The organism is Salinivibrio sp. IB868, assembly GCF_001995655.1.
GTDB classification, from domain to species: domain Bacteria; phylum Pseudomonadota; class Gammaproteobacteria; order Enterobacterales; family Vibrionaceae; genus Salinivibrio; species Salinivibrio siamensis.
Window position 1 is genome coordinate 1 of record NZ_MUEW01000012.1, and the last position, 57,671, is coordinate 57,671.

Sequence of the window (57,671 nt, forward strand, 5' to 3'; positions counted from 1 at the left end):
AGTGACCGCATCGCCTTCGTCACCTTCGGTCACTGAGCAGTGACCGCATCGCCTTCGTCACCTTCGGTCACTGAGCCGGTAAAGCTACCGGTGACTTCAGGTAAGTCGTCGGTGCCGGTAATGGTGATAACAATATCTTGTTGTGTGTTATCGCTTGCGGTGAGGGTGATGGTGTCGGTCACCTGATCACCGGCATCCAAGTTCTGTACGGCAGACTGATCGAGGGTGTAAGTCCAATTGCCGTTGACCAGCTCTAGCGAGCCATAGGTACCGGTCTCTGTAGTATTGGCAAAGGTGGGATTATCGTCGCTATCCACATCACTGATCGCAATGGTACCCGTGGCAGTTACCGCGGTATCGCCCGCGTCACCTTCGGTCACTGAGCCGGTAAAGCTACCGGTGACTTCAGGTAAGTCATCGGTGCCGGTAATGGTGATAACAATATCTTGTTGTGTGTTATCGCTTGCGGTGAGGGTGATGGTGTCGGTCACCTCATCACCGGCATCTAAATTCTGCACGGCAGACTGATCGAGGGTGTAGGTCCAGTTGCCGTTAACTAGGTCTAGCGAGCCATAAGTCCCCGCTTCAGTAGTATTCGCAAAGGTCGGGTTATCGCCGTCATCAACATCCCTGATCGCAAGGGTACCCGTGGCAGTGACAGGGGCATCGCCCACGTTGCCTTCGGTGACAGAACCTACAAACTCACCACTTACTTCAGGGGCATCCTCTGTCCCCGTAATCGTGATGACAATATTTTGTTGCGTGTTATCGCTTGCAGTGAGGGTGATGGTGTCTGTCACCTCATCACCGGCATCTAAATCCTGCACTGAGCTCTGATCGAGGGTGTAGGTCCAAGCACCATCTACTAGCTCCAGAGAGCCGTAAGTGCCAGCCTGTGTAACATCGGCAAAGGTCGGATTATCGCCGTCATCAACATCACTGATCGCAATGGTGCCCGTGGCAGTGACAGGTGCATCACCTTCGTTGCCTTCGTTCACGGAACCAATAAACTCACCGGTGACTTCAGGTAGGTCCTCGCTACCGGTAATGGTGATGACAATATCTTGTTGGGTGTTATCGCTTGCTGTCAGGGTAATGGTGTCGGTAACTTGATCGCCGGCATCCAAATTCTGCACCGCAGACTGATCAAGGGTGTAAGTCCAGCTTCCATTGACCAGCTCTAGCGAGCCATAGGTACCGGTCTCTGTAGTATTGGCAAAGGTGGGATTATCGTCGCCATCAACGTCACTGATTGAAAGTGTGCCACTTGCAGTTACAGGCGCATCGCCCACATTGCCCTCGGTCACGGAACCGATAAAGCTACCAGTCACTTCTGGCGTATCCTCACTACCAGTAATGGTGATGACAATAGCTTGCTGGGTGCCATCAGAGGCGGTGAGAGTAATGGTGTCGGTCACTTGATCGCCAGCATCTAAATCCTGCACGCTGTCTTGATCAAGCGTATACGTCCAATCACCGTCTACTAGCTCGATCGAACCATAAGTCCCCGTCTCAGTGGTATTGGCGAAGGTGGGCGTATCGTCGCCATCCACATCACTGATCGCGATGGTTCCCGTGGCAGTTACTGCGGTATCGCCCACGTCACCTTCGGTGACAGAACCTACAAACTCACCACTCACTTCTGGCGCATCGTCGGTCCCCGTAATGGTGATGACAATATCTTGTTGCGTGTTATCGCTTGCGGTGAGGGTGATGGTGTCGGTCACCTCATCACCGGCATCTAAATTCTGCACGGCAGATTGATCGAGGGTGTAGGTCCAAGCACCATCTACTAGCTCCAACGAGCCATAAGTGCTAGACGCTGTGGTATTGGCAAAGGTTGGCGTGTCGCCACTATCGACATCACTGATCGCAATGGTGCCGGTGGCAGTGACCGCATCGCCTTCGTCACCTTCGGTGACTGAGCCAACAAACTCACCACTCACTTCTGGCGCATCGTCGGTCCCTGTAATCGTGATGACAATATCTTGCTGTGTATTATCGCTTGCAGTGAGGGTGATGGTGTCCGTCACTTGATCGCCGGCGTCTAAACCTTGAACAAGACTGCTGTTGTTATCCAGCGTATAAGTCCAAGTACCATTCATCAGTGATAACTCACCGTACTGACCGGACACATTGCCATCGGAAAAGCTCGGCGCATTGTTACCATCTGCATCCGAAATACTGAGAGATCCTGTCGCTTCTAAAATGCTGTCTTCGACAACATCGCCAAGGGTTTGGCCGCTAATCACAGGATCATCATTTGTACCTGTGATAGTTATCGCGATCACTTGGCTGCTGCCGTCTGATGCAGTCACAGTGAAGTTATCCGAAACCGCATCACCCTCGCTAAGAGATTGCACAGCATCGCTGTCTGCGGTGTAGGTCCAGTTGCCATTGGTGAAGACGAGCTCACCATACTGGCCGGATTGCGTGCTATCGATCCACGTTGGGCTATCGTCCGGATCGGTGATCGACAAGGTACCGGAAACCGAGTCTCTGGCTATCAAACTTCCATCAGAGCCATCGATTTCCCCCTCCGAGAGCGTGCCTGAGGTATCACCTGTGATGGATGCGGGATCGTCAATACGTTCCACTGCTGAGGTGAAGGTTTGAGAGGTGCTCGCTTCGCCGTCTGAGGCGGTGATTGTAAATGTCAGCGAGGCGATATCTAGTGCATCGTTATTGATTGCATCGACGCCTGCCTGAGTGAGAACAACATTATTACCCTGCAACTCGACATAGTTTTGTCCACCGTCAGTCAACGATAGGGTGAGGACATCGTCTTCTATATCCGTCGCCGTTACAGTGCCGACGGTATCGCCGGCCGCGACCGCATCCTCAGTGACCGATATGGCAGAAAATTGCAGCGTCGGAGCATCGTTGACGGGATTCACGGTGACCGTGATATCGGACGGGGTTTCTGCTTGGCCATCGGAAACAATGACTGTGAGATCAAGATCGCCATTGAAATTGGGCGGTGGTGTGATGACGATATTACCAGACTCATCTTCGTCGATTTCGACATCTGGATTGCCACTGGTGATGGAAACAATGGTGAGGATATCGCCGTCTGGATCGTTGATTTGCTGCAGTATTTGATTGGGCGTTAGCACCAGGGGTTGATCTTCGTCGATACTGAAGGTGAGCGATTCGGCGCTCGGCGCTTCATTGGTATCTGCGGCAGGGAATACGGCGTCAGCACTTGCCAATCTTAGTGCGGTTAGAGCAAAAAGCTGTTCGTCGGTAATGCCACCATCGGGGTTGGTAATGCCCTCAGTTTGGAAACCCGCAATGATCTCGCCAATACGGCCGTTCGCTTCAATGATTGCCATGGCCGTGATCGCAGAACCTGAGGCCGCTGCACCGGCTGCGGTGGCGGCATCTTCAATCGCATTGGGATCTTCACCGCGTTGGATGGCTTCAATGATTTCAAGCACATCCTCAGGTAAATCTTGTACCAGCGTATCGTCTTCATCTTCGCCGACAAGCAAGGCAGATAAGGCGAGGTTGGTATCGACACCATTCTCAAGGCGCACTGAGGCGGGCTCGTTGCCCACCGCGGTGACGAGCTCTCCCGTCGAAACCGTTTGATTTGCCTCTATCTGACGCACTTGGCCATCAGGTTGAACGGCAGCAACCGTTCCTTGTGTCTCGGTGACTTGTGTCTCTGTCGCCATGCTGTCGGCTCTCCTCGGCAACTGCATCACGCCAACGTTTTGATTTATATTCAATTACGTCACTTTATCAACGCGCTGGACACAGTTTGGTGCACGATCGTTACATATTCCCTTTATAAATATAGTTAATAGTTGGCAGTGGCGTATAAAAATTGAGCGACTCAATTGAGAGGTAAGGAGAGAAAAAGCCCTTGCGTTGGCAAGGGCTGGGCTGTTTTAACAAAGTAAGGCTTAGAGCATTGGACGATGAAGGGTTAAGTACCGATTACGCCACCGTCTTCTTTGGTGATCATGATGACCGAAGAGCGAGGAATGGCGTCACCGCCTGCAGGGAAATGGGCGCCTGGGTGTTGTACACCCACAAACATAGTGCGTGAGTCAGGGGTAAAGGTCAGTCCCGTGATCTCACACGATGTTGGCCCGGTAAGGAAGCGACGAATTTCCCCCGTTTGCGTGTCGGCACACAGCATTTGGTTATTGCCCATGCCAGCGAAGTCTCCCTCGTTGGAGTAATCACCGTCGGTTTGAATCCAAAGACGACCGGCACGATCAAAGCCGATACCATCTGGGCTGTTAAACATGTTGTCTTTATTAATGTTATCGGTACCCGCCATCAATCCAGATTGCTTTTCAGGATGGCCGGCCATCACGAAAATGTCCCACTCAAAAGTAGGCTGAGTATGATCGCCTTGGGTCGGTGCCCAGCGAATAATATGGCCATACGGGTTTTTGGTGCGTGGGTTGGCCGCATTTAATGGTTGGCTGTCTTTCACGCCACGGTACTTGTTATTGGTGAGGGTGCAGAAGACATGCTTGTTGTCGGCGTGCACGGCGACCCACTCAGGACGATCCATGGTGGTTGCACCCACTTGCGTCGCGGCTTCGCGGGCAAAAATGAGCACGCTGGCTTGGTCGGGAAAGCCATTTTCTGGGGTCAGGCCATTTTTACCAAAGGTGAGCTCTAACCACTCCCCTTGACCTTTGAGCTCGTCGTCGCTGCCGGTAAATTTGGCGACATATAAGGTACCGTTCTCGAGCAAATCGCGATTAGCGCTACCTTTACTCGGATCGTATTTTCCCTCAGAGACAAATTTATATAGGTGCTCGCCACGTTCATCATCGCCCATATACACGACAACATGCCCATCATCATTGACCGTTAGCGCGGCATTTTCGTGCTTAAAACGACCCAGTGCACTGCGCTTTTTCGGGGTCGAATTGGGGTCCATAGGGTCAATTTCGACCACCCAGCCGAAGCGGTGGGGCTCATTGGGGTGCTTGGCGACATCAAAGCGCTCGTCGTGCTTGTACCAATCGTATCCCCAATCGGTATCGCTGATGCCGTAGCGCTGATAGGTTTTGCCCAAGGTGACGGTTTTTTCGCTAGCAAAATAGCCATTAAAGTTTTCTTCACAGGTCAGATAGGTGCCCCAAGGCGTTTCGCCGTTGGCACAATTGTTAAAAGTGCCGAGGATCAATTTACCCGACGGATCAGCCGCGGTTTTGAGCAGTGAATGGCCGGCGGCGGGACCTGTCATTGCCATTTCTGTATAAGCGGTAATACGACGGTTTAAGCGACCTTGCGGATTGATTGTCCAGCGACCATCGACTTTTTTGAGTTCGACCAAAGAGACGCCATGCGCCGCTTGCGATTTGCGCGCATCATCGGCTGAGATGTTTTCTCCACCGTGCGTAAACAAATACTCATCGTTGATATACTCGTTATTGACCGCGAGCAGGGCGCGATCATTGGCGAGCGGGAAAAATGTCATGCCATCGTTGTTGTCGCCAAACTGCTGAGCTTGCGCATCGGCATTGTTTTGTTGCGAAAAAGCAGGCGCATTAGTAAAGATAGGATCGCCCCAAGACACCAGTACGTCTGCCTTATAGCCAGCAGGCACCTTGACTGTATCAGCGGTTGAGGTTGGGATTGCGTCAAAGCCTATCAGTTCACTTTTGCTCATGCTGCCAGCCACTGCTTTGGCAACAGGGTTAGCGGCAAAAAAAGCGACCGTACTAGCGGCGCCCGCGCCTTGTAAAAAGCGGCGACGACTTACGGCGGCATCAATAAAGCGATTGAATTCGGGTTCTGCGTCCAGCGGACGTTGGTCAATATGCTTGCTCACGACAATTATTCCTTTCTGTTCGTTATCGTATTTATGATTTAGGTGATAGCGATGCGCCAAAAAGTGCATCGCAAAGCCGGTCGAAAGTGTGGCGAGGCAATATGAAAACGGGGTGACTGCTGGGTGACAGTCTCGGGACAGTGAAGGAAGCTGGTATCAAGATCACGTATTGGTTGGTACAGGCCAATTAGTGTTGGTCAAAGTAATCTTTGCGTCGGATGTATTTATCCATGTAATGATACGCGATGGGGCGTGCGAGCCAGCTAAATAAAACCCTGAGCACGCGAATCAGTGACGACGTGTCGGTATAGATTTTGTTCTCATGTAGCCATAGAAGCCGACCGACATGCCAATACAGAAAAGGAATCCCGGGTAAGAAGGTAATGATGTCGACATCACAACAGATACGATAAGTTTTGGTATGAAAGGGATAATGCCGCTTAAAACGCCACATACCAGCGGCAGGCTGACCAAAGGTGACGATGCGTTTAATAGCACTGCCCATTTGTGGTTGAAGCATCGCCGCGGCAATAACCGCCATCGCGCCGCCTGACGAATGACCAATAAAAGAGACTTTTTTGTTGGCCTGAACCAAAGGCGACAGGGCGGAGCAGAGTTTATCGAGCACCGTATCGCCGTCTAAGGAAGCCATATCCGCCGCTTGTGCAACATCAGCAAACTGGCTCGTGGTCATAGCTTGGTAACGACGCTTGTGCTGTTGCCAGGGTAAACTTTTTTGTGTCAGTAAGTAGTGAAACCCCCAGTGTACGTAACAATAAGTGTTAGCCATGCGAATACGCTTAGGACCACAGGCACAATTTACTAGCCAGTCCCACAAGGTTTGCGAGCCGCGAAATACCACCACCACATCGTCATCATCTCGCCAGAGTACACGAATAATACAGCGCCCCCAGCGGTCGTAAATATCACGTCGTCCATTCGGACTGAAGCCGTATTGCGTGTGATTAAAAAAGGTAGGATAAGAGGCGCGGCATAAAATGGCATACCGCTCGTATTGATACCGCTTTAATCGCTTCATGGTGAACCTTGTGTCATCGTCATGGGCCTAGGCTAGCGAATAAACGTGACGAAATAGCGAAAGCAGTGTGGGATGATCAATCAATAGACAAACTGGGATCTCGGCGCGTGCCTGGATGATTAATAATTGGTGAGAAAAGGCTCGAGGTGTGTATCGTAAGTCAGGGCTTGGATAGGGCCTCGGTGTGTGATCAAAAATTCAGCATTGGTACAGTTCCCGACACCGATAATGACTTGTACCAGCAAACGTAAATCCTTTAACCAACGTTGAGACTGCTCTTGGCTCCAATCGTCACGATACAGACTCATATGATATTCCACCCACCAGTAGGCGCCACGAATAAAGGCTTTCATCACTGATTCGGCAGCCAATATTTGCTCGGCGGTACCAGAGAAATCAAAATCAGGCGAAATGGGCTTGCCTTGTGTAAAAGCCACATAGTTACGGCAATGACGGAATAATGCGAGCTGAAGCCCTGCAGCGGAGTCGTAATGGGTAAGCGCCAAAGTGGTCACGGGGAGGTGTTTAATTGACCGACGGAATAACGCGGCAGTGCGCTTTCCGGGCATAAGGTGCTCAATGGCATAAAACAAATCTAAACTGATAAGCTGATTACGCAAAGCAACTCTTCTCTCTCTGATTCAACCGCATCATCCTGCCTGAAATGGCGTGTCGAGTATACAGCACTGTGGACTGAAATGAAGAAATAAACCTCAATCACTCAAGCCCATAACGTGCTTTTAGTTCAGTAATCTTGGCTTGGTTATCGGCTAAAAATTGGTTAAATTCTTTAATCAGTTTTGGATAGTGAATTGTTGAAAGGTGACGAGTTCCTTTCACATGTGGGAGGGTATCATCAAACTTTACCGAGCCTTTTTTGAGGCCCATTTGGTCAAGATAAAACTGTGCGACGTCAATATTGGCGTAGCCGCCATCAACGCGACCACTGATTACCTTCATTAACAGCGAATCATATTGATAGCTTTCATCGACACGTATTTTTCCGGCGCTGATACGTGATTGATAAGGGTGGGGAGTGAATCCGGCTACCACACCGAGAAAACGGAATTCATCCAAAGGCCGGCCATAGTGTTGGTCAATAACCATGACGCCATCCGTGTAGCTCACCACAGGATCACTGTATGTCACACGGACCTTTTTTTTAATGTCTGGGCTCCAATCTGGACTGTCTGGATATTTCAGATCGACAGCGCCCTCGACAAAGCGGTGGTAAAGGCGTCTTAGGGGAAGCGCTTTGTAGACGAAACGGTAGTGGTATTCATTGGCAAACATATCCAACAGCTCTCGGTTAAAGCCAGAATAGTTACGGTTAGAGTAGGCTGAATACGGGTAATACTGTGAAAAACTCTGTACGCCAACCACATACGTGGTCTTAGCGCTCACCGGCCATGCAACCGCTAGTGTTAACAGCAACGCCCACACTCTTTTCATCACTTACTTAACCTCTTATCAGTTCTGCCTCTATTCATTGTAGCCATTGCGTTTGAACCTGTCTTTGAGCCTTGTTCTGTTATTTTACAACACCCACTTTCATCCTCTTTTTTCTTCCGACGCTTCCGTGTTGAGAAATCATTCGGTTATCGGTCACATTTTGCCCGAAAAAATTTGAATGAACATTCGGTATGTTTTATTTTTTCATCTGGACTTTCACTTTTGATCAAAAAACGATGAACAAAAACGAAATTGCGTCGCGTGCTATGCGCCAACACATTCTTTCGACAACGCTAGAAATCGTTGGAAATGAAGGGCTTGCTGCATTAACGGCAACAAAATTAGGGAAGAAAGCCGGAATCAGCAAAGGGGCGCTGTATCATCATTTTGACAACCTTGATGCCGTCAAATATGCAGCGGTTGATGAATTAATCTCTATGTTTCTTGCTGTGGCCGAGCCTGCAAATTTTGATGATTTTGAGAGTTATCTCGAAGTGACAGGGGATACCTTGTACCTCACCATGCAATGTGAGCCTTATGCGATGAAAGCGATGTATAGCTTTACAACCCAAGCCTTATTTGATGAACAGTTTAGGGTGGCTATTCAGCGCTTTTCTCAACATGGTTTAACGGAATACACGCGTGCGATTGAGTATTTTTATCAGGGGAAGATTCCGCAGCATCAGATTGATACGGCAATTCGTGTCGTGGATGCCTTTTTCCTTGGTGCTGGTTTGCAAAGTTATGTACTGCAGGGGGATGATAGATTTCGTCAAAACTGGGCGTTATTTTCGCAAATGCTACTCACGCAACTGGGTGAGCGATAAGGCGCCATGATGACATGGCGCTTAGTTATTGTGCTTAGATTAGCTCTGCGTTGTGGTAGACATTTTGGACGTCGTCGCAGTCGTTAAGCATATCGAGGAACTTTTCAAAACGTTCAACATCCTCGCCGCTGACCTGAGTGTCGATTTGAGGCACAAAGGTGATCTCTTCAAGATCAATCGGCGTGTCGCCAAGATAGTCACTTAGCGCATTTTTCACTTTGAAAAACTCTGTGTGAGGGGCAAAAATTGTAATGATACCCTCGTCTACTTCGATGTCTGACACATCCACATCAGCCATGACCAAGGCTTCAAGCGTGCCTTCCTCATCATCTCCTTTAAACTGGAAAACAGCTTGGTGCTCAAACATATGAGACACCGCACCGGGCGTGCCAATTTTCGCATCGTTTTTCACAAAGCACTGGCGTACGTCCATATAAGTACGGCTGTTATTATCCGTTAAGCAATCAACAATCACCGCGCAGCTGCCAGGCCCAAAGCCTTCATAACGCGCCACTTCATAGTTTTCGCCACCTGTGCCATTGGCTTTATCAAGCGCTTTGTCGATCACATGACCTGGAACCTGATCTTTTTTCGCTTTCTCAATCAAACGACGCAGTGATAGATTGCTCTCAGGATCCGAGCCGCCATTTTTAGCACATACGTAAATCTCTTTACCGTACTTTGAATAAACCTTAATTTTCGCGCCCTGGGTTTTCGCCATTGACGCTTTACGAACTTCAAAACTTCGTCCCATTCGGAATCTCTCTTAATAACGCTTACGCAGAAACGGGTTGATTCTACCAAGAGAGTGATCCTTTACACCAGTAAATGCACTGACCTTGAACAAAGTCAGTGCGATTAGTACTCAGAGCACGTTATGCCGCTCAATTAAGCTTGTTTGCACTGAAATTTTTGCGTGTGACCTTTTAGTGTATGAGACAGCTTGCTGAGGTTGTGTGTGGCTTGAGTGATTTGGTCCATGGCTTGACGGTTTTCACCGGTCATGGTGTTAATTTCTTCTAAGTTCTGATTGATTTCAGTTGCCACGAGAGACTGCTCTTCTGAGGCACTGGCCATTTGCATCGCCATGTCTGCAATTTCGTCCACCGCGTTCACCGCTTGTTTGAGCGATGATAAGCTTGCTTCTGCACGTTCCGACACATAGTTGGCGGTCGTCGCACTCTCTGAGATAGCCTGCGTCGTGGTGTTGGAATTGTGCTGAAGGTTTTCAATTAGCTGTGTGATTTCGCTTGTGGCTTGTTGCGTGCTTTGCGACAGCGTTCGCACCTCGTCGGCGACGACGGCAAAGCCGCGACCTTGCTCACCCGCGCGTGCCGCTTCGATGGCAGCGTTCAATGCTAACAGGTTGGTTTGATCAGCAATTTGGCCAATAGTTTGCAATATGCTGGAGATATCCTCAGCGCTTTGCCCGAGCGCATCCGTTTTTTCTTTGGCGTGATTGAGACGCGTGACAAGATCTTGCATCGCATCGACAGACTCGGTCACTTGTTGGTCTCCGCTATGGATAAGTGAACGCGCCTTTTCGGTGGCATCGGCTGTCGAGGCGGAGCTGGAGGAAATTTGATTGGCAGTGGCCGTCATTTCTTCCATTGCCGCCGCCACTTGTTCTGTTCGTGCGTTTTGGGCTTCAAAGTTAGTGAGTGTTTGCACGCTCGAGGAGGATAATTGCTCTGCCGCTGCTGCTTGTTGGTTAGTGGCGCCAATAATATCGCACACCATGGTGGTGAGGTTTGTTGCCATCGCACGCATGGAGCGATAGATCCCCGTTGCGTTGGGGCTAGCGTCAAAGCTTACTCTTAGATCGCCGTCGGCAATCGTTTGTACTATCTTGGCCATCTCAGCCGGTTCGCCACCTATCGGGCGGGTAACCGAACGTGTTAACAGAATGGCAGTGACTGCGATCATGGCCACCGCAATTACCAACACGGTGACGATGAGTCCTTGTAGTTCGTTGAGTGCTGCAAACGCCTCTTTGACGTCCATTTCCGCAATGATTGCCCAGCTGAGTCCACTGACGGTTAGCGGTGCGTAGGCAGAGAGTACGGGGTTACCGTTGTAATCGTTAATGACATCAATGCCTGTTTCGCCTTGCATCGCACGCTCAACGGCAAGCGTCTCAACGCGACCTTGTGCGGGGTGCATAAATGAGGCGAAGACCGATCGATGCTCGGCATCTAAGAAGGAGTCTGATCGCATCAAGTTATCAGGGCCAACGAGATAGGTTTCGCCTGTGTTTCCCAGTCCATCTCGCTCTGCCATAATGGCACTGAGCTTATCTATCGGGAATTGATAGGCGAGCACGCCAATCACGCTACCGTTGTGATAAATCGGCGATGCCATAAACCCTGCCGGCGCGTTGCTCGAGGCTGTGTAGGGCGAAAAGTCAATAATCACGGTATCGCCATCCGCTAAGGTTTTCGCTTGACGGAAAGCGTCGGCCAAGCCAGAGGTATTAAACAGACCTGTTGTTAGCGACGTGCCGAAATCAAGTTCTTTGGAGGCGGAGTAAAGGATGTGTCCTTGGCTTGCTTCGATCATAAAGATGTCGTAGTAGCCAAACTTTTCCTGAACATCACGTAGATAGGGATGGATGGCTTGGTGAGCTTGATCGTACTGAGGTAATTGGCCACTGGTTTGGTATGCGCCTTTTTCTCCCATGGGATAAAGGTTGTCGACTAAGTAGGCTTGTTGTAGCGCCACTACTTGTGGCGTTAGGTTGTTCACCAAATCTCTCGCCTTGGGGAGTGATTCTGTGCTGATCTCATCAAGTGGGTCAATGAGGTGACGCTGATAATAGCTGGTCAGTTGTGAACGTGTTTGGGCGGTACGAGAAGGAAGTGTGTCCATGGCATCAATCATGCTGGCCATGGCGTTGGACACGGAAGGGGTTTCCGCGGTGGTAATTATCTGCCCTTCAGCGGTTTGGAAATAGCGTGTGACCGCTGATTTTTTTACCTCTCTCAACGCTTCAAGCTGACTAAACGTTTGATGCTCGAGTGACGACGAGGCGGTATGAAGAGAAAGCAAGCTAATGATTAACGCGGGGAGGCAACCCACACCCAGTAAGCTGACTAGCATTTTATATTTGAGCTTCATGATCTCACCTCAACGCCACATTGGCTAAAAAACAAGCAGTCTGTTGAGTAAGGATAGAAGCTTTTGGCAAGAGTGCATGGAAATCTAGTCTTTTTGTCTCCTGCTTACGAATAAAAGCCCCGCATTCGGCAGGGCTGTATTAAGGCTACTCTTGGCTTAAATGGCTGGCATAGAGCTTGGGCCTGCGGTGTTTCAAATTCGTTACCGAACCTCGTTCATGCAGCATTTTGAGCTTGTCTAAATCGACGTCTGCAAAAATCATCATCTCGGTATTGGCATTGGCTTCCGCGAGTGTCGCATCGTGCGGAAAATAGACATCCGAGGGTGAAAATACCGCAGACTCAGCGTACTGGATGTCCACATTATCTACCCGAGGAAGGTTGCCCACGCTGCCGCCGATCGCGACATAACACTCGTTTTCAATCGCTCGTGCTTGAGCACAAAGGCGCACGCGTAAATAACCGTTCTTGGTATCGGTCCAAAAGGGCACGAATAGGATCTGTACACCTTGCTCAGCAAGAATACGCCCCAACTCAGGAAACTCGGCGTCATAGCAGGTGAGAATACCAACCCGGCCCGCGTCGGTTTCAATGACTTTGACCGTATCCCCGCCATCGATCACCCAGTCACGTTGTTCGTGAGGCGTAATATGGATTTTGTATTGCTCATCAATGCTACCGTCGCGGTGCATTAAATAGGAGACGTTATACAGTTTGCTATTTTCCAACACGGGCATACTGCCAGCGATAATATTGATGTTGTAGGTGACGGCCAATTGCGAAAAACGTTGCTTAATCGCCTGGGTAAATTCACTGAGAAAGCGAATTGCCTCGACGGAGCGCTTATCAGGTGCAAGCCCCATCAATGGTGCACAGAAAAACTCGGGAAAGAGCGCGAAATCTGACTGGTAGTTGGCTAAGGATGAGACAAAGAATTCGGCCTGATTCAAAAGATCATCCACTGAGAGCACATGACGCATCTGCCATTGCACGACCCCGAGGCGGACGATGGTTTTTTCAATATCATGCACGGAGGATGCATCTTCTTCATAGAAGAAGTTATCCCACTCCAACAGTGTGGCATAGCCCGCCGACTTATCGTCTTCGGGCAAATAGCGATTCATCAAACGCTTAACATCAAAGTCATTAGATAGCTGGAAAGAAAGGATCGGGTCGTGAATCTCTTTTCTTCTGACTTTATTAATATAATCCGTCACCGAAACATCATTGTGTTTGTGATAACCAGGTATACGGCCGCCGGCGAGGATCGCTTTTAGGTTCAGCGCCTGACACAGATCTTTTCTCGCTTCGTAAAGTCGACGGCCAAGGCGATGGCCACGATAATCAGGGTGTACAAACACGTCGAGGCCATACAGTGCATCCCCTTTTGCGTCGTGGAATACCACACCGTCATCCGTGATAATGTCGGCATAGGTATGCGGCAGTGAAAAGCGGTTGTAGGATACTTTTAGCGTTAACGCGGCGGCGACGATTTTTCCATTATCTTCAATGCATATCTGGCCATCCGGGAAAGCGGTGACCAGTTGCATGATCGTGCTCTTAGGCCAAGCACCGCCGACATCCGGGAAGACGAGATCCATCAACTCTGCTAAGGGTTGATAGTCGCTGACTTCAATGACACGCAGATTCAGTAGCGTGGCGGTGTTCTCATCCATTACACGTTCTCCTATTACGGGCTGAACGCCTATTATGACAAAGATTGACGCTCGAGATAACGTTTAGGCAGAGAAGGATTATCAGTTTCTTGGCTGATGGGCGATTGGTTGGATGTTGGTGACACACTGGAGGGCGCATCACGATGTTCAGTTAACGCAAATTCTACACGGTTTCGCCCGCGGGCCTTGGCTTCATATAAAGCCGTATCTGCGCACTCAAATAACTGGTTCATCGCAACATATTGCATTTGGCGCTTGATGCCGACGCCGATACTCACCGTAAACTGGATGTGATGGCCATGTTCGGTCGTCACCTGGCATGCCTCGATTTGTCGTTTCAGCTGTAGCGCTATTTCTTGTACGCGACGCACAGACTGGCCACTGAGTAGCAAAATAAATTCTTCACCTCCCGTTCTGGCGCAAAACGCCCCTTCTTGTTGGGTGATCCGTTCTAAGTGTTGGCTGAAAGCGACCAATACCTGATCGCCAGCAAGGTGACCATATACATCATTAATACTTTTGAAGTTATCCAAATCAGCAAGGATAAGGGCATTCGGCTGGTTAGAAAGGAGACACTGTGCGGATTGCGTCATAAAGGCGCGTCGATTCGGAAGCTGTGTCAGAGTGTCACGGAGTGCAAGTTGACAAAGTGTGTACTCCAGTCGCTCAAAACAAAGGTAAATGAAGGTCATAAACTTGACGAACTCGGCCATTAAGATCAAGTAATACACGGCGATATAACGTTGAGATAGGCCGGTGTTTTCCATCGGTGTGTCAAAGGCGAAGTAGGCACGAAGTCCATAAAGTATCAGTAAGAGGAAGAGCACGGATGCATAGAGAGTAAAACCTATCCGCTTTCTCTCTGGACTCTCAACAATGAGTTTTAAAACCGCAAGGTGCATTGCCACGTAGAACGCACAGTACCAAGTAATACGGAGCGCAAGCGGAATATGATTGGCAAGAATCAGTGTATAAACCCCTACACCCAAGAGTGCTGCCAGCGAAGCCGTCCGCCACGACGAGGACGTGCCCACGAAGGATTGCGTGCCTAACCACACCAGAATATGAGAGCAGATCGCGGCTGTGGTGCCAATCCAGACGAGCCCCGACGTTTCGGTGACATTGCCAATGTTATACACCGACGTGCCCGTTGAGATCAGCAGACAAGCCAGTCCCCAAAGCTTGATATCTTTGTGCTGATTAAACTGCCACCCAATCAACAAAACGCCAATGGTGAGTAGCCAGAACACACTGATGTAAGCCAGAGTCAGTGTGGGAAGGTGAAGATTAAACACGTGACCGAATCCATCCGATAAAGGCAAGGGCGTTAGACGCCACCAACGAACCAAAGTCAGTTATACGACTGACAGCGGTATAATATATCAGACAACTGTCTGACTTTTTATCGCTCAACGTCTGGTTCGTCGGTTTTTTACCCAGCTAAGTGGATGGATTACAACGACTGTTGGGTAAAAAGCCAGACTGCGAGTGCCGCAAAAACCAATGCCATGATTTTATGCTGATACATTTGGACACGGGTATTGGTGAGCATTGCACTGCCAAGCTTGCCGACTATTGCCACTAAAAGCAGATTAAACGCGAGCCCTAATAGGTTGAGGAGAAGACCAAGCGTTAGTAATTGCGTGCTGGACGAGGCTTGAATTTGATGCGAGATAAACTGCGGTAAAAACAACACAAAAAACAGTAACGCCTTTGGGTTCAATAGGTTGGTCATGACCGCGCGTTTATAGAGGTATTTGCCCATGCCTTGATGATGAGCGAGCTCGGCGCTGTCTGTTGGACGGGCGCGCCACGTATCGACACTCATTTTGAGTAAATACGCTGCCCCCACGCATTGCAGAATGGTTAAGGCCGTTGGCGACATCGCAATCATGGCCGATACGCCGGTTGCGGCTAACACGGTAAGGATCAATCCTGACGTTGCATTACCCAAACTTGCGGCCATACCAACCCGTCTGCCATAGCTGAGACTTGCGCTCACGATTAGCAACATATCCGGTCCGGGCACCAGCAAAAGTGCGACAACCGCGGTTAAATAAACGGGGAGCATATTGGGATCGATCATAAAGGCACTACAGCTATCAAGATAAAGTGCGGAATTTTACCGTTTAGTTAGACTTTATCAACATTGAGAGGTGATTAAGTTGGTTTTTAATCGCAAGGAGGGGGTTTAGGCTAGCTTATAAAACTAAAAAACCCCCTTAGGTAAGGGGGTATGGTTTTTCGCTTGTCATATGCACCAGGGTCTTAAGCGGCCCGAATGGTTGGCTTAGGCGTAGGCTCTTCGATAAAACAAGCGTGTAGGGCGCAGATCGACGCGTGGTAGAACTTATCAAGTACTACGTATTGCACGTCCACATCGCGCATCGATGAGTGAGCCGCTTTAGGGTTTATTTCTGCGTCAAGCAACGCCAGCATACCCTTGCTCATGGTTTGGTTTGAGTCGATACGACTACCAATGACAGAAATCAGTGCGACCATTTCACCCGTAATCTTCGCTTTCGGGTAGAGCTTCTCAACACGATTAATCACCTTATCTTGACTGGCTGTCTTGCCGTCTAAGTAGTAGGTAATTGAGTTGGCATTCATCTCTTTACTGATGAGCTGCACGTTCTCTTCGCGAATGATTTCCATCACGTCATAGCTGACCTGATCAACATGCCCAACCATTGATTGGTCAAAGATGTGGAGAGCTAGCACCTTATCTCGACCGGCGATGATCTCGATCTCTTTGTCTTTTGGACGATATTTGTGAGAGATCACCGTACCCGCGTGCTCAGGCTCGAAGGTGTTTTTCACGACCAATTCGATACCCACAGCGCGCATACCAGAGGCTGCATTCGGGTGGATGGCTTCCATCCCTAAGTTAGCAAGCTGGTCAGCCACATCGTAGTTACTGAGGCCCATTGGCTGTACACGCTCTGGACCTACAATGCGAGGGTCGGCACTGCTTAGGTGATATTCTTTGTGGATCACCGCGCTACTTGCTTTGGTTAACACGGCAATCCGGCTGAATGTCATTTCACTGTAACCACGGTCATAGGTCTTCATCAGACCTTCATCACAATAGACGTAGCCGGTAACGATGGGCAGCTCAGTACTGAAGTCAATGTCTTCCATAGCATTGGCGATCACCGTGTTGAGGTCGCCTTTGCCTTCATCGGGGTTATCCCAACCAGAGAGGTCAACAAATCGTGAGTTAATTCCCACACTTTCGAGCAGTAGCGTTGAGTTGTGCGCACTGTGCGCCTCGCCGATAGAGGAGAGGAACTCACGAATTTGTGGTAGATAGCTTTCCAGAGAAAACTGCCCATAGTTACAGGTTTCGAGTATACCTTCGATACAGCTATGTGCTTTTTCCATGCGTTGGCGGATAAAGTTATCAGCACGCTCACGGTATACAGGATCGGGGAACATATTGCTGTTAATGAGCAGCATACGTTGCTCTAACTCGTCCATCGCATCACGCCATTTAGGGTTATTTGCCGCGAGAAGGCGATAAATGCCGGGCTTACCCGAACGCTTACACTCCAGCAATGCATCCGTGATGCCAGCGTAAGCAGAAACGACAAAAATGCGGTTGTACGGGTTTGACGGGTACAAAAAGATATTATCCATGACAGCGTCGTAGGCTGACATCGACGTACCGCCGATCTTTTCAACGGTATGATTCATGTGAGCTCCTTGTGGGCTTTTATGAATTAGGGAGTCGATTGGGTTTACAGGGGCAGCATCCGGCTGCCCCATGACGGTTAATCGACTAATGGATAAACACCGTTCTCGTCGTGCGTTTCCTGCCCAGTAATAGGTGGGTTGAACACACAGGCCATGACCATATCAACACCTTTGTTAGCACGAAGCTGGTGTTCGTCATGTTTGTCTAGGATATACAGTGTGCCAGGTTTAATAGGATAAACCTTGCCGTCATCCGTGGTTTCAATTTCACCTTCACCCGACATGCAATACACAGACTCTAAGTGGTTCTGGTAGTGAATGTGCGTGTCAGTGTTGGCATAGATGGTGGTAATATGGAAAGAAAATCCCATATTATCATCGCGTAGCAGCATGCGTACGCTTTCCCAGTTTTCAGCCACCACACGGCGTTCAGTTTTCTGGCATTCTTCTAATGTACGAACAATCATGTTTATTCCTTCAACGTCTCTTCGTTAAGCGGGGATCGCCGTCTTCGCGATTACGATGCTTTCTTGAGCTTCTGTTTTTTATACTGCTCAACAGATTTAACGAAGATCTGCAGGCCTTTTTCCATCTCTGCTTCACTGACTGTCAGTGGCGAGAAGAATTTGATGACTTCATCATCTGGACCCGCGGTCTCGATAATCATGCCATTGTCAAAACACAGGCTGGAGATCTCATCTGAAATATCACCATTTTGGCACGCAATGCCTTGCATCAAACCGCGGCCTTTGATGGTCTCAAAAAGATCACCGTGCTTGTTAAGCATCTCTTGCAACACTTTGTTCAATTGATCGGCACGTTCTTGAATATGCGTTTGGAATTGATCATCACGCCAGTATGTGTCAATCGCTTCCGCGGCAGTCACAAACGCGTGGTTGTTACCACGGAATGTACCGTTGTGCTCACCCGGTGCCCATTGATCCAGCTCAGGTTTTAGTAGGACCACAGCCATTGGCAGGCCATAACCACCAATTGATTTGGACAGCGTCACAATATCGGGCTTAATGCCTGATGGTTCAAAGCTGAAGAACGTACCCGTACGGCCACAACCAGCCTGGATGTCATCTACGATCATCAAGATATCGTGTGCCTTACAAATGTCTTGCAGGCGCTGCAACCACTCATTAGAGGCTGCGTTTAGGCCACCTTCGCCTTGGACGACTTCAAGAAGCACGGCAGCAGGTTTATCACCGCCTGTTAGACCACTTGATGCGTCATTAAGCATGGTTTCGAACAAAGTTAAACCATCAACGTCTGCATAGCCATCATACGGAAGACGTGTCACAGCGTTGTTGACAGGGATGCCGCCACCACCGCGGTGATGATGATTACCCGTCACTGCCAATGCACCATATGTACAGCCGTGGAAGCCGTTGGTGAAAGACACAATATTTGCGCGGCCTGTTACTTTACGAGCAAGCTTCATTGCCGCTTCAACTGCGTTGGTGCCTGTTGGACCAGTGAATTGGAACTTATAGTCCAACTCACGCGGTGCCAAGATGTGCTCTTTAAATACTTCGAGAAAGCGTGCTTTTGCACCTGTGTACATATCCAGGCCGTGTGTAATGCCATCTTTCTCGATGTACTCGATCAGTGCTTTTTTCAACATTGGGTTGTTATGCCCGTAGTTGAGCGAGCCGGCGCCAGCAAGAAAATCGAGGTAGCGCTTGCCGTCTACGCCCGTGATCCAGCAACCCTTAGCGCTTTCAAACACAACGGGGAAGTTGTTGGCGTAACATTGAACATTTGACTCCTGCGATTTAAAGATATCCATAACTCATCCTGTTATTTTTTGAGTGGAATTCGGAAAAGGTATTCGGTGTCATGTTCACCGTTGAAATGCTCCTGTTCGTCGAGGAACACGGAGCGCTGACCACCTGTACCGTAGAGGCGGTCTACCTTTTTAAACAGCGCCCAAGATCCGGCGTTGTCTTCTGTGATTGTGGTTTCGATGAAGCGAATATTGCTTGAGACTTTACGTGCCATCAGCGCTTCGATCATCGAGAGGGCAAGCCCTTCACCACGCGCTTTGGGTGACACTGCAACCTGCCAGACAAAAAAGGTGTCTGGCTGCTCAGGGCGAATGTAGCCCGAGATAAAGCCTTGTACATCACCCTCTCGCTCTGCAACGACACAGGTCTCTTTAAAGTGTGTCGCCTGTAGGAAGTTGCAATAAGCGGAGTTCACATCCAACGGTGGGCACTGCGTGATTAATCGATAGATGTTGCCGCCATCCTTGATGGCTGGCTTACGAAACACAAACTTCGTGTTGGTCTGGGTCTGTTTACGGTCACGTACCTTGGATTCAAGTACTGCCGTGTCTGTCGTTTTTGATCGCCACATAATTGTTTTGTGCTCTAACGAATTCGTTTTATATAATAGGCGATGAATTTGGTTTATCAACCCCATATTTTACTGTTGGACTTGTCATCTATAATTAAGTTTATGAAATATATGAATTTATTTATTGTTAAATTTTTTGTGAAAGTAAGTGTTTTGAGGAGTAACATTTACTGGCCTAAAGGTGTGGGCAGGTTCCCACATCGAGGGGATGGGCTGAAGGTATGCCTGACGGCCCTAGAAAGGCCGTCTTGGAAGACAATGTAGGTACACTCTCACGTATTAAGGACCTTGCAGTAAAAAATCGCGATACTGAGTATCTTCACGAACGACATGGTGAATCCACCAATAACGCAAAAACTTAAAGAATTCAGAGCGGTATAGCTCTGGGTCGGCTTGGCACTGTAGCAGCACATATTGCGCTTGCCGGGCGAGGCGTTGATGAATCGCAGCATGCTCTTTGTATTTGGGGTAGGCGCGTGCTTCGAGAATATCTTCCTCTAGCTGAAAGTGAGTGTCGATATAGTCACGAAAGCGTTGCGCGAGGGCCTCAAAATCCGTCTTAGTCTCGTCCTCATGGTGATAGGCAATGGCCTCATACGTATCGTTGATGATAGAGAGCAGTTGCTTGTTACTCTCATCCAATGATGGATCCCCCACTGTATACTTTTCTTGCCATCGAATGAATTTTCGATCTTTCGACTCTCCCTTGGGTGAGGGCATGGATGGCTCTTTTGACGTCAGGCCAGGTTGCGCTTCGCCTTGTGGTTCGTTGATGCCTTCTATTTTCTGCTGCTCTTCTTCGGTAAAGACGATGGCCCCGTTATGCTCAAAATCCGTTGATTTGGCGGGGTCTGACTGATACATCTCAAAGTAAAATTTGGGGGGCTTTTTAGCTTTGGTCTGTTTAGAGAGCTGCTTGACACGGTTTTCTAGATCTTGTTTTTTCACCGGTTTAACCATAAAAGCATCGACGTCATAGCGAATGCACTCGCTGATCACTGCCTGAGATGCGTTAGCGGTTAAAATGATAATGGGCGTGTCATGACGCAAATGATAGCGGCCGCTCCGCATGAGGCGTAACATTTCCAACCCGTCAATGGGATCCATTTGTAAGTCGGTAATGATCAGATTGGGCTCTTCATGGTACGCCTTTGATATCGCTTCCGCACCATCTGCGGCCGTGATCACCGACTTAATACCAAGTGCTTGGGCCATCAATCCAATGGTGTCACGAATCATTTCATGATCGTCAACAATTAAACACGGAGATAGCATACGTCCTCCTGACAATGTCTATGTTTTCAGCCTAGTGGATGGTGGCGAGAGCGTCTATAGCGAGTGTGAAAGGAATGCGACCTTGATGAGGTTTCGTTTAAAAAATGATGGGGTAGACTAAAGCACAAATGATAGCGACAAAAAAGGCGCCCAACTGGGCGCCTTTCTCTTAAATTTGGTTTGGCTTACAGACGAACGACGTTCGCAGCCTGTGGGCCTTTCTGACCTTGCTCGATATCGAACTCAACCTGTTGGCCTTCTGCTAGTGTGCGGAAGCCTTCACCAACGATAGCACGGAAGTGAACGAATACGTCTGGACCGTTCTCTTGCTGGATAAAACCGAAACCTTTCTCTTCGTTAAACCACTTAACGGAACCATTAGCTTTGGACATGGTGTCTCCTGAATATATTAACTAGGTGTTGCAGTGACGCGAGTGCCGTTAATCGACTCTATGGGCAAATGTAGCGAATATCTTCAGGACAACTAACTTTCCAGCCTAGCGGTAGGGTGTTTCGATGTATCTATATTCAATTGCTGCATAAATTTCCGATTATCAAAGCTGCCAAGCAGCTTCAACAGGACCACGCGTTATTTGCGCGTCAGTTTACCATTGGTTGCAACATGGTGTGTCTACGACCAATAGTTCGTCAACCAACACGGTTGAACATTATCGAGAATACACCCAAAAGAGTGTGAGGTAAATCTATTTTGCGGATGAAAGAGGCAACTTTGTGTGAGCTTGTTGTGAAAATGAGAGCATGGCCTGATAACTGTGTTGTATCGACGCAAAGAGCCTCATAGAAAAGCGATCTAGATTGCGAGGAGTGTCAAATTAACCGTTGGATGATGTCTTTTTATGCTGACAATAACGTATCATAAAACGCGATGAGTAACGCCGTAAACACTTGTGTGCGCGCGTTTGTGTTTGTTTATGCGAGTCATGATTGTGACCCGCAGTGATAGGGCTTCTCCATGGATACGATTTTTTTAGAAACGTCGAGTTTTATTGGCGTCTGGGTAGTGCTGGCGGTCTTAGTGATCGTGGTACTACGCGGTGCGATTAAGTTTGTGCCACAAAACACGGCTTATGTTGTAGAGCGATTTGGTAAGTATTACAAGACGATGGAAGCGGGTCTCAATTTCATCGTGCCATTTATCGATCGTATTGGTTATACCAGAACATTAAAAGAACAAGCATATGATGTACCCAGTCAATCCGCGATCACGCGAGATAACATTTCGCTCGTTGTTGACGGTGTCTTGTACATCAAGGTATTGGATCCGTATAAAGCGTGCTATGGCGTCGATGATTATGTGTACTCCGTGACTCAGCTTGCGCAAACCACCATGCGTAGTGAAGTGGGTAAAATGGAGCTGGATAAAACGTTTGAAGAGCGCGAAAGCTTAAACACCGCGATTGTCTCTGCCATCAATGAGGCCGCTCAGCCATGGGGCGTTCAGGTGCTGCGTTACGAAATCAAGGATATCGATCCACCTCGCTCTGTTCTCGATGCCATGGAACGTCAAATGAAGGCTGAACGAGAGAAGCGTGCGGTTATTCTTGAGTCAGAAGGGGCGCGTCAGTCGGATATCAACGTTGCTGAAGGTCAAAAGCAGGCCCGAGTCTTAGCGGCGGAAGCAGAGAAATCTGAGCAAATCTTGCAAGCGGAAGGTGAGGCGCAAGCCATTATCGCGGTTGCCGAGGCGCAAGCCGAAGCACTTGAAATCGTAGGGACACGAGCAATAACAGAGGAAGGCCAAAAAGCCATCCAGTTGGAGCTCGCAGAAAAAGCGATCAAGGCGAAACAGGCGATTGCCAAAGAGTCCTCAGTCGTACTGTTACCTGATTCTGGAACGGGTGCAGCGAATGTGGTTGCAGAAGCGATGACAATTATTGATACACTCAATAAGAGCAAAGCGTAAAACAGGATGTTTAGTGTGAGTATCTACCTCGCAGAATTAACCGTGATTGTGGGCTTGTTACTGTTAGCCGTCGAAGTGTGGCTGCTTGGCTTATCGACCATTGTTTTGTTAGCAACCGGTGTTGCTGCCATTTTGGTGGGACTGTTGGCGATGGTCGGTGTTGTACCAGAAACCGTTACGGCGTTATTTAGCAGTACTGGGATCGGTGCAGGCTTGTTAACTGCCATGCTGTGGCGCCCACTTAAACAGCTACAACGCGGCGGACGACGTCCGGATAATCGTCATAGTGATTTTATCGGGTTGATATTGACGCTCAGTGAGCCGTTGAGCCGAGAGCAGCCTTCGACGATTAAATACTCAGGCGTCACTTGGCAACTGCGACTCAGCTCGGCCGCCGGTGATTGTACATTGCTGGCTGGCGAACAGGTCAAGGTCGTGGGTGTTGATGTTGGACGATTTACGGTCGAGCCCATATTGCCGGAGTAAGAGACACTCTCAGTATCTCGTCATGACAAATAGACGTTGATGGCATGAAAAATAAAAAGCTCGGTCGCAATGCCGAGCTTTTTTATTGCGTATCAGCCTGTGATTTAGGCTTTTTTTAGTTGCTTTTTGAGCTTCTTCAGCTTGCTTTCCTGTTTTGCAACTTTCGCTTTTGCTTTCTTAATCGATTTTTTCAAATCTTTTTTTGACGCTTTTGCCATGGTTTCTCTCCTTATTGATGATTTGCCGAAGCGTTTGCCACTGCAATACAGCTTCAATGCTGTGGACGGGGCCGGCATGTCCACCCCAAGTGTGATCACGATGATTTATTCGTTTCGTGGTCTTTTAAAAACTGTTTAATAAATCGGCGTATTTCCCGTGCTGCGGACGTATCCAGTTCGTCACAGGCCTCTAAGAATGCATCCCGTTGCTCACTATTGATTCTTATCAGTAACTGGCTATCTTTCTTTGTTTTTTCTTTTTTCGCCATGCTAATTCGCCTATCTTTTAGATATACAATGTATATACGTTTTTATGGTAGTGCTAGGAGAGAATGGTGAAATTGTGATCTACTTAGTACTGTAAACAATAGTCAACACGGGTATCAATAGGCTGAACGAGTTAGTGCTGAGCGCTATGACATATAGCCAAATCGATGCCATAAAATTTTATTTGGCCATCTAAATGTCTTTACTGCCTTTATGTAAATCCGTAGGCTATTAGTCAGTCAACCTAGGATGAGTGAAGTGAACGATGGAAAAGAAACACAGTCGTACGCAGCTAATACATGCCGGACGCCGTAAAGCCTATACCCTTGGTGGGGTCAACCCAGTCGTACAGCGCGCCTCTTCAATTGTTTTTGATACATTAGCCGAGAAAAAGCACGCGATTGCCAACCGTCACCAGCAAACCTTGTTCTATGGCAGACGCGGAACCACTACCCATTTTGCGCTTCAAGATGCCATGACCGAGCTTGAGCAAGGAACGGGGTGTGCACTCTTTCCCTGTGGTGCGGCGGCCATCGCAAACAGTATTCTCGCGTTTGTAAAAGCAGGTGACCACATTTTGGTCTCAGGATCGGCGTATGAGCCAACTCAAGATTTTTGTCAGAAAATTCTCGCCGATATGCAGGTGACGACCGAGTATTTTGATCCTCTCGAGGGTGCGGAGATTGGTCAACGTATTACGTCAAATACACGCGTTGTGTTTCTAGAGTCACCAGGTTCTTACACCATGGAAGTGCACGATACGCCGGCAATCGTTCAAGCGGTAAGAGAAAGAGCGCCAGATGCGATTATCATGATGGATAACACGTGGGCAGCAGGTCGCTTGTATCAACCGTTAACGCAAGGCGTGGATATTTCGATCCAATCTGGGACCAAGTATATTATTGGTCATTCGGATAATATGCTAGGTACTGCTGTTGCCAATGCGCGCTGCTGGCCGACCTTGCGCGAGCGCGCCTATTTAATGGGACAAACGGTCGATCCTGATACCGCTTACCAAGCCGCTCGCGGATTGAGAACCTTGGATGTACGCCTTGCCCAGCATCAGGATAATGCGTTACAGGTAGCCAATTGGCTGAATGAGCAAACCGAAGTAGCCAGTGTGCTCCATCCTGCATTTGCAGATTGTCCTGGGCACCGCTATTTCGCGCGAGATTTTACAGGCAGCAATGGGCTCTTTTCGTTTGTGTTTGATCAGCGTTTGTCTGATGCGCAATTGGACGCTTTCTGTGATCATTTGCAGCATTTCAGTATGGCTTACTCATGGGGCGGCTTTGAGTCGTTGTTGTTGGCCAATCAGCCAGAGCAACTCAATCGCATCCGGCCTGTGGGTAAGGTGGATTTTTCCGGCACACTCGTCAGGCTACATATCGGATTAGAGGACGTTGACGATCTGATTGCCGATCTGGCGGCCGGTTTCGCACGCATTAATAATGTCTAATCCACATAGCCCCTGTGAAAAAGGGGCGTCCTCGATGCGCCGCGAAGCGCCCTTATCACATCAAGCTATTAGGTTTGAAATTGGTCAGTTAATTGCGTCAACGCGCTGGATTGGTGGCTTAACTGACCACTGACATTACTGGTCGTATCGATTGCCTCGGTGAGTGATTGGCTACCTTGTTTGAGCGCGCGACGCTGCTGGGTGAGGTGAGCAATTTCTTTATGCTGAGAGCCCAGGGCTGCTTCAACTTCCGCGCTGAGTTGTTCAAGCCCTTGGAAAGTGGTATGCATCTCGCCTAAATAGCCCTGCAGTCGGACACTGGCTTGCTGATTGTCGGCACTGGCTGACTGTGTTTCCGTTAGTAGATTATTGGCGGTATCAACTTGGCCGAGTAAGTCATTGATCCAGTTTCGAATATCGCCAGTTGATTGTGCTGTGCGTTGAGACAAACTTCTCACTTCATCAGCGACGACGGCAAAGCCTCGCCCATGCTCACCAGCGCGTGCCGCTTCAATCGCAGCATTGAGGGCCAGCAAATTGGTTTGCTCTGCAATGCCCTCAATCACATCCATGACGCCGGCAATTTGGTTACTGGTTTGTTTCAAGGTTGCCATGGTACTCGACACGTTTTCCACCACCTTGACGCTATGGGCAATTGAGGCTTCTGTCGCACTCATTTGCGTTTGAATTTCATCATTGTCCTGAGAGACTTTGCCGATGTACTCACGGGTATCATGAATGGCGTTGGCGATTTCTGTGGTTGCGCTTTCCATAACGGTCAGGGATTGCGCGACATCGTTAACGTTTTGCCGTGTTTGCTCGTTAATCGTCGCCACTTGCGTGCTTTGTTGGTCTAAGGTATCTGACTGTTGATCAAGCGCTGATGTCCGCGATTGTATATCGGTGACAAAGTGACTGAACTTATCGAGCAGGTTATTAGATGCCCGAGCGACGGCACTGACTTCATCCTGATACTTATCGAATAAACGCACGGAGAGATCGGAGCGCTTATCGATATCCGTCAGGGACGTGGCAATATGATCCAGGCGCACCACCACGGTTTTTCGTAGCCAAGTCATCAGTACTAAGGCCAGCAATAGTGTGATCCCACAACCGACATAGACGATGTTCGATTGCTGATGCAAAAAGGTAATAAGCGCGCCGGCAGAGTTTTTCGCGTTATCTTGACGCTCGGTCAGCTTTTCGTTGATGGCCGCTAACATGGGGTCAACGGCAGGGTAGAGATCAAAGTCCACGAGACGCCCGGCATCGTAAAAGCTTTTACTGTCGACCGTTTTAGCAAGCTTGGTGAGGTATTGGTCGAACTTCTTTTTACCTTCTAGCTGTTCGGCACGCCAGTCCGACAAAGACGGATACTGTGACAACGCTTGCCAGCTCTGTTGATAGCGTTGTTGAAGCTTTTCAAACTCAGGGGTGATCTCGTTCCAAAATAAGACTTGTGCTTTGATTTTTTGCGACAGATTGACGAGGTCGCGGTGATCACGCTCAAGAGCTAAAAGCGCCCATACTTCGGGAAGTTGATGATTTACATATTCGGCTGAGGCATCCGCGGAGCGAGCCGATATCCAAAGTGCGAGACTACCGAGTCCGATGGTCGAGGCGATAAAGAGGGTGAAGGCGATCAATAACCGCTGTCTTACGCTCATGGTACTTCCTGTCAACTGCCTAATCTAAATATGCGCCGCAGCTTAAGGAGCCACTGTTTCAGTAGAATGACAGATGTCTCAGTAATGTGATTTGCGAGTGAAATCACTGTTCATTTTTATGAACATGACGCGGATAGCGTCAGTGACGAGGCTGAAAAATGGTGGAGAAAAGCGCGACAACAAAAAAGCGCCCCGCCTGAGCGGGACGCGTTCACAGTCAGCGAGAGTGCGTTATTGGCTAACTGGCTTTTTTCGTTGAGTCTTTGTCGTCAGGTGCGGCTGCGTGTTTGTGGCCACTTTCACTGAGAATACTGGCCACTGTTTGCCGTGAGAGGTGCCCAATTAGCTCGCCTTGATTATCAAAGACGGGTAGCGGCCATTTTGACTCCAACGTATCTGGGATGACGGTTTCCAATAACGAGTCTTGCTCAATGGCAGGCACGTCTTCGAGAAGACTTGCCTCGATATCACCGCTTGGATCTTTGTCACTGAGGTTTTTTTGACTCAGGGTGCCTTGATAGCCTTCTTCTGTGATGTAATAGCCATAGTTGGCCTTTTGCTGACGCATCTGCTGAATCGCATCGCCAATCGTGTTGGCGCTGATACGACAGATTTGTGGCTGCATCACGGTTTCGACCGTTAATGCGCGAGCACGGTTGACGTCTTTCACGAAAGCCTCGACGTAGTCATCGGCCGGTTGGAGCAATATATCGACAGGCTCTCCGACTTGTACGAGCTTACCATCACGTAAAATGGCAATACGGTCACCAAGCCTCAATGCCTCGTCCAGATCGTGAGTGATAAAAATGATGGTTTTGTGCAATTTTTCCTGTAATTCAATCAGCTGGTCTTGCATCTCGCTGCGAATGAGGGGGTCAAGGGCAGAAAATGCTTCGTCCATTAGCAAAATTTCTGCATCCGTGCAGAGGGCGCGTGCAAGGCCGACACGTTGTTGTTGCCCACCAGATAGTTGCGCCGGATATTGATCGGCGTAGCCGTCAAGACCCACAGTCGACAACCATTGTTCCGCTTTTTGATCGCGTTGCGCTTTTCCCTCTCCTTGGATTCGCAAACCAAATCCAACATTTTCTCTCACTGTACGGTGAGGGAGTAGGCCAAAACGTTGAAACACCATGGACATCTTATGGCGTCGAAACGCCTGCAACTCTTTTTGCGAGTGCTTCATGATATCGGTGCCTTCGACGCGGATTTCACCCTCGGTGGGATCAATCAAGCGATTGAAATGACGAATTAAGGTCGATTTTCCAGAGCCCGACAGGCCCATGATCACAAAGACCTCACCGCGGCGAATGGATAGATTAATATCACTGAGTCCAATGGTATGCCCTGTTTCTTGTAATAAGGCATCTTTACTTTTTCCTGCTTTGACCGCAGGCATTACCTTTTGCGGGTGGTCGCCAAACACTTTATATAGGCCTTGGATCTCAATTAAGGTGTCCTGGACTGGCTTAGTCATGATCGCCTCCTTTGAGATGCTGCTGGGAACGTTTGGCGTAGCTTTGAGACACACGATCGAAAATAATCGCAATCACCACAATGGCGAGACCATTGAGAAGGCCCAAGGTAAAGTATTGGTTAGTAATCGATTTAAGTACAGGCTGTCCAAGGCCCGAAACACCAATCATCGAGGCAATGACCACCATCGCCAGTGCCATCATAATGGTTTGGTTAATGCCTGCCATAATGGTTGGCATTGCTAGGGGGAGCTGGATCTGGAATAAACGCTGAAAACCATTGGCGCCGTAGGCTGTGGCTGCCTCTAACACATCTTTGTCAACTAACCGGATCCCCAGGTTTGTCAAACGAATCACCGGAGGAATCGCATAGATAACCACCGCGATCACCCCGGGGATCTTGCCAATACCCAGCAACATCACCACTGGGATGAGATACACGAAGGCGGGCATGGTTTGCATAATATCCAGTAACGGCGTGACCACGGCTTGGGTACGATTGGACTTGGACATGGCAATGCCTATCGGCACACCCACACCAATAGCGACCAGTGTACACACCAAAATGATACTCATGGTGCTCATGGTATCTTCCCACATGCCCAAATAGGCAATCAGGGTGAAAGAAACAGCCACAGCCGTGGGGAGCTTCCAAGAGCGACTGGCGAGGTATGCAATACCGGCAAGTACGGCAATCACCAGCCACCAAGGTGTGGCGAGGAGTAAGTCTTCGAACCAAACGAGAAAGTGGAGGAGGGGGTCAAAGAAGGCTTCAATACCTTCACCATATTCGCGGGAGAAGTCGCGATACGCGCCGTCGAGTGTTTGTCGAATAGCGAGCAGATCACGCCTGCTCATTTCTGGCACTTCCGTTAGCCATGAATCAGCCATTGTTATTGTTCCTATACTGCTTAAGGAGAGCCAGCGCAGCGGCAGCTCTGCGCTGGCTGTTTCAACGTTACAGGGCGTCTTTTACTTTTTCAGCGACGTCACTGGGTACCCACTGGGTCCAAATATCTTCATGATTGATGAGGAAGTTGGTCATCGCGTATTCCCCATCGGCCTGGTTTTCTTCCATCCAGGCGAGTAAGCCATTCATTTGATCGTTAGTGAAACCACGCTCTTTCAAGTAAGTCAGCGCTTCGGGGGCGCGAGTGGCAAAGCGTTCTGTTACCACGGTATCAACGTCAGCCGCCGGATACATGGTTGCTTGCGGGTTCATACAATCGTTCGAGGTAATACAGTCCTTGTAGTGCTGTACGTCTGTTCCTGTCTCAAAGTCCACTTTTACCATGTCATATTTGCCCAACACAGCAGTGGGTGCCCAATAATAGCCAAACCACGCTTCTTCTCGTTCGTAGGCTTTGGCGATTGAACCTGCAAGGCCTGCACCAGAGCCCGGATCGACAATTTCGAAGCCGCTGTCAGCCAACTCTAAAGCTTCAAACTGGTTTTCTGAGGTAATTTGGCAGTTCCAGCCCGCGGGGCAGCCATAAAAAGCGGATTTGGAGGCATCTTCTGGATGGGGAAACAAATCAGCATTCGCTTTGATCCCTGAAATGGTCTTCAACTCAGGATGTTTTTCGACCATGTAGCGTGGAACCCAAAACCCTTCTTCGCCGCCTTCAACAAATGCACTACCGGCGTAGCGAACTCGACCCTCGTCGATACCGCGCTGCAGGCCTTCACGCATCGAGTTACTCCAAAACTCGGGGGCAATGTCGGGTTCACCTTTTTCAATCATCGAGGTGCCCGTTGGCATGGTATCACCAGGCACAAGCTCGGCATCGCAGCCGTAGCCATGCTCTAAAATAAACTGATCGATGTTGGCAATCAGGCTAGCAGAATTCCAATTCATATCGGCGATAGTGACTTTGCCACAGTGGTGGTCGTCTGCGCTGGCCGGTAATGCCGATAGCGACAGGATAGCGGCTGAGAGTAGTCGTTTGTACATATGCTTCCTTTCCTTTTCAAACATGCGTCCCAAATAATATTAGACCACTAATTAAATTGTTAGGAGGCAAAATGAGGCATAAGTCTCACTTTACCGTTTTGCAAATCCGAAATTTGCTCATTGTGACCACCAATACGTGATATCAATCATTAGAGATCTACTGAGTGCTTACTTGATGAGTGACAAAAACGCTTTAAAGTCCGGCCCCCCTGCGTGTTGTTGCCACTCAAACAACAAGGCTTCGACCACGGTGATCCAAGCACCATGCTGCTGCATCATTGCGATGCCACTTTGATGGTGTACAGGGTGACAGGATGACATCCCGTCCGTGACAAGATGCACATGGTAGTGATGGCGAAGCAGATCACAGGCGGTTTGATACACACAAATATGTGTTTCAATGCCGCAAAGAATCACCTGTTTACGGTTCAGTGAACGCAATGTCTGCGCTACACGAGGCTCGGCAAAGGCACTAAAGGTGTGTTTGGCAATGGGCGTGTTGTTTGGCATGAGGCCGGCGAGCGCCGACGTTGTTGCACCAAGCTTTTCAGGCAGTTGTTCTACCCAAACGACAGGCACATCGAAGTGTTCGCAACCGCGCACTAATTGGGCCACTTTTTGGTGTAATTCCTCGCTACCCACCACTTTTTGCGCCAGCTTACCTTGTATATCAATCAACAAAACGACGGCATTTTCGGTATTAATCATTCTAGTATCCCCCTGTTTTACCAATAAATAAGCATAGCAGCTCCACTTCATTGCGCTGGCGAAGTTCGCCCTCAACTATTTATCTTTAAGTAAAGATACTTGATGTTGATCAATGTGTCGGATAATCTATCTTCACATAAAGATAAATGGAGACAGGTTATGCATTATTTCATCGCGATTCTCGCCCCCATTTTTTGGGGAAGTACTTATTCGGCGGTTGCATTGTACTTGGGGGATCTTTCCCCTTACTGGATGGCGGTCTGGCGGGCGCTGCCTGCAGGGATCTTAATGCTGTTGATCAGTCGCCGTGGTTTACCCTTGAGTTTGCCGAGAATGCTCGCAGTGAGCTTTTTCAATATTGCTGCTTTCTTTTTACTGCTATTTATCTCGGCATATCGACTACCGGGCGCGGTGGCGGGGACGTTAGGAGCCACCTTACCGCTCGTTCTGATGCTGTTGCAGTGGTTAACCGAAGGAAAACGGCCAGAGCCTAAGCTGCTTAGCTTGGCAGTACTCGGGCTATTGGGAGTGGGATTGTTGCTGAATCCATCCACAGACATCGATTGGGTGGGAGCGGGCGCAATGCTATTAGCAACCTTCTTTGTCGCGCAGTCAACATTGTGGATGAAGCGATGGGAAGCGAAAGATATTTTTGGTCTGACCGCATGGCAGTTAGTTCTTGGTGGCGTGATGCTCGTGCCGTTTGCATGGGGCTTGGCTGGGCCGCCGCAAGCGCCAACACTAGACGCTTTACCAGGTCTAGCGTGGATAATCGTACTGAATACCGCCGTTGGCTATTGGGCTTACATTCGCTCAATTACCGTGCTGGGCCCCAATCGTCAGTCGATCATCATGTTCCTCAATCCGCTTACGGCCGTAACCCTGGGGGTACTCTGGATTGATGAGACGCTACAACCGCTGCAATGGTTGGGTATTGCGATGATTCTCGCGTCTTTGTTGTGGATGAAATTCTCCGATAAATTCGCGCTACCGCGTAGTGCGAAAACGGCGGCGGCTCCCTCAAGATAATGGAAAAGGGAATGACACTATCGCTAATAGCGATAGTGCACTGTCCAAGACACGTAACTGTAGGTGTTATCGATAGCTTGTTCATAATCTTTGGTATGCAGTACGACACTGATATCCGTGCCCCAGCGAGGTTGATAAAACGCTACCCCAGCTGCGGCACTGGCTTGCCAATGCGTCATATCGATGTCTGCATTTTCTGGCGGCTTATCGCCATTGATGGTGATGTCATTGGCACGGTAGCGACCTTGGATAGCCGTATACAAGAAGGCACCTTGTTCACTGGCCTCAAATAAGCGGCTATCGAGGTGCCGGCCGGGCTCATAACTGATTCCTCCATACGTGTTGGCGAGATCCAGCCCCACTCGGTAGCTAAGGCCTGCTGACAGCTCACTACGGAAGTTGCCAATATCCGCACGTCCAGTCACTCCCCATTCTTGATGCTCGCTACGGTGTAAAAGCTGGTGCCGCTCATAGGCAAGCTGTGCCACCGGGGTATTTTCCACTTGATAGTCCCAGCCTTTAGGATCGGGAGAGTCAATGACATCATGAACATAAGACTGCCCTTCTTCCGTTTGTGACGCGGGACCAACCATACCAAGCATCAGTGACCACTTATCGACCCGTTCTGGCGTCTGCTGGTAGATACCGGGCTCGATAAATATCAACCCTGCATAAGGGCGTTCCTCGGGTTGAGGCGTGGTATAGGTAATATCATTGGGCGTCCACATCATTTGCCCAATATCCACACTCCAGCCTTGCCTTGCCGACTCGTTGAGCGGAAGTTGCTCGGCAAACCAACGAATAGGCGTGACAGACGCACGAGTGAGATCATCTGACCAATCCGCATGCCAATGCGCATAAACACCACTGGTGTATTGGTTGTCGACCCCTAATGGGCTGTCGTTTTCAATCGTTAATCCAAAGCCAGCCGCCAAGGCCGTGCTAGGCGCGAGTAGCAAAGTGGGAAACAGTAAAATAGTGCCACTGATCACGCGAGACGGTGTCATTCACATCCTCATTTAGTTGCATCTTCAATGCGAGGCTCTCAGTATGAGTAAAAACGCAGGCTGACACCAGATGAGAAAGGTCAATATCTTGTGAAAGAGTGGTAAGCCGTCAATCAACGATGAAAAGGAACCGTCAAAATGTCAGTGTTTGTAACCGCCGAATGGATGGCTCAGCGCCTCGATACCGTGATCCCTGTCGACGCCAGTTGGTTTATGCCTGATGTGTCGAGGGATAGCGTTCAAGAGTGGCAACAACGTCGGATTCCGGGGGCCGTTTTTTTTGACTTCGACAGTCGTATCAAAGACCCCACGTCTAGCTTGCCCCATATGTTGCCTGATGAAGAGCGCTTCGCCCAGCATATGGGCGCATTAGGCATTGCGTCGCAAGATACCCTGGTGGTGTATGACACCCAAGGATTGTTTTCAGCGGCGCGTGCTTGGTGGATGTGTAAAGTGATGGGTCATCAAAATGTGTTTATCCTAGATGGTGGGTTACCTGCATGGATGGCCTCAGAGGGGCTGATTGATAATACCCCGCCGCAGCCACGTGTCGAAGCGACCTATCAGACGCAGTTTAAACCGTACCGCTACATGGATGGTGCCACCTTGGCAGACAAACTCGCCGTGATGAATGTGATTGATGTTCGTCCTGAAACACGCTTTTATGGCAACGCCCCTGAACCGAGAGAGGGGATTCGTAGTGGTCATATGCCTGGCGCCACGAATCTTCCCTTTGCCACGTTGACCGACCCACGAGGCTTTGTGATCAGTGAGCGTGAAGCGCGATCGACCGTGTTACCCCACTTAAGTGATACGCGGGTTAACGTAGTAAGTTGTGGCTCGGGGGTTACCGCGTGCATTTTGGCCGCTGTGGCTGAGCACTACTTCGCCTACCCTGTGGCGGTTTACGATGGGTCATGGACTGAGTGGGGTGGCCACTCACACTGGCCCGTAGTGAAAGCAGGTTAATTATCAAGCAATGACAAGAGGGGGTGTCGCAAGATTGACTTGAGAGTGATCTATGTCACTATCTGACAAGTGCGCTAATGATATATCGACATATTAATTAATATTAGTTTACATAATAGTGTGTTTTTTGTGCAGTTGGTCAGCTGGTTAATGGCAAATAGCGCTTGGCTTGCCATGATTAATCAACAAGCGCTTCGTGGTTATCAAGCACAAAAATACCCTGTATAGCGATGAAAATCGGAGTATCACTTGTCTCAAAATCTTGCCACCGTCAGTCAACGTGCTTTGCTACCTGAGCGTATAGCCAGCCTCATCAATGCGCTTTCCAGTGGGGTGTACGAGCGCGAACATACCATCAAGATGTGTCTGTTGGCCGCGCTTGCCGGTGAAAGTATCTTCTTACTTGGCCCGCCCGGGATTGCGAAAAGTTATATCGCTAAACGATTGATCGAGGCGTTTGATAACAGCCAGTTTTTTGAGTATTTGATGACCCGGTTTTCTACGCCGGAAGAAGTATTTGGCCCGCTCTCGATTCAGGCGCTGAAAGATGAGGGCAAATATGTACGCTTGACCGATGGCTATTTGCCTAACGCCGACGTTGTCTTCTTGGACGAAATATGGAAAGCAGGGCCGGCTATCCTCAATACCTTGCTGACCGTGGTCAACGAACGCACCTTTAAAAATGGCGAGCATGTTTATCCTGTTCCTATGCGTTTATTGGTGACAGCGTCCAACGAATTACCCGAGCCGGACAGTGGGCTCGATGCCTTGTACGATCGCATGTTGCTACGAGTGTTCGTCAATCGGATCCAAGAGAAGAAAAACTTCAAACTGATGCTCACCGAGCCCAGCCAGGATGAGGCAACGGTGGCCGATAAGTTGAAAATTAGCCATCAAGAATATCAGCATTGGCAGACCATTATTCCCACACTGGATCTGCCTGATGCGATATTCGAAAAACTCTACACCCTAAAACAACGGGTAGAAAATGCCGGCAGTGAGCAATCACAGTTCGACCCAAGTGAGCTTTATGTGTCGGATCGCCGGTGGAAAAAGGCAGTGCGTTTGCTAAAAGCGGCCGCTTTTTTCAATGGTCGTGACGAAGTCGCGCCACTGGACTTATTGTTACTGGAAGACTGCCTATGGCATAGCCCAGAATCGCGCGATGTGGTGCAAACGGTAATGCAGGCATTTGCCAAAGAAGTCCTGTTCGATCAACAAGAAGTACTCGCCTTGATCGATGACGTCAAAGTGGCATTAGAAGAGATTGAGCAAGATACGGCTGAGGCGCTGACCTATCGACAAGATACGGCCACCGCTGGACTCACGCGCAAAGCAATGATTGACGTGAGTCAGTCGCCTCGCTTCACGGTCAACCAAAGTCGAGATTTGGTTCGTTTTGTCCTACTTCGGGCCAACCCATCGGTTTCAGAGCAAGAAAAAGGTGACAGTCGCTGGGTGTATCTCGATGCGGCCGACATTGAGAAAAAGTTGAAAACAGGCAGCACAGACTTGTATGGCTATGTGAATAAAAACAATCATCTGTGCCGGCTCACGTTAGAGTGGGATGCGCAGCACGCCTTGGTCATTAAAGATATCGCTAATCGACCTGTACCTATGGCTTTGGTGGGGGTTAACGATCCGAGCGAATCGCAGCTAGCAGATTGGAAGCAACAAACCGATCATGCGCTTGAACAATTGCAGCATGCGCAGTTTTTAATTCGTCGCGCGCGCAGTCAACTCAATGCCGGATTACCACATTTATTTGCGCAACCGGATCTGCTGGAAATCGCATCAGCGAGTTTGGTGGATGTGGAACATGAGGTAAAAACGCAGATTGATAACCTAGAGCGTCAAGTTAATCGTTTAGCGCGCTTAGGTGAGTTCTTCTCAGGAGCGAGCCATGCTGAGTGCTGAGAGCTTGAACATGGGGTTGATGCTCGCGGAGTCTGGGTTACTGGATGCGGCGATGACAGAGTTGATGTCTCACCCCCAGTTACTCGTGTTGACGGAACGAAGCCCAGCGATTAAGCGAGCCGTAAAAAAACAGCTTCAGCGCTGGCGAGGGCAAACGAAACGCAAGCTGGTGCAGCAAGGGCTGTCAGCTTCCTTGAAGCAAGAAATTCAATACTACGAGCAGGCCACCGAAAAAACCGCGCGCGCGTTTGAAAAAGAGATTGATACTTTACTGAGCCAATTAAAATCGGTTTCTTCGTTCTATCCGCAGGCGGAAAAGCTCGCCGCCCATCAAGCTCAGCACGCCGATCCCATGTTTCAGTCGTACTTTTGCAATAAATGGCACGCGCATTTAAAAGCCGAAATACAAAAAAATCAGTCCGACAGTGTTGAGGCGCAAAAACAAAAGCTCTTGGAAGATTTGTACCGCCGGATTTCAACCTATCAGCAAATGGATGGCGTTGACCAGTCGGGCGATATCAGCAAAGTGGGGCGGCTGTGGGATATGGCGGCGAGCTCTCTTTCTCAGCAAGACGTCACCTTGCTTAAACGGTTTATTGCTTTTCTAGAGAAAAATCCAGAGCTTCAGGCAATCGCGGAACAACTCGGGCGCATGGCCAATCAGGTGAATCTTTCTGGGCCAAGCCAACAGCCCACTGAGACACTGAAAACCAAACCAGAGCGTCAGGTGGATGTGCCGGACGATATCACGGGGATTTGCCAAAGTGATCGGGTTGATCGCTTGTTGCCCAATGAAGCCGTGTTGCTCGCGGATCCGGCGCTTGAAGTAGTGTTTTACAAGCAACTGGTAGACAAACAGCTCCTCAATTATCAGTTTTCTGGTAAGGCCTACCGTCGTAAAAAAGTGGAGACGCACGCGCCTAGTCAATCTATGCCTGAAAAAAAGAAAGGGCCGTTTATCATTGCGGTGGATGCCTCTGGTTCCATGAGCGGTTTTCCAGAGCAGTGTGCTAAAGCCCTCGCGTATGTATTGATGCGGATTGCCGCCACTGAGCACCGAGACTGTTACGTGATGCTCTTTTCCACGGACCATATTAGCTACGAGTTAACCGGTGAGCGCGGTTTGCAAGAGGCGATGAGCTTTCTCTCTTACCGTTTTCATGGCGGCACAGATATGACGCCAGTCATTGATAAAGCGCTCAACCTGATGGAAAGCGATCGCTATCAAAACGCCGATCTGGTGGTCGTGTCAGACTTTATCGCGCCTAAGCAATCGGATGCGATGATAAACAAAGTTGAGGCACTGAAAGCCAACCACAATCGCTTTCATGCCGTAAGCCTGTCCAAATATGGCAACCCCAGCCTAATGGCCATGTTTGATCACTGTTGGCGGTATCAGCCGTCACTCGGTGGCAGGCTGCTGAATCAGTGGTGGCCGGGCAAATCATTTACAGCGCAGAAGTAGGTCTGGCACGCGCTTTTAGTCCCAACCAGCGGCCAATGCGCCGACCCAACACAGACAGGCTCAAGCCAGAGACAATCAAGGCCGCGCCAACCCACTCAATCATCGATAAGGTTTCTCCCAACCCGATTGACGCTGCCGCCATACCGACAATTGGGATCAATAGCGCAAACGGGGTGACTGAGGCTGAGGTGTGCTGGTTGAGCAACCATCCCCAGATAGCGAATGCAACCAACGTCGACAAGTAACCCACGTAGGCAACAGAGACCCAACCTGATAACGGTGTGGCTTGCAACAAGGCAATAGGCTGGTGGGTCTCAAACCAATACGAGAGGGCAAACAGTGGTAGCGGTGGGATTAAGCTCACCCAAACCATAAAATGCATCAGGTTAACGCCTGGCATTTGTTTCATCACCATGTTGGCGACTGCCCAGAAAAAGCCAGCGGCAACAATCATCGCCACGCCCGTGAGTGTCGCGCTTCCCGTAGAGGCAACAAAAAATAGCCCAAACCCGGAAAAAGCCACGATAAGTCCGATGCGTTGCGGCACGGTAACATGCTCTTTAAGCACCAGAGCGCTTAGCCCGATAGTAAAAATGACCTGTGACTGCAAAAGTAGGGAAGCGATGCCGGCTGATGCATCGTCTTGCATGGCAATAAACAGCAAACTAAATTTAATGACGCCTAGGCTCAGTCCCACGGCGAATAGTTGCCACAGTTTTACCTTAGGACGCGGAATAAAAAATACCGCCGGCAAGGCGACGATAAAAAACCGTAACCCTGAGAACAAAATGGGTGGCAAGGTTTCCAGCCCAACTTTAATGACGGAAAAGTTGACGCCCCAGATCAGTACGACCAATAAAGCGAGCAGAACGCTTTGGATGTTCATAGTCAGTCCCTTACTAAGATACCGCTACCCTAGCATGGAATACTGGCTATCACGAAAAATCTGGCAATAAGAATAGAAAATTGGGCGCTTATTCGAAAATAAGCGCCGTCTGTTTTCCTTGATGTGAAAGGCTGAGTCAGCCGAGCAGCAAACTGTCGTCGGCAAGGGTTTCGCCACGGACTTTATTGAACATTTCCAGCAGATGCGGGACATCCATATTTTTGCGTTCATCACCGTGCACATCGAGAACAATATTGCCTTGGTGTAACATCACGGTGCGATCGCCACAGGCCAAGGCATCTTTCATTGAGTGAGTGACCATCATCGCCGTGAGGTTAAACTCATTGACGATGGTTTTGGTCAAATCAATCACGAATGCGGCCATACGTGGATCCAGCGCTGCGGTGTGTTCATCAAGCAGTAAGAGCTTACTGTCTGACAGTGTTGCCATGACCAAACTTACCGCCTGGCGTTGGCCCCCTGAAAGCAGGCCGATGCTGTCACCGAGCCTATCTTCTAACCCTAACCCCAAAATCGCAATGCGCTCTTGGAATAATTGACGCCGTTTACTGCCAAGCGCACGTGTCCAGCCCCGGCCTTTTCCACGCCGATAGGCTAGGGCTAAGTTTTCCTCAATGGTTAACGAGGCACACGTACCCGCGAGTGGATCTTGAAACACCCGAGCGGCGAGGGTGGCTCGTTGGTGAACGGCTTTTTTCGTCACATCGATGTCGTCAATCATGACCTGACCACCAATCATCGGGGTTTCACCTGTCACTGCACCCAACAAGGTCGACTTCCCCGCGCCATTGGAGCCAATGATGGTGACGAACTCTTTTTCAGGAATCGTGAGATTAACGCCTCGTAACGCGCGGTTCTCCAGCACGGTCCCAGGATTAAAGGTGACTTGAATGTTGTTAAGCGAGATCATCCTGACACCTCCGCCTGTTTCGCACGTTTTGACTTTTGATATTGCTGGCGCATTTTAGGCGCAATGAGCGCAACGGCAACCAGTACCGCGGTCACCAAGTTGAGATCAGAGGCTTGCAAGCCAAACATGCCACTCGACAGCGCGAATGCGACGGCGAGACGATAGAGGATAGAGCCTAAAATCACCGCGATAACGGCTACCCAGACTTTACGCCCAGGGATGAGCGTTTGTCCCAATATCACCGCGGCGAGCCCCACCACAATGGTGCCGACGCCAGAGGTTACATCCGCAAAGCTATTGGTTTGCGCAAATAGTGCCCCCGCAAAGCCGACAAAGGCGTTGGATAGCGCAAGACCAAAGTAGGTATACATCGCGGTACTCCCACCTTGGGCTTTCACCATCCGTGCGTTGACCCCGGTGGCACGTAGCCCAAGACCGAAGTCACTGGCCAATAAGCGGATGACGAGGAGGCCACTAATAATCACTAATACGCCCACCACTAAGGGGCGAAGATAGGCTGGGGCAATCCCGAGTGATTCGAACGGGGTGAGGATGGTTTCTTCCCCGAGCAAAGCGATATTGGGGCGTCCCATGATACGGATGTTGATAGAGAAAGCGGCAATCATGGTCAAAATACTCGAGAGTAAATTGAGGATGCCGCATTTTACGGTCAAAAAGGCGGTGACGAGACCAGTGATCCCCCCGGCCAAAATAGCCACTGCCGTCGCTAGCCATGGGTTATAGCCAGCGACGATCATGGTTGCTGCGACGGCAGCACCCATTGGGAAGCTGCCGTCAACGGTCAGATCAGGAAAATCCAAAACACGGAATGTCAGATAGACCCCGAGAGCGACCAAGCCATAGATCAGCCCAACCTCTAAGGTGCCGAAGAACGCAATTGCAGTCATTTACTACTCCAAGACTGATACAAACTAGTCTACGATGCGTGAGGCGCGATCTAAGATAGACGCAGGCACCTCGAGGCCGAGTTTCTTAGCCGCTGCGCGATTGACAGCAAGGTCTGACCCTTCCGCCACTTTAGCTGGCAATGATGAAATCGGTTTGCCTTCCAGCACTGCGGCAACATAATCTGCGGTTTGTACGCCAACCGAGTAGTAATCAAAGCCTAATGCCACCACGGCACCATTAGGGGTATAAGAGGTGGAGCCGCCGATGACGGGTTTGCCGGCTGAATTGGCCGCTGCCACTAAGCCATCAATGGCACTGGCGACTGTATTGTCTGTTGGGGCATAAATCACATCAGACTGTGTCGCAACGACTTGTGCGGCAGACTGGACGTCGGCACTTTTTAGTGCTGTCCCTTCGACCACTTTAATCCCATGTTGCTCAGCGGCTTCTTTTAGCAGCTCAACTAAGGTGACAGCGTTTGCTTCGCCCGGGTTGTACACCACGCCAATAGAGGAAAGGTTGGGTAAAAGTTCTTTGGCCAGTGCGACGTGTTGTGCCACAGGGGAAAGATCAGAAAGACCTGTCACATTGCCGCTCGGGGCATCCATGTTTTTGACCAGCTTAGCGCCGACAGGGTCGGTCACGGCGGTGAAAATCACTGGCACATCACGGGTAGCGGCCGCGAGTGCTTGTGCCGAGGGCGTCGCAATCCCGACAAGTACATCCGGCTGTTCGCCGACATACTGGCGAGCGATTTGTACCGCAATAGCAGGGTTACCTTGTGCAGTTTGATATTTAAAATCGAGATTCTCGCCCTGGGTATAACCCTTGGCAATTAGCCCATCCAATAGACCATTGCGGGCGGCGTCAAGTGCCGGGTGCTCCACAATCTGAGAGACGGCGACACGCGCCGTTTCAGCCAGGGCGGAGGTGGTCGTTCCCACTGACAGCGCAGCCGCGCAGACGATGGCCGCGAGTTTAGGTGCTTTCATAGTGACTCCCTTCTTCGAACTATGCATCCCAGCAAGATAGCAATGATGCGTTTGCGATGTTGTGTAAGTGTTATTTTTTGGTTTTTTCAATGAGGATGACTAAAATCATTCACTTTTTATTTAAATCTAGTCGATTTTTGCTGACTATGACAGCGATTACCAACTAGTAAGTTGATATTATTAATCTTGACAGTAACCCATGTCACCTCTTTTTTACGGTTGAAACGTGCTTAGTAATAGACGTTAACGCCATATTTGTTAATATTATGTTCGCTTTTGTTCTGCGGTGACCTATCCGTGCAAAATAAACAATTGATACATTGCACGATTGCCACAGAGCACGCTTTTTAAACTGTCTTTTAATGGTGAGAAATGTGTCACCACGCCGAGGCGACGCGATTTGTCTCTATGGCGGGTGGTCGGTCAATAAACAGTCGGAAACAGGCTGATTAACACGACTTAATTGTCATATCAGAAGTAAGGAAACAAAATTTGGAGGCTCAAGGATGAAGCGTTTGGTTGCGGCGTTGGCAATGGTATCGCCAACGGCTTTTGCCGCTACGACAGGAGAAGGGCTGGATTTAACTCAGTCTTGGGTGGGCTATGCGTCTTTGGCAATCTTTGCGGTTGCCTACAGCTTAGTGATGCTAGAAGAAAAGCTTCACTTGCGAAAATCGAAGCCTGTTTTGCTGGCGGCTGGCTTGATTTGGCTGCTCATTGGTTTTGCTTACTCTCAATGGGGCAATATGGCACCGGCGCATGCCGCGCTGGAGCACAATCTGTTGGAGTACGCCGAGCTATTGCTGTTCTTGTTGGTGGCCATGACCTATATCTCGGCGATGGAAGAACGGCGTTTATTCGATGGCTTGAAAGCGTGGATTTTGAGTAAAGGCTACGATTTGAGAAGCCTGTTTTGGATTACTGGGATCCTATCTTTCTTTATCTCGCCAGTGGCGGATAACCTTACCACTGCACTGTTGATGTGTACCATTGTGCTAAAAATTGGCGGTGATAACCCTCGGTTTATTAATCTGGCTTGTATCAACATTGTTGTGGCGGCAAACGCCGGCGGTGCATTTAGTCCCTTTGGCGACATCACCACCTTGATGGTGTGGCAGGCGGGCAAAGTGACCTTTGCCGAATTTGGGGCCTTGTTTATTCCGTCTGTGGTCAATTACGTGATCCCCGCCTTTATCATGTCGCTATTTATCCCACGTACACAACCGGATGTGATGCAAGAGCATGTCGAGCTCAAACGCGGCGCTCGTCGCATCATGGTCTTGTTCTTGCTCACTATCGCCACGGCGGTTGCTTTCCATGGCTTTATCCATTTCCCGCCGGTGATGGGGATGATGATGGGCTTGGCTTACCTGCAGTTCTTTGGTTTTTATCTGCGCCGCACACTGCCGCGCTCGTTAGCGCGTAAACGTGCTATCGCTGAGGCGAAGAATGACGAAGCGGCATTACGTCGACTGGGGTCAGTGGTGCCTTTTGATGTCTTCCGCCGCATTTCCCATGCCGAGTGGGACACCTTGCTTTTCTTCTATGGGGTCGTGATGTGTGTTGGCGGCCTTAGCTTGATTGGTTACTTATCGCTCGTCTCGAATGTGATGTATCTCGAGTGGAATCCTATTTGGGCGAATACACTGGTTGGGATTTTATCTGCGGTGGTGGATAACATTCCGGTCATGTTTGCGGTATTAACCATGAGCCCTGATATGTCGCACGGTAACTGGCTATTGGTGACGTTAACGGCGGGTGTTGGTGGTAGCTTGTTGTCGTTAGGCTCAGCGGCCGGGGTGGCCTTGATGGGACAAGCCCACGGCAAATACACCTTTTTTGGCCACCTAAAATGGGCACCGGTGATCATGCTCGGTTACCTTGCCTCTATCGGTGTTCACCTGGTACTGAATAGTCATTATTTCCACCTACAATAAAAGCGCTGCAAACAGTGATAAAAAAGGCCAGCATCTTTCGATACTGGCCTTTTTCTTGTTGTGATGACCGAGTGTGCGTTACAACGCGGAAAACGCCATCACGGGTGATTAAACCACCATAGTGGGACAATGTGCCCGCCCTGCCACACGATGGGAGACACTGCCGAGAAACATACCGTCTTTGTCTGAGTGGGTGCCATGCGCGCCCATCACAATCAAATCCACCTCTTTGCTTTTCGCAAACTTGATGATGGTTTTGGAAGGGCGCCCGCCTTTGACAAATCCGCGTACACTCTCGCCACCGTTTTCGACTGCATGTTGTTTGGCTTGCTCAACAATGTTGCGGGCGTATTCGCTCAGGGTCTGGTCGGGGATCTGCAACCGATCGGGGCGAACCATCGATAGTGATGCCTCAAACAAACTGTGATGTTTAAACACACACAATAAGTAGAGCTCAGCATGGGTGAGTTGTTGCAACTCAATCGCTTTATCTAACGCATTTAACGCAGAATATGAGCCATCGACGGCAACCAGTATTCGTTTAAACATCCAATCACTCCTGTTGTTTAGTTACCCAAACGCAATATCACGCAGGAATAACGCAATCTGAGGGAACATCACCAGTAACGCCGCTGACAGAAGCAGCATTGCAATAAATGGCCCCGTTCCACGGATAACTTCCCAATAGGGTTTTTTGAAAATCGCAATAGCGGTGAAAATATCACAGCCAAACGGAGGCGTTGCTGAGCCGATCGCCACTTGCAAGGTGATCACAATCCCGACGTGTACAGGATCAAGACTAGTGGCTTCTATCGCAGGTGCAAATATAGGCGTGAGCACCAAGATAACCACAATCGGGTCAACGAACATACAGGCAACAAAAAAGGCAATTGAAATGGAGGCCAATACGCCCATCGGGCCCATTTCACTTATCCCCACTGCCTCGAGAATGGTTTGCGGAATTTGCGCGAAAGAAATGATCCAAGAGAAGCCATTCCCTACACCGACAAGAATGAAGACCACAGCGGTAATTAAGCCAGTTGAACGCGCGATCGTGAACACATCTTTGCTGTTTAGTGAACGAAAGACACCAAATTCCAAGATCATCGCATAAAGCACACACACCGCGGCCGCTTCTGTGGGACTAAAGACGCCGCCATAAATCCCACCCACGATAATCAGTGGGAACATCAGTGGCCATAACGCTTTTCGTGTAGCGGTAATCCGTTCACTCCAGCTCGCTTTAGGCTCTGTCGGCACTTTGTGGACAGTGGCGTAATACAAGCAGTAGAGCGAGAAAAAGGTCAGAATCATTAACCCAGGACCAATCCCAGCAATAAACAGCTCGGCAATGGAGGTTTCTGAGATCACCCCGTAAATGATCATCCCGATGCTGGGTGGGATCAAAAAGGCGATATCACTGGAGTTGATGATCAACGCGAGCGAAAAAGAGTCGCTGTAGCCTGCGCGAAGCAGCTTTGGACGCAATGCCGAGCCAACCGCAACGACGGTTGCCTGCGTTGAGCCAGACACGGCACCAAACAGAGTACAAGAGGTGGCGGTACTGATCGCCAACCCGCCGCGGATATGACCAATAAAGGTCATGACCATATCAATCAAGCGGTTAGCAGATTGCCCCCGCGTCATAATATCGGCGGCGAGAATAAACATAGGAACAGCAATCAGTGAGGCAGGACGGATCCCTCCCAGCACTTGCTGAATAAAAGTATCCATTTGACCAACGCCGCCAAACATCATGTAAAAACCGGTTAGCGCGGCAGCAATCAAAGGGACCATCATTGGAAAGCCAAGCACGAGCAAGACAATCATGATGAGCATTAACGTCATGGCCATAGTGGTAGGTGCCTATTTAAACTTCACTTTCTGTCTCAGCGTAACCATCGAGGACGCCAGCGGAGAGGTAAACATCGGGCGAGGTGAGATTTTTATAGACAGTCAACCAGTACTGAATGCCGGTGACGATAAAGCCGAGTGGTACCCAGATATAAATCCACCAAATCTCGAAGCCAAGTGCTGGCAAGATACGACCGCGGTCATAAACGGAGACAATATATTGATAAGAAAAATACGCCAACACCAGCATGATAAGGCCTGTGATCAGCGCAATGCTTGTCATTAAAATTTTTCTACCTTTGAAAGGCAGGGTGTCATACAGGGCAGACATACGGATGTGGCGACCATGACGCGCCGCGTAGCCAATCCCTGCAAAGGTGATTAAAACAATTAAAATGCGATTGATTTCGCCAGAAAAAAACAAGCCCTGCCCAAAGCCAAAGCGAGCAATGACATTGACACAGGTATTAAGGGCCATTAGGAGCACACCTGCGGCCAACATAAAGGACTCGATTTTACAAATCAGGGTATCCAGTTTGCCAAGGAGGCCGGGAAGCTCGGAGTGGTACGTGAGAGAGTCGGAATCGGTCATTACGTATTCCTCGAGTAAACAGGCACCGCATGACACGGTGCCTGAGTGATTAGCGACTAGTTAGTAACAGCGTCCAAGTCTTTCTTAAACTGGTTAAGAAGTGCTTTACCGCTTTCACCGGTCATTTCGTAGAAGGTTTCCTCTACCTGTGGCGCACGTGCTTTAAACTTCTCAATTTGCTCATCAGTCAAGCGTGTCACTGTGACTTCATCACTCGATGATTTGATTTTCTCGAGCGATTTTTCAGCCAAGCCGCGAATGTGTTCAACCGTTTCGTTAAACGCATAGTCAGCGGCATCGCGGATCATCGCTTGCTCGTCGGATGACAAGCCGTCAAAGAAGTCTTTATTTGCCATTGAGGCGGTGGTAAACCAGCCGTGGTGCGTAAAGATCAGGTTAGGTGACACTTCGTACAAACCGCCTGACTCAATCCAGAAAATCGGGTTTTCTTGACCTTGAATCATATTGGTTTGAAGTGCGCCGTATACTTCACCCCATGGCAATGGCGTTGGCGTCGCACCAAAGGCTTCATACGTTGATGAAAGCAGTGGGTTAGTCATGACGCGAATTTTCTTACCTTGAAGATCGGCAGGCTCAGTCACAGGCTCGTCCGCCGTCATCACCATTTCGCCTTCAGGATACATTTTGAGCAGCTCAAGACCTTGCTCTTCATACAGCTCGGGGAAGTCTTCATTCACCGCTTTACTCTGACGGAAGAACTCAATCACGGTTTCCATATCCGTCGGCATCAGGTAAGGGATAAAAAAGATTTGTGCTTCTGGGATCAACGAACCGGTAAAGCCAGGTGATTGGTTTACAAACTGAAGGATACCTGCCTGCGTTTGTTCCATGATGTCGTCGGATTCACCGAGTTCACCGAAACGATAAATTTGCAGTGTGTGCTCAGAGTTCTCCTCAATATATTCTCTGAACTTATGTGCATAGACGTCTTGCACGTCACCTTCGTACTCCTCGTGGGCATAACGCCAAGTGTCGGCATTGGCCATGGCTGAGAAGCCTAACGCGGCGGCAACGCATGAAATTGCAGTCAATTGCTTAAGGTGGCTGTAAATGGACATCATGTCCCTCCGATATGTGGATTAGCTTTCACTCGTGGTTAACGAGAGTGTGATTGAGATCGGTTTCTCATCGAGTGAGGTGGCAGCAAGTGCCTGTCTCTCCTATACCCGTAAAAGCATCTGCCGATGTTTCTAAACAAATAGCAGATAATACAGACAGCTTAACCATCAGAGGTGTAAATATTAAAGTCAGATGAATATCAACGTGCCAGCAGTGTGATTTAGATCTCTTTTTGATACTTTTTATAACGATAAACGCGACGCTCCATAACGTGTTCTTTTGCATCAAATCAGCGTTTTAAGGGGGCTATTGCAATAGCGACGGATAGAAATCAAACGTGATTGAGCATGAGCAAACTCAATAGAGCTGGCATTAAAAAGGCTGGGGGGAAGGCGCTTTTTCTAGTTTATGCTTCCACCTCTAAGTAATCTGTGCTTGTTTTTCGCGCTAACCGTCATACTCGCCGACATCATTGCTTAGACTCCCTTCGCGCGCTTCGGCGCAGGTCGACGCACAATTCTTATTATTCAGTTGAAGAAATCCGGTATACTGAGCGGCTTTAATTTCATGAGGCATCCCGATGGCCAAGAAAGCAGCAGCCCTTCACATACTGGTGAACGATAAGTCGCAAGCAACCTCTTTGCTTGATCAGCTTAAAAAAGGTGCAAACTTCCAAACGCTCGCGAAGAAGTACTCGCAATGCCCCTCGGGTAAGCGAGGCGGGGATTTAGGCGAATTTCGTCGCGGTGACATGGCACCCCCTTTCGATAAAGCCGTATTCAGTGGTGAGTTATTGCGCCCGCTTGGGCCGATAAAAACCAAATTCGGCTGGCACATTATCAAGGTCTTGTATCGCAACTGATCCTATCGCTCACGATCTATGGATAGCATCGGCGCGAGGACGCTGAAACTGTCATAAAGATTAACCGCCAGAAATTGAAGCCGCGCACATTGATTGGCGGTAAACGGCCACGGATTAAGTGGTAAAGTTAAAGCACGCCCTAATTAACGTATCTCTGATGTTTAAACTCGATGCACCGACACTGCTCATTACTCTGACTGCAATCCAATGGCTGCTAGCGGGTTTTCTATTAGTACAAAACCGCAAAGAACCAGGGATTAACGGATGGGCACTCTCGCTTTTTATTCATGGCTTTAGCAACCTATTCTTGTTTGCCCGTCCTCACCTTCACCCTTATTTAGGGATCGTTTTTTACAATGCCTGTGTGATGGTGGCATTTTCGTTCAGCCACTGGGCGTTGGGGCAAATTTTTGCGCGCGACGTACCGCGTTGGCAGTTGGTGCTACCTGTTATTCTGTCTGTTGTATCGATGTCGTCATACCTTGATGACATCGGGAGTCGTGTGGTTTACGCGAGTTTGATCGTCAGTTTGCAGTTAGGGCTGATGACACAAACCATCGTGAGTAGTACGAACATAGGGGGCCAGCGTTTAAAGCGTTGGCTCATCATGGTGATGGGTGGATTCAGTGTTGCCTATGTAGGCAGGGCGACATTTGCACATCTCTATCCTGATCTATTTACGCAACTGCTGGGCACCTCGCTGTTACAAGCAGGGCTGATTTTGTCGGGCATCGCCTATAGCGTGATCAATACCCTGATTATCTTTCTTTATAAGCTGGAGCGCGTGCACGAGAAACTTCACCGCGAAGCGACTCGAGATAGCTTAACGGGGCTGTTTAATCGCCGCGCCTTTTTGGCAAGAGCGAAACGACGTGTTGATACCGCCGCTTTTCCAATCAGTGTGTTGATGATTGACTTGGATGATTTTAAAGCCATCAACGACTCATTCGGCCACTCGGTTGGCGATAAAGTACTGATCCATTGTGCTAGCGTTTTCGAACAAGTTATTGATGACCAAGGTGTTGTTGGACGTTTGGGGGGAGAGGAGTTCGCAGTCGTGCTGCCTTACTGTGACAGTGCTAATGCGCAACAGTTGTCTGCAGAGTTGCTGAATGCTATTCAGAACAGTGGCTCAACGCTTGAAATGAGCTTGTCTGCCAGCATTGGAGTGACGACCACCACCGAGGTGCTCGATATTGATTGCTTGTTGGCGCAAGCGGATGATGCCCTTTATTGTGCCAAGCATGAAGGGAAAAACACATTTAAAGAGTACACCCCTACACGCCATTCCTTGAGCAAAGCTGGTTACGAACCAGCTTGAAGAGCCAAACCTATTTCGTCCCTCACTGTTTTGGCATCCGTTATACAGGCCAACGAGGGTTTCTTAATCCTCAGCGAAACACTGACTACGCCTTGCTTATCATCCTCATACAAGTGACCAAAGGAGGAGGGCGGCATGCGTATAGCGCTTATAATTTTGACTTATTGAATAAGCCCCACAACGGCAACACACTCGATGCGCGAACGCGATGAGGAGAAAGACATGAACGGCTTGCAAGATCCCCAATCATCAGGAGCCAACGTTATCTTACATGCTTTTGATTGGAAGTATGCGGATGTTGCCCAACGTGCCGCGGAGATCAGGGCGTTAGGGTATGGCTCGGTGCTCGTATCTCCCCCGATGAAAAGTGCGCAAGACGAACGCTGGTGGCTGAGATATCAACCTCAAGACTATCGTGTGATTGAAAATGCACTCGGTAACACCACGGACTTTAAAGCAATGGTTGAAGCGTTAAACCGTGTTGGTGTGCTTACTTACGTCGATGTGGTCTTCAATCATATGGCCAATGAAGCGCATGTTCGCAGCGACTTAAATTATCCCAGCCAAGCGGTGAGGGCGGCCTATCACGCGCACGAAGACCACTATCGCACACTGACCCTGTTTGGTGATTTATCCGAGCCACTCTTTACTGAGCATGACTTCGTCGACGCATTTGGGATACAAGATTGGAAAGATCGGTGGCAAGTACAAAACGGGCGTATTAGCGGCGGGGCGAGCGATCCGGGATTGCCAACACTGCGTGTATGTGATCATGTGATAGCGCAGCAACGCGCCTATCTTAAGGCGTTAAAAGCCATTGGCGTAAAAGGGTTTCGGATTGATGCGGCTAAGCACATGACACTAGAGCACCTCAAGCGCGTATGGACCGATGACATCACCCATGATGCGCATATTTTTGGAGAAATCATCACCGACGGTGGCGCGAGCAAAGCAGAGTATGAATTGTTTCTTGCTCCCTATTTACAACAGACGTGTTTGGGCGCTTACGATTTTCCGCTTTTCTCAACGCTCTACCATGTTTTTTCCAACCAGGGCAGCCTTAAATCATTGATTGACCCCTATTGCTTTGGGCAAGCCTTATCGAAAGGGCGTGCAATCACTTTTGCCATTACCCATGACATTCCCAACAATGATGTTTTCTTGGATTTGGTGATGGACGAAGCGAGCGAGTGGTTGGCTTACGCGTATATCTTGGGGCGTGATGGTGGTGTTCCCCTGATTTATACCGATCTTGATACTAGTGGTATCAAAGGGGGAGACGGCCAACCACGCTGGAAAAATGCGTGGAAAGATCCAAAGATGGTGCAAATGATCGCCTTTCATAATTTAACCCATGGTGAGCCCATGAGCGTCTTGGAAGCGACCGATGATTGGCTGGTGATTCAACGGGGAGAGGCAGGCATATTGGTGTTAAATAAATCCCTGGAGCCGCAATCACTCTCAGTGACGCTAGAAAATGATTGGCGCGATATGCTTACGGGCGTCACGGCCTCGAGTGGGCAGCGAATTGATGTTGCAGCCCAGTCGGCGATGATGCTCGTGCCGGCATAACGACGAGGTCGCGCGATGCGGTCTCGCTTGTCGTTTTGCTATTTTTGGGTAAATTTGTACTTTTTGCCAAAAAAAGCTAAATTTGCCGGAGTTGGTTAACAGGGATAAGTGATGGCGACAGAAAGCAAGGCACCCATTGCGGTGATCAGTGGCGATCTGGTGGATTCAACCGCCTTAAATCGAGATGAGTATGAGCGAGTACTGGCGCAAATCAAAACCATACAAGCTCATATTTCACAAGCGCATTGCGCCAATCAGCACAGCATTATACGCGGTGATGAGTTTCAATCTGTGATCCATGATGTAGCGAACGCGCTTCACTATGTCGTGATGTATCGTGTCGCCATCAAAGCACTGGGAAAACCGTTTGATTGTCGCATCAGCTTTGCGATTGCCGAGCAAGCGGATTTGCGTGAGGCGGTGTCAGAGTCAATGGGACAAGCGTTTGTGCTATCTGGTCGCGGCTTAAAAGCAATGAAAAACCAGCGGCTGGCCTTTTTTTGCGCCAATGCCAATCTTGAAGACAGATTTGAATTGTCGATCCGTTATCTTGACCGGCAACTCAGCGATGCGACATCTCGTCAATGCGAAATGATGCTGCCTTTATTACAGCGCGATCAATCACTTGCGTACGGTGAGCTAGCGGCCGCACTTGGAGTCGCGAATGCAACCGTGAGTAAGTCCCTTAAAGCGGCGGGCTGGGAGCTTATCGAGGCATTGTTGGCCGAGTTTCAGCAAGCTGTGGAGGCGCAAGTATGATGGCCTTCCTTTCTTTGCTGGTTCCCTTGTTACTGACCCACCTTATTTATGACTTCTATCTACAGCCTGCGAATTGGTGGGCGAAATCGACACCACGCGCACGAATACTGGATTGGGCGGTTGCACCGCTCCTCTACGGTTTATGTTTACTGGTGCCAGCGGTGTTTTGGACCCAGCACGTTTCGCCGCTATTGGGTGTATTGCTGGTTGGCATGGTGACCAAGTGTGTGGTGGCAGTGTTTGATGGCCAACTCGTCGCGCAGTCATCACTGGCCCGTTTCACGGTTAGCCAAGGCATACACCTTTTGGTACTAGGGCTAATTGCCCTGAGTTTTGTGGCGCAGCCACCTTGGGTTGGACTGACCGAGATGCCTCTGTTTAGCGAGCTCGTCGTAATTGGCACAGGCTATTTATTGATCTTAAAGCCGACATCAGTATTGATTGGTCACGTGTTACAGCGCTTTACGGTCACGTTGGACTCACCCTCTGATCATCAACACAATTATCATGGCCTCGTGGCTGCGGGGGCGTTGATTGGCTATTTAGAGCGTATTCTGATCCTGACCTTTACCTTGCTTGGCAGCTATACCGCTGTCGGTTTTGTGCTGGCAGCCAAGTCGATTTTCCGCTTTGGTGAGCTGACGCGTTCTGCCGATCGCAGCCTAACTGAATACGTTTTAATTGGTTCGTTATTGTCGGTAGTGATCACGACATTAGTGGGCGTTGTGATCACACAAAGCCTCACTTTGCTATAATTAGCCTTTTATGGCTAAAAGATAAGAATTAGCTGTTTTAGGCTTATAATACGGACTGGTATTAAGAAACGATGCGTCAGCCAATTGTTTGGCGAACGATAAAAAGAATATTGTTTATTGGAACTTGCTTAATACCCTCAGGTCAGTAAAGAGATGCTTGTTTGTTAAATTACTGTTATGGCTAAATAAACCTGAAGGAAAAGTATGTCCCGATACATTTTACTCACCGGAGCACTGGCGGTGTCTTTGCTCTCAGGGTGCAGTTTTCAAGGAGAGTCACACGTGAAAGCTTCCAGCCCAGGCGAACTGAGTGCGCCTGTCGCGAAAAAAATCCCTCATGAAATGACCATTCACGGCGACACGCGCGTGGATAACTACTATTGGATGCGTGATGATGCACGCCAAGATCCTGACGTGATCGCCCATCTTAATCAAGAAAACGCCTATGCCGATCAGGTGCTCGCGCACACTGAGCCAATGCAGGCCAAACTATTCGATGAAATCAAGGGGCGTATCGTCAAAGACGATGCCTCGGTCCCGGTCAAAAAAGGCAGTTATTTCTATTCCAGCGAAGTGGAAGGCGATAATGAATACCGCACTTACGTGCGTGCGAAAGACTTTGCCGGCACCGACAAAACGGTAATTTTGGATGTCAATGCGCTCGCGAAAGGGCATGAGTTTTACAGCATTGGCCAACTGAGCGTTAGTCCAAACGAAAACCTATTGGCCTATGGGGAAGATACCCTCAGCCGCCGCGTTTATACCATTCAAGTAAAAGACCTCACCACCGGTGAGTACCTCGATGATAAGATTGAAGGCGCCTCGAGCAGTATTGTGTGGCAGAACGATAACCAAGCCTTCTACTATATCAAAAAAGACCCGCAAACCTTGCTGGGGTATCAGGTGTATCGCCACCGTTTGGGCACCCCGCAATCCGCTGATGCGTTAATTTACGAAGAAACGGATACCAGCTACTACACCGGATTGAGCAAAAGCAAAGACGGTGAGCAAATCTTTATTTGGCACGCTAGCACTGAAACCAGCGGCGTATCGCTCGTGGATGCCAATGATCCAAATGCCACCGCCGAAGCATTTTATCCGCGAGAAACTGGCATCGAATATGAAGTGGCAAAGCGTGGTGAGTGGTATTACATCTATACCAACTATCAAGCGGTGAACTTTCGCTTGATGAAGGTACACCAAAGCGAGCGTGACGATCGTAGCCAATGGCAAGATGTGATCGCGCCAAACGATAAGGTGCAGTTAGTTGATTTTACGCTATTTGATAACCACTTGGTCTACGAGCAGCGCGAAAATGGCTTGCCGCGTACCACGGTGCGTAACCTCACCACTGGGGAGGAATATCAGCTGAGGTTTAACGACTCGGCCTATGCGTCTTACCTGACCGGCAATGCAGAAATGGACAACTCTGCGGTACGCGTGTATTACACCAGCTTGACCACACCGGGCACGTATTACGAGTTTGACTTGGCGTCGGGCGAACGTGAAATGCTCAAACAAAACCAAGTGCTGGGCGATTTCAACCCAGACAACTACCAATCCGAGCGGGTGATGATCACCGCGCGCGATGGCGCGCAAGTGCCTGTGTCTTTGGTGTACCGTAAAGACCGTTTCAAAAAAGACGGCACTAATCCGCTCTATCAATACGGCTATGGCTCCTACGGCGCGACCATGGAGCCCATGTTCTCCACCACGCGTTTAAGCCTGCTAGATCGCGGTTTTGTCTTTGCTATTGCCCATATCCGTGGCTCTGAAATGCTAGGTCGCCCTTGGTATGACGATGGTAAAAAGCTTACCAAAAAGAATACCTTTAACGACTTTATTGATGTGACCAAAGCGCTGACTGCGCAAGGCTATGGCGATAAAGACAAGGTGTTTGCCGTCGGCGGCTCAGCAGGTGGCTTGTTAATGGGGGCGATCATCAACCAAGCGCCAGAGCTTTATTTAGGGGTGGCCGCGCATGTGCCGTTCGTGGATATCGTCACCACCATGTTGGATGAGTCGATTCCATTGACCACCAACGAGTATGACGAGTGGGGCAACCCGAATGACAAAACCTACTATGAGTACATGCTCAGCTATTCACCATACGACAACGTCAGCGCGCAAGATTATCCCAACTTGTTGGTCACCACAGGCCTGCATGACTCACAAGTGCAGTACTTTGAACCAATGAAATGGGTCGCGAAACTACGTGAGTTCAAAACCGACAACCATACGCTGGTGTTTAAAACCGACATGGAAGCCGGCCACGGCGGCGCATCGGGGCGCTTTAAGCGCATCAAAGAAGATGCCTTGGAATATGCTTTCTTCTTCGACTTGCTCGACAAACAGGGTAACTAAGTTGACGACTAAACGTTGAAGATCGAAAAAAGCGCCGATAGCGGCGCTTTTTTTATGCGGGATGAGACGCGATAAGCACGCTCACTGCAGGTAAAAAGTGGTCAGGTTTACTGATTGTTCTCCGCATCTTCGCGCTTGATCACCTTGTGGCCTTCTTCGGTCACGCCATTTTTCCAATAGCTGCTGATGTAGATAAACTCACGCTCGACGTCATGGTCATTGCGGAAATATTGGCGCAGTGCGCGCATACTTTCAAATTCACAGGCACACCACACGGACACTTGCCCTGCTAACCAAGGCTGTGCTTTTACCGTTTCGGCCAATGTCGGTGTGGTTAGCCAAATAATCTCCATGCCAGCGGGAGCGTCGAGTGGTTGGGCATCCTCCTCGGCATCGAGCTGAACCACCGCATAGCCTTTGGCATCGCGAGGCAAGGTTTTGATCTTGGCTGATAGCGCGGGCAACGCGGTCATATCGGCAACCATAAAGAACCAATCCGCATCTTGATTAATCGGCGCAATCGTCCCAGGGCCGGCAATGTTAATGGTATCACCCACTTGGGCATTCAGTGCCCAGCGCGCGGCAAAGCCACAGTCGGCTTGCTCGATTTGATGGCGAACCATATCTACTTCAATTTGCTGCTGGCTAGGCATAAAGCGGCGAATGGTATAAGTGCGCATCACAGGGCGCTCGCCTTCTGCTAATCCGCTCAGATCTGTGCTTCCCGCTTTATCAAACAGCAGCTTGATATAGCCGCCTTCACACTCCGCTGGGAAGCCCGCGAAGGCGTCGCTTTGTAAGGTCAAGCGTTGCATATTAGGTGTGACGGTTTGGGTATCGATAACGTGAGTGAGGTGATAGTTTGGCTGTTTCATATTATCTAACTTAAAATCATTATCATTTACAACTATCATACCATCAGGATAGGGAATGTGYAAGTGCTTTACATTGGTTTACGCTTCTTCGCTGGGCAAGACCGTGAGAAATGGGTAAGATGACGGCACAATATTATTAATAAAAAACAATTAGATGGAGCAAAAATGAAGAAAGTCATACTCACGGGCGCGGTGGCGGTGCTGCTGTCGTTGAACGTCTCGGCCTCTGAGCTCAAGCCGATCATGARAGAAATGAAAATGACCTTTAAAGAGGCGGCGAGCGCACAAAGTATCGAAGCCATGCAAGCGCCGGTTGCGAAACTAGAAACCTTGGTCGCGAAAGCCAAAGCAGGTAGCTACCCACCGGAAAAAGCGGATATCTTTATGGAAGGGTTCGATAAATTGGCGGTGACCTTGGATAAGATTGATACGGCACTGAGCGAAGGCGATCTCGACCAAGCAAAACAAGGGATGCGCCAAATCGATGCCTTGCGTGAAGAGTACCACGACAAACGCAACCCAAGCATTTGGCAGCGTTTGTTCGGTTAATAGCCGAATAATAGGAATATAACGATAGCGAGTGCACGATGGCGACTCAAAAAACGATTTTGCGTTATCCCTCGCTGTCGGTGGCGTCTGCATTTGAGAAAGAGCAGGCGCTGATCCGCCGGATAGAGCAGGGCGAACTCAACGAGGCATTACTGCTTTGGCAGCCAGATGCGCAAACCTTGGTACTGCCGGCGGGTCAAAAATGGCCACAAACCCCTGAGTTGCGCCGCGCGTTATCAGCGTTAGGTTGGCAAGTGCATAACCGCCAAACAGGCGGGGCGCCGGTGCCGCAACTGCCAGGGGTGATTAACGTGTCTTATCTGACGGTGTGGCCTGCTAACACGCCTTATCATATCCAGACGGCTTACCAGTATTTTTGCACCATTTTACAGTCTTTTTTCCATCAGTTAGGCATTGCAACGACGGTGGGCGACACGCCCGGTTCGTATTGTGATGGTGACTACAACCTCAATATTTTCGGCAAAAAAGTGGTGGGAACTGCCCAGCGTATCCTGCGTTTAGGCGCAGGCGATGCTAAACAAACGGTGATGCTGGCGCAAGCGTGTTTGCTGATTGATGCGGATTGCCAACATATTGTTGCCCCTGTATCGCTGTGTAATCAGCTTTGTGGTCACCCCGATCGCATTGAGGCCAAGGTGCATACTCCATTAGCCGCGCACCTAGATGAACTGCCGGCAACCGAGCAGCTGTTTCAATTGCTGACTCAAGCGTTTGTGGCGCGCCCGCCACTCGAGGTTGGCAAGGCTTGAGGCCGACGCTCAATATAGTATGCTTAGCCGCAATCGTGCGTAAAACAAATCCCAAGGAGTGAGGAATGCGCGTCCATCTTGTTATTCACGAGGCGTTTGAAGGCCCAGGTGCCATTTTAGATTGGTGTGACGAGCGTGCCTATCATGTGACAACCAGTCATTTGTATCGGGGCGAGCCGTTGCCAGAAAGTGGTGAAGGCATTGATCTGCTGGTGGTACTCGGTGGGCCGCAAAGTCCAGATACGCCACAGTCAGAGTGTCCGCATTTTGATAGTCAGCGCGAGCAAGCGCTGATTAAGCAGTGTATCGAGCAAGGCAGTGCGGTATTAGGGATTTGCCTCGGCGCGCAACTGATTGGTGAAGCCTTGGGCGCACCGTATCAGAAAAGTCCTGAGCCCGAGATTGGCTACTTCCCCATCCAGTTAAGCGAAGATGGCCATATCGATGAGCACATTCCTCACTTCGCGCCGCAAGAAATTGTGGGCCATTGGCACAATGATATGCCGGGGCTGACACCAAATAGTCGTGTACTAGCCAGTAGCGAAGGCTGTCCGCGCCAGATCGTGAAGTACGGACCACGGGTGTATGGTTTTCAATGCCATCTTGAATTGACGCCGCTGGCGGTTGAAGGCTTACTGCACGCCGCCTATCCAGAGGGCGAGGCCGCTAACAAGCGCTTTATTCAAGACCCTGCCTCCATTCGCGCCTTTGATACGGCACCGATGAATGCGCACTTGTTTGCCTTTCTCGATAGCGTGCTAACCGACAACGATCTTGTCACTGAATGGCTGTTTTAAGCGACTGGGTTAGGAGCACGGTAATCGCAACTGTGCTCCGTCTTCGAGGCGCTATCGTCCGAGCGCCATC

50 protein-coding genes are annotated in these 57,671 nt (G+C 49.5%); 18 read left to right on the forward strand and 32 right to left on the reverse strand.

The window, feature by feature from the left end:
• Positions 1–29: 29 nt before the first annotated feature.
• From BZG20_RS12890 to BZG20_RS12910, 5 genes are all read right to left on the reverse strand, one after another.
• Positions 30–3,680 (reverse strand): VCBS domain-containing protein, encoded by a 3,651-nt coding sequence (locus BZG20_RS12890; RefSeq protein ID WP_198531489.1) that lies wholly within the window; start codon positions 3,678–3,680, stop codon positions 30–32.
• A 254-nt stretch (positions 3,681–3,934) separates the two neighbouring features.
• On the reverse strand, positions 3,935–5,815 hold the full coding sequence (locus BZG20_RS12895; protein ID WP_108743432.1) for a PhoX family phosphatase: 1,881 nt from the start codon (positions 5,813–5,815) through the stop codon (positions 3,935–3,937).
• Between the two features lie 178 nt (positions 5,816–5,993).
• Positions 5,994–6,845: an Mbeg1-like protein gene (locus BZG20_RS12900; RefSeq protein WP_046075992.1), complete on the reverse strand. Its 852-nt coding sequence runs from the start codon at positions 6,843–6,845 to the stop codon at positions 5,994–5,996.
• 119 nt (positions 6,846–6,964) lie between these two features.
• Positions 6,965–7,465: a hypothetical protein gene (locus tag BZG20_RS12905; RefSeq protein ID WP_046075991.1), complete on the reverse strand. Its 501-nt coding sequence runs from the start codon at positions 7,463–7,465 to the stop codon at positions 6,965–6,967.
• Positions 7,466–7,562: 97 nt separating this feature from the next.
• Complete coding sequence (locus BZG20_RS12910; RefSeq protein WP_077579269.1) at positions 7,563–8,297, reverse strand: transporter substrate-binding domain-containing protein; 735 nt, start codon at positions 8,295–8,297, stop codon at positions 7,563–7,565.
• Between the two features lie 191 nt (positions 8,298–8,488).
• Between BZG20_RS12910 and BZG20_RS12915 the strand changes: the two genes are divergently transcribed.
• Positions 8,489–9,124, forward strand: a complete 636-nt coding sequence (locus tag BZG20_RS12915; protein ID WP_052708154.1) for a TetR/AcrR family transcriptional regulator — start codon at positions 8,489–8,491, stop codon at positions 9,122–9,124.
• Between the two features lie 34 nt (positions 9,125–9,158).
• Here the strand turns inward: BZG20_RS12915 and BZG20_RS12920 are convergent, their stop codons facing one another.
• The 11 genes from BZG20_RS12920 to BZG20_RS12970 form a co-directional block, all read right to left on the reverse strand.
• Positions 9,159–9,878: a YebC/PmpR family DNA-binding transcriptional regulator gene (locus BZG20_RS12920; protein WP_077579270.1), complete on the reverse strand. Its 720-nt coding sequence runs from the start codon at positions 9,876–9,878 to the stop codon at positions 9,159–9,161.
• Between the two features lie 134 nt (positions 9,879–10,012).
• Positions 10,013–12,241: a methyl-accepting chemotaxis protein gene (locus BZG20_RS12925; protein WP_077579271.1), complete on the reverse strand. Its 2,229-nt coding sequence runs from the start codon at positions 12,239–12,241 to the stop codon at positions 10,013–10,015.
• Between the two features lie 145 nt (positions 12,242–12,386).
• Complete coding sequence (locus tag BZG20_RS12930; protein ID WP_077579272.1) at positions 12,387–13,916, reverse strand: bifunctional GNAT family N-acetyltransferase/carbon-nitrogen hydrolase family protein; 1,530 nt, start codon at positions 13,914–13,916, stop codon at positions 12,387–12,389.
• 32 nt (positions 13,917–13,948) lie between these two features.
• Positions 13,949–15,211: a GGDEF domain-containing protein gene (locus BZG20_RS12935; protein ID WP_052708153.1), complete on the reverse strand. Its 1,263-nt coding sequence runs from the start codon at positions 15,209–15,211 to the stop codon at positions 13,949–13,951.
• A 158-nt stretch (positions 15,212–15,369) separates the two neighbouring features.
• A complete protein-coding gene (locus tag BZG20_RS12940; protein ID WP_077579273.1) occupies positions 15,370–16,002 on the reverse strand; it encodes a LysE family translocator in 633 nt (210 codons plus the stop codon).
• Positions 16,003–16,184: 182 nt separating this feature from the next.
• Positions 16,185–17,612 (reverse strand): aspartate kinase, encoded by a 1,428-nt coding sequence (locus BZG20_RS12945; RefSeq protein ID WP_046075985.1) that lies wholly within the window; start codon positions 17,610–17,612, stop codon positions 16,185–16,187.
• 77 nt (positions 17,613–17,689) lie between these two features.
• Positions 17,690–18,079 carry an ectoine synthase gene (locus tag BZG20_RS12950; RefSeq protein ID WP_046075984.1) on the reverse strand — a complete coding sequence of 130 codons (390 nt, stop codon included), beginning with the start codon at positions 18,077–18,079 and terminating at the stop codon, positions 17,690–17,692.
• A gap of 50 nt (positions 18,080–18,129) precedes the next feature.
• Positions 18,130–19,407, reverse strand: a complete 1,278-nt coding sequence (gene ectB, locus BZG20_RS12955) for a diaminobutyrate--2-oxoglutarate transaminase (RefSeq protein ID WP_077579274.1) — start codon at positions 19,405–19,407, stop codon at positions 18,130–18,132.
• An 11-nt stretch (positions 19,408–19,418) separates the two neighbouring features.
• Positions 19,419–19,976 (reverse strand): diaminobutyrate acetyltransferase, encoded by a 558-nt coding sequence (ectA, locus tag BZG20_RS12960; RefSeq protein ID WP_046075982.1) that lies wholly within the window; start codon positions 19,974–19,976, stop codon positions 19,419–19,421.
• A gap of 279 nt (positions 19,977–20,255) precedes the next feature.
• Positions 20,256–21,251: a bacteriohemerythrin gene (locus BZG20_RS12965; protein WP_046075980.1), complete on the reverse strand. Its 996-nt coding sequence runs from the start codon at positions 21,249–21,251 to the stop codon at positions 20,256–20,258.
• Positions 21,252–21,436: 185 nt separating this feature from the next.
• Positions 21,437–21,643 carry a cold-shock protein gene (locus BZG20_RS12970; RefSeq protein WP_025744354.1) on the reverse strand — a complete coding sequence of 69 codons (207 nt, stop codon included), beginning with the start codon at positions 21,641–21,643 and terminating at the stop codon, positions 21,437–21,439.
• A 581-nt stretch (positions 21,644–22,224) separates the two neighbouring features.
• On the opposite strand from BZG20_RS12970, the gene BZG20_RS12975 reads away from it, so the two are divergent.
• Together BZG20_RS12975 and BZG20_RS12980 are read left to right on the forward strand one after the other, a co-directional pair.
• Positions 22,225–23,175 (forward strand): slipin family protein, encoded by a 951-nt coding sequence (locus BZG20_RS12975; RefSeq protein WP_046075979.1) that lies wholly within the window; start codon positions 22,225–22,227, stop codon positions 23,173–23,175.
• A 6-nt stretch (positions 23,176–23,181) separates the two neighbouring features.
• Positions 23,182–23,661 carry an NfeD family protein gene (locus tag BZG20_RS12980; RefSeq protein ID WP_046075978.1) on the forward strand — a complete coding sequence of 160 codons (480 nt, stop codon included), beginning with the start codon at positions 23,182–23,184 and terminating at the stop codon, positions 23,659–23,661.
• 313 nt (positions 23,662–23,974) lie between these two features.
• Here BZG20_RS12980 and BZG20_RS16090 read toward each other — a convergent pair whose 3' ends face one another.
• Entirely contained in the window at positions 23,975–24,148 is a 174-nt protein-coding gene (locus BZG20_RS16090; protein WP_167369758.1) for a hypothetical protein, read from the reverse strand.
• A gap of 263 nt (positions 24,149–24,411) precedes the next feature.
• Between BZG20_RS16090 and metC the strand changes: the two genes are divergently transcribed.
• Positions 24,412–25,605, forward strand: coding sequence for a cystathionine beta-lyase (gene metC / locus BZG20_RS12985; protein ID WP_077579275.1), 1,194 nt, complete (start codon positions 24,412–24,414; stop codon positions 25,603–25,605).
• Between the two features lie 68 nt (positions 25,606–25,673).
• Here the strand turns inward: metC and BZG20_RS12990 are convergent, their stop codons facing one another.
• From BZG20_RS12990 to BZG20_RS13010, 5 genes are all read right to left on the reverse strand, one after another.
• Positions 25,674–27,272: a methyl-accepting chemotaxis protein gene (locus BZG20_RS12990; RefSeq protein WP_077579276.1), complete on the reverse strand. Its 1,599-nt coding sequence runs from the start codon at positions 27,270–27,272 to the stop codon at positions 25,674–25,676.
• A 238-nt stretch (positions 27,273–27,510) separates the two neighbouring features.
• The gene (locus BZG20_RS12995) at positions 27,511–28,749 is read right to left on the reverse strand and encodes a glycine betaine/L-proline ABC transporter ATP-binding protein (RefSeq protein WP_077579277.1); all 1,239 of its coding nucleotides are present in this window, start codon (positions 28,747–28,749) and stop codon (positions 27,511–27,513) included.
• Positions 28,742–29,638, reverse strand: a complete 897-nt coding sequence (locus BZG20_RS13000; RefSeq protein WP_077579278.1) for a proline/glycine betaine ABC transporter permease — start codon at positions 29,636–29,638, stop codon at positions 28,742–28,744. The genes BZG20_RS12995 and BZG20_RS13000 overlap by 8 nt, the downstream gene beginning before the upstream one ends.
• A 67-nt stretch (positions 29,639–29,705) precedes the next feature.
• Positions 29,706–30,701 carry an ABC transporter substrate-binding protein gene (locus BZG20_RS13005; RefSeq protein ID WP_077579279.1) on the reverse strand — a complete coding sequence of 332 codons (996 nt, stop codon included), beginning with the start codon at positions 30,699–30,701 and terminating at the stop codon, positions 29,706–29,708.
• Between the two features lie 168 nt (positions 30,702–30,869).
• Positions 30,870–31,409 (reverse strand): isochorismatase family protein, encoded by a 540-nt coding sequence (locus BZG20_RS13010; protein ID WP_077579280.1) that lies wholly within the window; start codon positions 31,407–31,409, stop codon positions 30,870–30,872.
• 159 nt (positions 31,410–31,568) lie between these two features.
• Here BZG20_RS13010 and BZG20_RS13015 point away from each other — a divergent pair, with 159 nt between their 5' ends.
• Entirely contained in the window at positions 31,569–32,438 is an 870-nt protein-coding gene (locus tag BZG20_RS13015; RefSeq protein WP_077579281.1) for an EamA family transporter, read from the forward strand.
• A 23-nt stretch (positions 32,439–32,461) separates the two neighbouring features.
• Here the strand turns inward: BZG20_RS13015 and BZG20_RS13020 are convergent, their stop codons facing one another.
• Complete coding sequence (locus BZG20_RS13020; RefSeq protein WP_052708152.1) at positions 32,462–33,445, reverse strand: lipid A deacylase LpxR family protein; 984 nt, start codon at positions 33,443–33,445, stop codon at positions 32,462–32,464.
• A 138-nt stretch (positions 33,446–33,583) separates the two neighbouring features.
• On the opposite strand from BZG20_RS13020, the gene BZG20_RS13025 reads away from it, so the two are divergent.
• From BZG20_RS13025 to viaA, 3 genes are all read left to right on the forward strand, one after another.
• Positions 33,584–34,414: a rhodanese-like domain-containing protein gene (locus BZG20_RS13025; RefSeq protein WP_077579282.1), complete on the forward strand. Its 831-nt coding sequence runs from the start codon at positions 33,584–33,586 to the stop codon at positions 34,412–34,414.
• A 249-nt stretch (positions 34,415–34,663) separates the two neighbouring features.
• Positions 34,664–36,331 (forward strand): AAA family ATPase, encoded by a 1,668-nt coding sequence (locus tag BZG20_RS13030; protein ID WP_046075969.1) that lies wholly within the window; start codon positions 34,664–34,666, stop codon positions 36,329–36,331.
• Positions 36,318–37,796 carry an ATPase RavA stimulator ViaA gene (gene viaA / locus BZG20_RS13035; protein ID WP_046075968.1) on the forward strand — a complete coding sequence of 493 codons (1,479 nt, stop codon included), beginning with the start codon at positions 36,318–36,320 and terminating at the stop codon, positions 37,794–37,796. Before BZG20_RS13030 ends, viaA begins: the two co-directional genes overlap by 14 nt.
• Here viaA and BZG20_RS13040 read toward each other — a convergent pair.
• From BZG20_RS13040 to BZG20_RS13055, 4 genes are all read right to left on the reverse strand, one after another.
• Positions 37,780–38,682: an EamA family transporter gene (locus BZG20_RS13040; protein WP_077579283.1), complete on the reverse strand. Its 903-nt coding sequence runs from the start codon at positions 38,680–38,682 to the stop codon at positions 37,780–37,782. The two genes, viaA and BZG20_RS13040, sit on opposite strands and share 17 nt — an antisense overlap.
• 136 nt (positions 38,683–38,818) lie before the next feature.
• Entirely contained in the window at positions 38,819–39,613 is a 795-nt protein-coding gene (locus BZG20_RS13045; RefSeq protein ID WP_046075966.1) for an ABC transporter ATP-binding protein, read from the reverse strand.
• Positions 39,610–40,521, reverse strand: coding sequence for an ABC transporter permease (locus BZG20_RS13050; RefSeq protein ID WP_046075965.1), 912 nt, complete (start codon positions 40,519–40,521; stop codon positions 39,610–39,612). The genes BZG20_RS13045 and BZG20_RS13050 overlap by 4 nt, the downstream gene beginning before the upstream one ends.
• 24 nt (positions 40,522–40,545) lie before the next feature.
• Complete coding sequence (locus BZG20_RS13055; protein WP_077579284.1) at positions 40,546–41,514, reverse strand: ABC transporter substrate-binding protein; 969 nt, start codon at positions 41,512–41,514, stop codon at positions 40,546–40,548.
• 506 nt (positions 41,515–42,020) lie between these two features.
• On the opposite strand from BZG20_RS13055, the gene nhaD reads away from it, so the two are divergent.
• On the forward strand, positions 42,021–43,451 hold the full coding sequence (nhaD, locus tag BZG20_RS13060) for a sodium:proton antiporter NhaD (RefSeq protein WP_046075963.1): 1,431 nt from the start codon (positions 42,021–42,023) through the stop codon (positions 43,449–43,451).
• 108 nt (positions 43,452–43,559) lie between these two features.
• Here the strand turns inward: nhaD and BZG20_RS13065 are convergent, their stop codons facing one another.
• The 4 genes from BZG20_RS13065 to dctP are packed head-to-tail and all read right to left on the reverse strand — an operon-like array spanning position 43,560 to position 46,979.
• Positions 43,560–44,000 carry a universal stress protein gene (locus tag BZG20_RS13065; protein ID WP_046075962.1) on the reverse strand — a complete coding sequence of 147 codons (441 nt, stop codon included), beginning with the start codon at positions 43,998–44,000 and terminating at the stop codon, positions 43,560–43,562.
• A gap of 21 nt (positions 44,001–44,021) precedes the next feature.
• Positions 44,022–45,305, reverse strand: coding sequence for a TRAP transporter large permease (locus BZG20_RS13070; RefSeq protein WP_077579285.1), 1,284 nt, complete (start codon positions 45,303–45,305; stop codon positions 44,022–44,024).
• 16 nt (positions 45,306–45,321) lie between these two features.
• Entirely contained in the window at positions 45,322–45,897 is a 576-nt protein-coding gene (locus BZG20_RS13075) for a TRAP transporter small permease (protein ID WP_046075960.1), read from the reverse strand.
• A gap of 56 nt (positions 45,898–45,953) precedes the next feature.
• Complete coding sequence (gene dctP, locus BZG20_RS13080) at positions 45,954–46,979, reverse strand: TRAP transporter substrate-binding protein DctP (RefSeq protein ID WP_198531491.1); 1,026 nt, start codon at positions 46,977–46,979, stop codon at positions 45,954–45,956.
• 578 nt (positions 46,980–47,557) lie between these two features.
• On the opposite strand from dctP, the gene ppiC reads away from it, so the two are divergent.
• The 6 genes from ppiC to BZG20_RS13110 all read left to right on the forward strand — a co-directional run bounded on the left by ppiC (position 47,558) and on the right by BZG20_RS13110 (position 54,610).
• Positions 47,558–47,839, forward strand: a complete 282-nt coding sequence (gene ppiC, locus BZG20_RS13085) for a peptidylprolyl isomerase PpiC (RefSeq protein WP_046075958.1) — start codon at positions 47,558–47,560, stop codon at positions 47,837–47,839.
• 157 nt (positions 47,840–47,996) lie between these two features.
• A complete protein-coding gene (locus BZG20_RS13090; RefSeq protein WP_077579287.1) occupies positions 47,997–49,160 on the forward strand; it encodes a GGDEF domain-containing protein in 1,164 nt (387 codons plus the stop codon).
• A 222-nt stretch (positions 49,161–49,382) separates the two neighbouring features.
• Positions 49,383–50,732, forward strand: a complete 1,350-nt coding sequence (locus tag BZG20_RS13095) for an alpha-amylase family protein (RefSeq protein ID WP_077579288.1) — start codon at positions 49,383–49,385, stop codon at positions 50,730–50,732.
• Between the two features lie 111 nt (positions 50,733–50,843).
• A complete protein-coding gene (locus BZG20_RS13100) occupies positions 50,844–51,491 on the forward strand; it encodes a hypothetical protein (protein ID WP_077579289.1) in 648 nt (215 codons plus the stop codon).
• Complete coding sequence (locus BZG20_RS13105) at positions 51,488–52,246, forward strand: DUF3307 domain-containing protein (RefSeq protein WP_046075955.1); 759 nt, start codon at positions 51,488–51,490, stop codon at positions 52,244–52,246. Before BZG20_RS13100 ends, BZG20_RS13105 begins: the two co-directional genes overlap by 4 nt.
• A 204-nt stretch (positions 52,247–52,450) precedes the next feature.
• Positions 52,451–54,610, forward strand: a complete 2,160-nt coding sequence (locus tag BZG20_RS13110; protein ID WP_077579290.1) for a S9 family peptidase — start codon at positions 52,451–52,453, stop codon at positions 54,608–54,610.
• Positions 54,611–54,717: 107 nt separating this feature from the next.
• On the opposite strand, the gene BZG20_RS13115 is transcribed toward BZG20_RS13110, so the two are convergent.
• Complete coding sequence (locus BZG20_RS13115) at positions 54,718–55,485, reverse strand: siderophore-interacting protein (RefSeq protein ID WP_077579364.1); 768 nt, start codon at positions 55,483–55,485, stop codon at positions 54,718–54,720.
• A 165-nt stretch (positions 55,486–55,650) separates the two neighbouring features.
• On the opposite strand from BZG20_RS13115, the gene BZG20_RS13120 reads away from it, so the two are divergent.
• From BZG20_RS13120 to BZG20_RS13130, 3 genes are all read left to right on the forward strand, one after another.
• On the forward strand, positions 55,651–56,034 hold the full coding sequence (locus BZG20_RS13120) for a cytochrome b562 (RefSeq protein ID WP_077579291.1): 384 nt from the start codon (positions 55,651–55,653) through the stop codon (positions 56,032–56,034).
• Between the two features lie 38 nt (positions 56,035–56,072).
• Positions 56,073–56,804 (forward strand): lipoate--protein ligase, encoded by a 732-nt coding sequence (locus tag BZG20_RS13125; protein ID WP_077579292.1) that lies wholly within the window; start codon positions 56,073–56,075, stop codon positions 56,802–56,804.
• Between the two features lie 65 nt (positions 56,805–56,869).
• On the forward strand, positions 56,870–57,601 hold the full coding sequence (locus tag BZG20_RS13130) for a gamma-glutamyl-gamma-aminobutyrate hydrolase family protein (protein WP_046075948.1): 732 nt from the start codon (positions 56,870–56,872) through the stop codon (positions 57,599–57,601).
• Positions 57,602–57,671 lie beyond the last annotated feature (70 nt).

What these genes read in the sequence shown, in the direction of transcription:
- BZG20_RS13025 (WP_077579282.1), top strand. Translation starts at nt 33,584, where the DNA reads ATGTCAGTGTTTGTAACCGCCGAATGGATGGCTCAGCGCCTCGATACC.
- BZG20_RS12975 (WP_046075979.1), top strand. Translation starts at nt 22,225, where the DNA reads ATGGATACGATTTTTTTAGAAACGTCGAGTTTTATTGGCGTCTGGGTA.
- BZG20_RS16090 (WP_167369758.1), bottom strand. Translation starts at nt 24,148, where the DNA reads ATGGCGAAAAAAGAAAAAACAAAGAAAGATAGCCAGTTACTGATAAGA.
- BZG20_RS13075 (WP_046075960.1), bottom strand. Translation starts at nt 45,897, where the DNA reads ATGACCGATTCCGACTCTCTCACGTACCACTCCGAGCTTCCCGGCCTC.
- nhaD (WP_046075963.1), top strand. Translation starts at nt 42,021, where the DNA reads ATGAAGCGTTTGGTTGCGGCGTTGGCAATGGTATCGCCAACGGCTTTT.
- BZG20_RS12890 (WP_198531489.1), bottom strand. Translation starts at nt 3,680, where the DNA reads ATGGCGACAGAGACACAAGTCACCGAGACACAAGGAACGGTTGCTGCC.
- BZG20_RS12940 (WP_077579273.1), bottom strand. Translation starts at nt 16,002, where the DNA reads ATGATCGATCCCAATATGCTCCCCGTTTATTTAACCGCGGTTGTCGCA.
- BZG20_RS13065 (WP_046075962.1), bottom strand. Translation starts at nt 44,000, where the DNA reads ATGTTTAAACGAATACTGGTTGCCGTCGATGGCTCATATTCTGCGTTA.
- BZG20_RS12965 (WP_046075980.1), bottom strand. Translation starts at nt 21,251, where the DNA reads ATGCTATCTCCGTGTTTAATTGTTGACGATCATGAAATGATTCGTGAC.
- BZG20_RS13020 (WP_052708152.1), bottom strand. Translation starts at nt 33,445, where the DNA reads ATGACACCGTCTCGCGTGATCAGTGGCACTATTTTACTGTTTCCCACT.
- ectB (WP_077579274.1), bottom strand. Translation starts at nt 19,407, where the DNA reads ATGGATATCTTTAAATCGCAGGAGTCAAATGTTCAATGTTACGCCAAC.
- BZG20_RS13050 (WP_046075965.1), bottom strand. Translation starts at nt 40,521, where the DNA reads ATGACTGCAATTGCGTTCTTCGGCACCTTAGAGGTTGGGCTGATCTAT.
- ectA (WP_046075982.1), bottom strand. Translation starts at nt 19,976, where the DNA reads ATGTGGCGATCAAAAACGACAGACACGGCAGTACTTGAATCCAAGGTA.
- viaA (WP_046075968.1), top strand. Translation starts at nt 36,318, where the DNA reads ATGCTGAGTGCTGAGAGCTTGAACATGGGGTTGATGCTCGCGGAGTCT.
- BZG20_RS13100 (WP_077579289.1), top strand. Translation starts at nt 50,844, where the DNA reads ATGGCGACAGAAAGCAAGGCACCCATTGCGGTGATCAGTGGCGATCTG.
- BZG20_RS13090 (WP_077579287.1), top strand. Translation starts at nt 47,997, where the DNA reads ATGTTTAAACTCGATGCACCGACACTGCTCATTACTCTGACTGCAATC.
- BZG20_RS12970 (WP_025744354.1), bottom strand. Translation starts at nt 21,643, where the DNA reads ATGTCCAAAGCTAATGGTTCCGTTAAGTGGTTTAACGAAGAGAAAGGT.
- BZG20_RS13095 (WP_077579288.1), top strand. Translation starts at nt 49,383, where the DNA reads ATGAACGGCTTGCAAGATCCCCAATCATCAGGAGCCAACGTTATCTTA.
- BZG20_RS12930 (WP_077579272.1), bottom strand. Translation starts at nt 13,916, where the DNA reads ATGGATGAGAACACCGCCACGCTACTGAATCTGCGTGTCATTGAAGTC.
- BZG20_RS12945 (WP_046075985.1), bottom strand. Translation starts at nt 17,612, where the DNA reads ATGAATCATACCGTTGAAAAGATCGGCGGTACGTCGATGTCAGCCTAC.
- BZG20_RS12910 (WP_077579269.1), bottom strand. Translation starts at nt 8,297, where the DNA reads ATGAAAAGAGTGTGGGCGTTGCTGTTAACACTAGCGGTTGCATGGCCG.
- BZG20_RS13130 (WP_046075948.1), top strand. Translation starts at nt 56,870, where the DNA reads ATGCGCGTCCATCTTGTTATTCACGAGGCGTTTGAAGGCCCAGGTGCC.
- dctP (WP_198531491.1), bottom strand. Translation starts at nt 46,979, where the DNA reads ATGATGTCCATTTACAGCCACCTTAAGCAATTGACTGCAATTTCATGC.
- BZG20_RS12900 (WP_046075992.1), bottom strand. Translation starts at nt 6,845, where the DNA reads ATGAAGCGATTAAAGCGGTATCAATACGAGCGGTATGCCATTTTATGC.
- BZG20_RS13055 (WP_077579284.1), bottom strand. Translation starts at nt 41,514, where the DNA reads ATGAAAGCACCTAAACTCGCGGCCATCGTCTGCGCGGCTGCGCTGTCA.
- BZG20_RS12950 (WP_046075984.1), bottom strand. Translation starts at nt 18,079, where the DNA reads ATGATTGTTCGTACATTAGAAGAATGCCAGAAAACTGAACGCCGTGTG.
- BZG20_RS13045 (WP_046075966.1), bottom strand. Translation starts at nt 39,613, where the DNA reads ATGATCTCGCTTAACAACATTCAAGTCACCTTTAATCCTGGGACCGTG.
- BZG20_RS13110 (WP_077579290.1), top strand. Translation starts at nt 52,451, where the DNA reads ATGTCCCGATACATTTTACTCACCGGAGCACTGGCGGTGTCTTTGCTC.
- BZG20_RS12990 (WP_077579276.1), bottom strand. Translation starts at nt 27,272, where the DNA reads ATGAGCGTAAGACAGCGGTTATTGATCGCCTTCACCCTCTTTATCGCC.
- BZG20_RS12915 (WP_052708154.1), top strand. Translation starts at nt 8,489, where the DNA reads ATGTTTTATTTTTTCATCTGGACTTTCACTTTTGATCAAAAAACGATG.
- BZG20_RS13015 (WP_077579281.1), top strand. Translation starts at nt 31,569, where the DNA reads ATGCATTATTTCATCGCGATTCTCGCCCCCATTTTTTGGGGAAGTACT.
- BZG20_RS12920 (WP_077579270.1), bottom strand. Translation starts at nt 9,878, where the DNA reads ATGGGACGAAGTTTTGAAGTTCGTAAAGCGTCAATGGCGAAAACCCAG.
- BZG20_RS13125 (WP_077579292.1), top strand. Translation starts at nt 56,073, where the DNA reads ATGGCGACTCAAAAAACGATTTTGCGTTATCCCTCGCTGTCGGTGGCG.
- BZG20_RS13070 (WP_077579285.1), bottom strand. Translation starts at nt 45,305, where the DNA reads ATGGCCATGACGTTAATGCTCATCATGATTGTCTTGCTCGTGCTTGGC.
- BZG20_RS12925 (WP_077579271.1), bottom strand. Translation starts at nt 12,241, where the DNA reads ATGAAGCTCAAATATAAAATGCTAGTCAGCTTACTGGGTGTGGGTTGC.
- BZG20_RS12980 (WP_046075978.1), top strand. Translation starts at nt 23,182, where the DNA reads ATGTTTAGTGTGAGTATCTACCTCGCAGAATTAACCGTGATTGTGGGC.
- BZG20_RS13040 (WP_077579283.1), bottom strand. Translation starts at nt 38,682, where the DNA reads ATGAACATCCAAAGCGTTCTGCTCGCTTTATTGGTCGTACTGATCTGG.
- BZG20_RS13000 (WP_077579278.1), bottom strand. Translation starts at nt 29,638, where the DNA reads ATGGCTGATTCATGGCTAACGGAAGTGCCAGAAATGAGCAGGCGTGAT.
- BZG20_RS12995 (WP_077579277.1), bottom strand. Translation starts at nt 28,749, where the DNA reads ATGACTAAGCCAGTCCAGGACACCTTAATTGAGATCCAAGGCCTATAT.
- BZG20_RS13010 (WP_077579280.1), bottom strand. Translation starts at nt 31,409, where the DNA reads ATGATTAATACCGAAAATGCCGTCGTTTTGTTGATTGATATACAAGGT.
- BZG20_RS13115 (WP_077579364.1), bottom strand. Translation starts at nt 55,485, where the DNA reads ATGAAACAGCCAAACTATCACCTCACTCACGTTATCGATACCCAAACC.
- ppiC (WP_046075958.1), top strand. Translation starts at nt 47,558, where the DNA reads ATGGCCAAGAAAGCAGCAGCCCTTCACATACTGGTGAACGATAAGTCG.
- metC (WP_077579275.1), top strand. Translation starts at nt 24,412, where the DNA reads ATGGAAAAGAAACACAGTCGTACGCAGCTAATACATGCCGGACGCCGT.
- BZG20_RS13005 (WP_077579279.1), bottom strand. Translation starts at nt 30,701, where the DNA reads ATGTACAAACGACTACTCTCAGCCGCTATCCTGTCGCTATCGGCATTA.
- BZG20_RS13105 (WP_046075955.1), top strand. Translation starts at nt 51,488, where the DNA reads ATGATGGCCTTCCTTTCTTTGCTGGTTCCCTTGTTACTGACCCACCTT.